Consider the following 57,671-nt stretch of genomic DNA (forward strand, 5'->3'; position numbering starts at 1 on the left):
CTGCACCGCGACTTCGGGATTCGCTGCCAGTTCTTCCATCGTGTACACCTGTCCATTAAAGTTGTTAATGGGCACGATGCTCGCGTCAGAACTCCTGCGCTTCAAGGCGCCTTTGCCGGGTGCTTACAGTCAGCGGCCGCGAGCGCGATACAGCCGCGACATCTTCGGCACCGTTCTGCGGGCGACGCGCGCGTCGCAGGTCGATTTTCACGATATCAACGCAAGCTCCAGCAATGGCCTAAGCTGCTATTGTCCTGCGCAAACATCATTGAGCGCTATGCGGCCGTTCGGCGACTGCAACCTCCGAATGTAATGCGATGCATCGTCGATCGAGCCGACGGCAGCGCTTTGCATGGTCCGGATAGTCAACCTTGACGCGAGCGTATGCGGGGCCGGATGAATGGTGGAGTGGCATCGTTGCAGTTGTTGCTCTGTGAGCGGCGCGAAGGGCATGAACGGCCCCCAACGAATGTGCGCTGTTCACGCAAGCTCATCAAATTCGAGCATTGAAGCGGGTGCAATCCCGAGTGTAGCGGCCAGCACGCAGATGTTATAGAGGGCGATGTTGCGCTGGCCCCGCTCGATGCCGCCGATGTACGATCGGGCGAGTCCACTTTCGAGCGCGAGGCGCTCCTGCGACCAGCCGCGCGCTTTGCGAAGCGCAATCAGGCGTTTTCCAAATAGGGCGAGCGGGTCGTACTGCATCGAGATCTCGAGGGGACGGATATCGAAGCGTACGGATTTGACCTGTTTGAGGCCACGCTCTATGATAGGACGCACTATGAGTGACAATCTTCGCATCGGCCACAATAGTTCGGCGGATGCCGCTCCTTGTTAAAAGGCCAGCATCTCCCTCAAAGGCTGGACTCATCGGCAGATTCCGGAACCGGGGGAGGGGGAAGCTGGCGCGCGCGTGAGCGGCGCAAAAGCGCGAGTTGAAGTGACACTAGCGCGCCGGGCGATGTGACTGCTGGCGCGCCTTGCTCCATTGGTACTTTTGAATGGGAATCCTACAGTGACAGTGAGCCAGGCGATTTCGGATCTTGAGCAATTGCTAGCGTCGATGCAGCCGCAGCTGAATGACGGCGTCTATGTCTTCTCGTCCTTTCACACGGATAGTGACGTATCGCAGTTCGCACCCCTGGCGACATTTCGTGAGCGCGAGGGACTGACCGTCATCATCGATGAGCCGACGGCGGTGCGCGAGGGGCTGCCGGTACTGTTCCGCGCGGCCTGGATTACTTTGACCGTCCATTCGGATCTGCAGGCTGTGGGACTCACTGCGGCGGTGGCGGAGGCGTTGACGAAGGCGAGTATTAGTTGCAATGTCGTCGCCGCGGCTTTTCACGATCACATTTTTGTGCCGGTGGAGCGGGCGAGGGATGCGCTTGCTCAGTTGAAAGACCTCCAGGTGCGGGCGAGACAGAGCACGCTGGGTTAGGGTTAGGCCGACGCGTGCCGAGCCGCTTCTGAAGGGCATTCCCTTCAAGGACGGCCCCGGTGATTGAAAGCACGCCGGCTCCTCAAGCGCTTGCCGCCTGATCATGCCGTTCCGACCGCATACACAGACTTGGCGATTGCTCCGATTGCTTACGAATAGCCGTAGTTTTCGGATGCGCATCGCACTATCGAGTTGATCGAAAGCCGTCCCGGCCGGTCTTAGCAGTGGGCGAGGCGAATCATGCGCCAGCTAGCGCATAAGCGCCGTCAACGCATCGAAGCCGGCTGATGTATCGCGTGTCGTCGTTGCATCAGCAATTGGAGCATAAGGGTTCGCGGTCCGCACTGGTGCGAATAGTCCCTTATCGACACTTGCGCGATGCGAATTAACGTGTCGCGTTTCGCGCCATGTAGGCGTTCTCCGGACGCTCCGACTCGAATCGGGGAGCGGAATTATCGTTGAACTGAGCGGGCAATCGTCGTGTAAGTGCTCTTGACAGTCTCTGTGCTACCGAAAGGAGGCAAGTTACTATATGCTCCTGTCGGAATGTCATTAAGAGTCGCTCCTTTAATCCAACCAAACCTACTGCGTACAGAACACCCGCCCCCTGTATTTCAACGGGGCAGCTTACTGAGAATACACCCGCATCATATTCGTCATCATTGATCGCGTAACCCGTAGCCCGTATAGCGGTCAGATTGTCCTTAATCTTCGTCGGGTCCGTAACAGTGTTGGGCCTGAACTTCTCATGCGGCCCCGATAGATAACGGTCAATAGTTGCTTCCGGTTGAAAGGCCACGAGCGCTTTGGCGGTCGACGTCGCGTGAACCGGAAAGTCGGCGCCAGGGTAGACGAGGGTGCGGGCCGGGTCCTCCGGTGGCACTATCAAAACCAGTTCGATTCTCTCACCGTTCAACTTCGCGAGGTATCCGACCTCACCGAAGCGGTTGGCGACGATCTGAATCTCGCGCCGGGCAATTGTCAACGAAGATGTGCCATCTGTGCTGCAGCGAAAGAGATCCAGTATTCGAGGACCAATGAAATAGTTGGACCTGCCGCGCTGACCGGTCACAAATCCCGCCCCGATCATGCTATTGATTAGGCGGTGGGCTGACGGCATCGGCAATTGCGTCCGCGACGAGATTTCAGCCAGGGACAGCCCGTCCGATGACGTGGAAATGGCTTCAAGTATCGCCGCTACCCTCTCCAGTCGACCAGCTTTTTCACCGTTTGTCTGCATTGACATTGCCGTCAGCCTCGTTTCTTGCTTCTCAACTTTATCTTTCCCGCATGTGCTGCTCGCATCAGCGGCGTAAACCGACCATCATCCCGCCTCGACCGGGACGACGCAAACTCGGCGCCGTATTCAGGAGTCACTCTTTCGCAGTTCCCGCTTCAGCACTTTGCCGGTGGCGTTTTTGGGTAACACGTCAATGAATTGCACAACCGATGGCTTTTTATAGGAAGCCATATTTGCCTTGCAATGCTCGATGACCCCAGCCGCGTCGAGGTGTTGGCCAGCACGCAACACGACGAAAGCCTTGACAAGCTCTCCCCATACTTCATCGGGAACACCCACCACCGCCACTTCTGCCACCGCGGGGTGGGAGCAAATGACCTCTTCCACTTCCCGCGGATAAATGTTCGAGCCACCGGAAATGATGAGATCTTTCTTGCGATCAGTTAAAAAAAGGTATCCCTCATTGTCTAGGTAACCGACATCGCCGGTATGTAGCCACCCGTTGCGTAGGGTCTCGGCCGTTGCCTCGGGACGATTCCAGTAGCCTTTCATAACGAGGTCGCTGCGCACGCAGACTTCTCCGAACTCGCCCACACCGACTTCCGCGTCATCATCATCCAGAATCGCAATGCGCACGCCGGGAAGCTCACGGCCACACGAAGCGAGTCGTTTGATCTTCGCCTCATCGTCGCCGACTGTGTGCGACGCCTTCGGCAGTGATGCGACGGTCATGGGTGCCTCGCCCTGTCCATAAATCTGAACGAAGACGTTGCCAAAGATGTCGAGAGACTTCCGGAGCTGGTTGACGTACATCGGGCCGCCGCCGTAGATGACATTCTTCAGCGACGAGAGGTCGTATTTGGCGTGTGCATCGGACTGAAGCAACATCGTAATCATCGTCGGCGCCATAAACGTTGAAGTTACGCGGTACTTCTCAATTGCCTCGAACACCTTCTCCGCATTGAAGCTTTTCGATAATGGGAATGCGTTCGCGGCACCGACCGCCAGGTGGGGCATCATGCAACTGGCCGTTCCATGTGATATTGGCGCGACGTGAAACATGACATCGCTGGGAGCGACATCCGGAACAACGCCTAACAAGAACTGCTGACACATCGTGACAAGATTCCGATGCGTTTCCATTGCTCCCTTAGGCTTTCCGGTCGTCCCCGACGTATAGAAAAGCCAGGCGATGTCATCGGGGTCGATGACGACCTCAGGCGGTGTGGCGGGGAACTGCAGAAGGAATTCTTCATAGTCGGTGTCCGCGACTCGATGCTCGCCGCCAATACATGTCCAGAGCTTGACCTCGGGTACCAGCGGTTTCAGTTCGGCAACATGAGCAGCGAAGTCTTCACTGTAGAAGACGGCTCGAGTGCCGGAATCGGAAATCAGAAACGCATACTCGTGGACATGAAGCCGGGGATTCATGGGGACGGCCGCGCATCCGGCTGACATTGCAGCCAGGAACGCTTCGAGTCCCTCAAAGCGGTTCGCGCACAGGATGGCCACGCGTGCGCCTTTCCCTACGGTTGCGAGAAGAGCGTTGGAAATCCGATTAATCCGGCTCACACCGTCCTGGTAGGTGATCCTACGGTCTTCGGCAATCCACAAGATGTTGTTCGGTGTGCGCAGCGCGGACCGCTGCACCCAATGACCCGCGTGCATGTTATTCCCCTGAATTCAAGATGCGATTCTTGCTTCCCCAACCAGCTTCCTGATACGTACCTCGGTCCGAAGACGGGAAGCTGGCCGCCCGTTTTTCCTTGACCGAATGAACGCCTTCACGTGCGTCTTCGTCAACGAAGTTGAGCATTTCCATGGCGACAGAAAGGTCGAAGATCGGAGCAACAGGTTTGTACCAGTGATTCAGGGCCCGTTTTGTCCAGCGAATCGGCAGTTGGCTCCCTTTACTTAAGGTGTCCGCTACTGCCAAGGCACGTTCAAGCAGTTGCTCGTGGGGGACACACAGGCTAACAAGGCCGATCCTTTCTGCTTCCGGGCCATCGATGAAATCGGCGAGCAGCAGGTGGTACTTGGCCTTCGCCATGCCGCACATCAATGGCCACAGCATCACTGCGTGGTCACCGGAGGCAACACCCAGGCGCGTATGCCCGTCGCTCAGCCTCGCTTGGTCTGAGATGATGCTGATGTCAGCTGTCAGCGCTGTTGCCAGACCAGCACCCACGGCGACGCCGTTAATCGCGGAAATGATGGGCTTTTCCAGATTCATCATGTTGTTCACGATATCCAGCGCTTCCTGACCCGTGCGAAGAACACCCCAATAGTCCTCCAGGTTGCGTCTGACCATGTCCAGGTCACCGCCCGCGCAGAAGGCTTTTCCTGCTCCCGTAATTACGGTCGCGCGCGTCTCGGGGTCGTCACCGATCGTGAGCCAGATCTTGCTCAATTCCCAGTGCAGTCGCTCATCGGTGGCGTTGTATTTTTCCGGTCTGTTAATTGTGACCAGAAGGACACCTGGCGACGGTCGGTCGAACTTCAGATGCTGATATTCGCTGTAAGCAATTGACATGTCCGCTCTTCCTATAGAGCACCGGCGCGGTGCAGCTCTTCAGTGAACTCGGTCAACGTAATTTCCAGTCGCTCCATCATGTCGTCGACCTGGGCGGCTGTCATGGTTAGCGGTGGCGCGGTCATGAACCACTCTCCAAACCGGCCACCACTGGTGCGGCGGGCGTAGATCAAGAGGCCGTGCTTCATGCCGATCTGACGCACGCGATCAGCAGCTGTCATCTCGGGCGGTAGCATCTCGCGAGTTTCCTTGTTCCTCACCATTTCAACAGCGGTGAGCATGCCTTTGCCACGTACGTCTCCAATGATTGGCGACCTTTCCTTGAGATCCAGTAGGCGCTCTAGCAGATAACTCCCGACGCGCGAGGCGTTACCTATGATGTCGTTCTCAATAGTTTCGTCGATAACGGCACAAGCGCCCGCACAGGTGATCGGGTTGGCGTTGTATGTGTGCGCCAGATTGAAGCCGGTGAGTCCTGCCAATTCATCGACGAGTGTCGCCGGCGCCAGAACGGCACCCAGTGGGGTGTATCCGGCCGCTAGTCCTTTAGCGAGCACGACAAGGTCAGGTTTTGCAGCAGGCCAATGACTATTGGCGAGGAATTTTCCCGTTCTGCCTGCGCCGCACATGACTTCGTCGAAGATGAGAAAGACGCCATACTTAGTGCAGATACGCCGGATTTCACCGAAGTACTCCGGCGGAGGAACATTCGCTCCGGTCGAAAGGCCTCCAATCGGCTCGAAGATGAAGCAGAGGGTGTTCTCAGGGCCAAGCCGGAGGATTGCTTCTTCGAGTGCTTGAGCACACTGCATTGCATACTGGACTACGCTCGTGCCGTCCGGGCGCCGGTACGTGAACGGCGTCGGGATTTTCTCGGAGAACTGAACCATGTCTCCGTAAACGGGAGCGAAGTCCAGATCGCCCGTTATTGCAATCGTGCCAAGCGTGCCACCGTGATACGAGGGCATGCACGAGATCACGCGCGTCTTCTGGTGCATGCCTTTGGCGAACGCGTACTGGCGGCAGAACTTGATGGCCATTTCGTTAGCCTCAGAGCCGCCAGATGTGAAGTGGCATCGTTCAAAGCCAGGGCCGGCGAGCGTCGCGACCCTACGTGAGAGTTCCGCGTTCGGCTCGTGGCGGGAAACGCGCACATAGCTGAAAGACAACTTTTTGCCTTGCTCGTACATCGCCCGCAACACCCGCTCATTACCCTGCCCGATGTTGCTGACGATCGCACCGGATGAGACATCGATAAACCGGTCGCCAGAGTCGTTCCACAGGTAGATCCCTTCACCCCGAACAATGGTGGGTAAATCCTTCGTGTTTTTACGGCTGTAGAACAGGTCTTGAGGACCGCCGACGGGAAAGTCCGACAGAGGAACATCGCGTTTAGCAGTTTGCGCCATGATGTTTAGCCCGGGTGTCAGTTAGCGTTTTGCGTTCGACTTTGCATGTGCGGTCACACACAGGATCTCGAACATCAGATTGGCAGCGTTGATGGCCGTGTGGCCAGACGGGTCCAGAAGTGGTGCGACTTCGCAGACATCGCCGCCGATAACATCGAGGCCAAGCGCGCTACGAATGATGACTTGACAGTCGCGCATCGAAAGTCCGCCTGGCTCAGGGGCGCCCGTACCAATTGCGTAAACTGGGTCTAAGCCATCAATATCGAATGTGATGTACACCGGCCCGCCTGTCACGGTCTCAAGCATCTTGTTGATGACCCCGGCCCGTCCCATCTCTTCATAGTCGTCCATCGTAACGACCGCCATTCCGGCGTCGTAGGCGTATTGGATATCGCCTTCGCTAAAGCGGGTGCCACGCAAACCGATCTGGATCACGCGTTTCGGGTCAATGATGCCGTCCTCGACACCGCGGCGAAAGACGGTGCCGTGGTTGATGCGGCTTCCATAGAGCTCGTCGAGTGTGTCGGAGTGTGCATCGAAGTGGATGATGCCTAGCTTTTCATCCTTCGGCGCCAATCCACGAAGAATCGGATAGGTGACGGTATGGTCGCCTCCGCAGGAGATTGCGGCAATGCCGCGATCGCGAAGGCGCGCGTAATACGCCGTGATCGCGTTGAGCGTTTGTTCGTTGTCTAGTGGGTTGACCGGCGCGTCCCCAATGTCGGCGATCCGCTGCAACTCGAAGGGGCAAATTCCACTTTTCGGATTGATCTTTCGAATGAGGCGCGACATTTCTCGCACTTGCGCAGGCCCTTGCCGAGCGCCGTTTCGGTTCGTACAGCCAAGATCGTACGGAACACCAACGAGCGCGATGTCGACGTCCTCTAGGTCTCGCGAGTACGGTGCGCGCATGAAGGTCGCCGGCTCGGCGAAACGGGGAACGATACCGGAGTCAAGGAACTGGTCAGCAGGGGAGTTCATCGTCTTTTCCTCTGAGTTAGGGCTGTTGCGAAATTTCACTTTGTCGTCTAAACTTCCATAAAATGAAATCTAGCAAGAATTTCTCGAAATTGCTAGTGGCAAACAGAAATCTTCGGGCGCTCTCCGTGGACCACGCTGGGCAGGGCAATCACTTCTCTCCACAGGTGTTGCAGATGAATTTCGATTTCACAGGCCGTCTCACTGATCATGTGTCGCAAGAGCGACTTGCCGGACTGGTTTCGGCTCTCGCTGAAATCGGCAAATCGGACGGAGGCGGCGTCAACCGGCAGGCGCTTACCCCTCAGGATGTGGCTGCGCGTAAGTTTCTTTCTCAAATCGCTGCAGATTTGGGATGCGAGGTCTATCGCGATGCGGCAGCGAACGTCTTTTTTCGCCGCAGGGGAACGACCGACGCTCCGCCAGTGGTGACGGGAAGTCACATTGATACGCAACCCACCGGAGGTAGGTTCGACGGAGCGTACGGGGTGTGCGCAGGACTGGAAATGTTGGCTGCACTGAGCGACGCTGGCGTTACCACCGAGCTACCTCTCGAAGTTGCCATCTGGACGAATGAAGAGGGCTGCCGTTTCGCACCTGGGTCAATGGGCTCTGCAACGTTTGTTCACCCTGAGCTGCTGACCAGCTTCGGCGAGAGCACCGACTCTGCAGGCGTCCGATTCGCTGAAGCGTTGGCTGATGCCGCGGCCGCGCTCGGCGAGATCCCGCTCGTTCCGCTGAAACGTACGTTTTCCGCTTTCATCGAAGCACACATCGAGCAAGGCCCAGTGCTTGAGCGGGAGGGTAAAAAAATTGGTGTCGTGAGTGGAATTCAGGGTGTTCGCTGGTTTCGGGTTTCCGTGCGAGGGCGGACTTCCCACGCCGGCACAACGCCCATAGAGTTTCGGAAGGATGCAGTCCTTGTGGCAACGGAGCTAGTGCAACAGGCATACGTTGCCGCCTACGAAAGCGACACGGATTTGCGGTTGACTGTCGGACGCTTTGATGTTTCCCCCGGTGCGACAAACACCATCGCAAGTGAAGTCAATTTCACAATTGACTTGCGGCACCCGTGCGAGGGTGTCCTTGATGACTTCGAGGCCAAATTTCGTTCGTGGACGCGACGACAATCCCCATGCACAATTTCGCTTCAAGAGCTGATGCGTCATAAGCCGACACCCTTCTCGGGCAGAGTGAGGGCGGCCCTTATTGGAGCGGCTGAGCAATGCGGAGAGCCCTGGCAAGAGATTCTGTCCGGCGCGTTTCACGATTCAATGTACCTGGCGGAACATTGTCCAACTGGAATGCTATTCATTCCGAGCAAGGACGGGCTGAGTCACCATCCTGGAGAGTTTTCAGCTTCGGATGAATTGGCGTGGGGGGCCAAGGCGCTGACGCTGGCGATGTATCGGCTCGCGAATCCGTTACTCGACGGGGCGGCCAATTAGCCTGTCGCCGGTACCTGGCATGTCACCAGAGTAAGACGTTACTCGTAGGGATGACCGCTCCGGAGTGGATCAGGTCAGGGCCCATGCGAGCCCCACCAGCATGCAGAGGCCAGTGCGGTGCGCGCGATTGAACGCCTCGAAACACAGCGCCGGGTCGCGGGATCCCATCTTGAAGCACTGGTCGACGACGCACCCGAGTGCGCCTGTCCATCCGACCCAGAACGCAGCGGTCCATCCCGAAGCGATAGCCAGTACGGCGAAAATGCCCAGATATGCGGCAAAGCAACCGCTGGCGGCCAGCACCTCATGTCGACCAAAGGTAATCGCGCTGCTCCTTACGCCTGCCAGAAGGTCATCCGGCCGATCGACCATTGCGTATGCAGTATCGTAACCGACGACCCAGAACAGGTTAGCGGCGCACAACCACCATGCGACCGCAGGGACGAAATCCAGCACGGACGCGAAAGCCATCGGGATTCCAAAGCTGAACGCGACGCCGAGCACGACTTGGGGCAGACCAAAAACGCGCTTGCCAAGCGGGTAGCAAAGCGCAATCGCCGACGCACCGAGAGCGTACAAGCCCGTCAACGCATTCAAGGGAAGCAGCAGCAATGCAGCGAGCACCAGCAACAAAAAAAGAAATCGCCGCGCCTGTTTGCGCGATATCGCGCCGCAAACAAGTGGACGGTGCTTGGTCCGCGTGACGTGGGCATCAAAACGCTCGTCGGCAAGATCGTTTGCGACGCATCCGGCCGAACGCATCAAAAAGCTTCCCAGTATGAATGTAACCAGCAGGTGAGGCGGTGGATGCCCGTCCGCCGCTATCGAAAGGGCGCCTAGCGTCGGCCATAGCAACAGAAAGGTCCCGACGGGCTTGTCAACGCGGGCGAGACGAAGGTATGGGCTCGCCCTGTCAAAAATGCTCATGTATATGGAATGTCGGCGGAATTAAAAACGGCCCCACCTGCGGGGCCGGCGCTCGAAGAGTACGCAGCGCTTAAGCGGAGGCGTCCACGTCAATGACAATCTTGCCAACGTGCGACTTTTTCATGAACTCCGCCTGCGCCTCGCGCAACTGCGCAAGGGGGAACGTCTTATCCACCATTGCCTTGATCTCGCCATTTTCAATGTATTGCACGAGGTTACGCGTGGTGTGGGCCACGGGATTCGCGATACCGTACATTTCAAGATCCTTGTAGATCAGGTCACGCAAATCTACTTCGGAAATGGGTCCTGCGATCGCGCCTCCCGTGCTGTATCGGCCACCGCGCTTGAGCACACGCAAAAGCCCCGTAATCGAGTCTCCGCCCACCACGTCGGCAACAACATCGACGCCACGACTTCCCACAATCTTCTCAACTTCCCCCACGATGTCAACGCTTTCCCGCGGAATGAAATAGTCGGCTCCCAGCTCCAGGATTTTCCTTCGCTTGCCTTGCCCCGCAATTGCAATTACCACACAACCCCGGCGTTTGGCCAACTGCACGTTCGCACTACCCACCCCGCCCGCAGCACCCGTCACGAGGACAACTTCGCCAGCTTTTAGGCGAGCGCGCTCGAGCATTTCCTCCGCTGTTGTGAAGGCGCAAGGGAAGGTAGCCATTTCTATATACGAAATGTCAGCAGTCACCGTGAAGGCATTCTCGACCGGAATCGCCGCATATTCTGCGTACCCACCGTCGCATTCGCTGCCAACGAAGCGCACGCCTTCTTCGCGCAACGGTGCCGACGGATCACGGATGACCGGGTCGACCATCACGCGGTCGCCGATTCGTTCTGCATCGACTCCTTCGCCAACATCGACGATGCGGCCCGCTATCGCGGCGCCCTGAATACGGGGAAACGCGAGACTCGAGCGGTCCCAGTTGCCTAGATCGGCGGTGTCAGGATCAATGCCTTTGCTGCCGATTTCTTCGGTCATGCCCGAGCGAACGTTCGGGCTATACCAGCCGGTGCGTGTATTCAGGTCAGTGTTATTGACACCGCACGCCCCCACACGGATCAGGACCTCGCCCTTCCCGGGGCGAGGTGTTGGAATATCTTCATGATATTCAAGCTTCTCAAGGCCACCGTGACCCGTGAGTACGACAGCGCGCATTGTTCTGGGGATGTTCATTACTGGGTTCTCCAATTAGCTATCATGCGTTGCTGAACTTTGATGACCATGCCCGGAGGTATTCGACGGTCAGCAACATGCATATCGAAACCATCGTGAGGATTACGGCCGCTGCAAGGATCGTTGGGCTTAATTCCTCGCGGATTCCGCTCCACATGATCAACGGGATGGTTCGCTGGTCGACGCCGGCAATGAAGAGCGCCATAACAACTTCATCCAGTGATGTAGCGAATGCGAAGATGGCGCCCGACGCCACACCGGGCGCGATGAGCGGCAACGTCACCCGGAAGAACGTTTCAATTGGCGACGCTGAAAGACTCAGCGAGGCCTTTACTAGGTCGTAGTCGAAGCGGGCCAACGCCGCACTAACCGTAATGACGACGAGCGGAACTGCGACGATTGTGTGCGCAATCACCAGGCCGGTGATGCTCTGTGTAAGGCCCCAGCGTGAAAAAAGGAAATAGATGCCGGCTGCCGTGACGATAACGGGCACAATCATTGGCGAGAGGATCAGCGCTAATAAAGTCTTCTTGAACGGTGTGTCGCGCCGGCTAAGTCCAATTGCGGCCACGGTCCCTAGCGTAGTTGCAACGAGTGTCGTCAATGAACCGACGATCATGGAATTCACGATCGCGTCACGCCAGACTTGGGATCCAAAGAAACTTGCGTACCATCGTAAGGAAAAGGCGTCACGATGGAGCTCCAGCATCCCTGGAGTGAACGTCAGGTATCGTTGTGCATTGAATGAGAGTGGCACACAGATGAGAATGGGGGCCATCATGAAGAAGAAGACCGAACCACAGATGACGTAATATATTTTCCGGATCATTTCGGAGCTCCCAGGAGTTCTGCGCTGGCAAGTGTCCTGAACATCCAGAAGATGCCTGCAACCAGAACCAGGAGGCCGACCGAGAGCGCCGCAGCCAAGCCCCAGTTCAACGAGGACTGCATGTGATAGGCGATCAGATTCCCCACCATCTGTCCTTGGCTGCCACCGACAAGCGCGGGCGTGATGTAAAAACCAAGCGCGGAGATGAAAACCATCATGGCTCCGGCGCCAATCCCGGGCACGACCTGAGGTATGTAGACGGAGAAGAATGCCTTGACGGGGCCAGCACCAAGGGAGCGTGCGGCCCGAACATAGTCCTTCGAAATGCCTTTCATGACGCTGTACAACGGAAGGATCATGAACGGCAGCAGGATGTGTGTCATCGCGACAATCGAGGCGAAGCGAGTGTAGGCCAATTGGGGGCGGGCGTTCTCTGCAACCATGCGCAACCAGACAAGCAGATCCACGAGTGGACCGTTGGTCTGGAGAATGACGAGCCACCCCGAGGTGCGGACGAGCAGTGACGTCCAGAAGGGAAGCAGCACAAGCATCATCAACACGGTGGCTGTGCTGCGACGCGCCGTGGAAAGCAGATGTGCGACCGGAAATCCGAGAAGCAGGCATGCAAGTGTTGCGCTTACAGAAATCACGAGCGTGTTGGTGAAAACAGAGAGGTACAGTCGCTGGTCCGCAGGCTGCAACGCGACGCTGCCGGTCGCGGTCTGGCGCAAGTCCACCGCGGCAAGAAGATTTTGCGCAGTGATTGTTCCGGACGAGTGCTTGATGACACCCCAGGGCTCGGGTGTGCCCCAGCGCGGGTCGATATCGACGAATCTATGCTTCCACGTACCCTGAGTTCCTTGGTTCCCGTCCAGTTGGCGAACTGTCTTACGCAGAAGGCCTTCGAACCCGGCGTACCTGTAGCTCAATTCCCGAGCGACTGGTCCGAGTTCGTCATGGTCGTCAAGCGTCAAAAGGTCTTTTGCCAGCGCACGATATGCACCTTCCGGCGGCGAGTTTTCACCGCTCCAGTTTTTTAGCTGAGCATGGACCTCGGCGAGCGGTATCGCCACGGTGGTCGTATCAACCGAGCGGTACAACATCTGAACGATCGGGAACAGGAAGAAGGCGGCAAGAAAGGCGACAAGCGGCAATATCAGAAGTAGCGCGCGAAACTGGGCGCGGAGTTTTACGTGCCGATACTGCCGATCGGTGGGCAAGGAAGGGGCTGTAGGCGGGACGTATGCAGTGTTTGGCATGTTCATTTTCACCTCACGCAGCTGACCGAAACGCAATACAGTCTTCTGAACGGAAGCCAACCGTTACCGTATCGCCGATCTGGATGCGCCCACAGTCGCGATCATTTGCAAGCTTCGCGACCAATCCATCGCCCTCGTCGCGCGCCAGCCGCACTCGAACGTGGTCGCCCTGATAGATTCGGTCCGTGACCCTGCAGCTGAATCGGTTATTCAATGAGTCGGCTAGGGCGCCAAGGACGATACGTTCCGGGCGGATGGATAGTTTTATCGAGTCGCCAACCGCGGCCGCAGTACCGATGCCAGTAGCAGTGAGTTTGCCCATTCCTGGGCTTTCAACGACCCAGCTCTCAGAACAAATTTCGGACAGCCTGCCGCAAAGCTGATTGTTTTCGCCAATGAACGAAGCGACGAATGCATTGCTCGGTTGCTCGTACAGCGCGACGGGAGAGGCAAGTTGCTGAACGATGCCCTCATTGAAGATTGCAATGCGGTCAGACATTGTCAGCGCCTCGCTCTGATCGTGAGTGACGTAGACGATCGTAATGCCCAGTCGCGCATGCAGTTGTTTGATTTCGTATTGCATGTGTTCTCGCAATTGCTTGTCGAGCGCGCCAAGTGGCTCATCCATCAGAACGATGCGGGGCTCGAACACGATCGCGCGCGCAAGAGCGACGCGTTGGCGTTGACCGCCCGATAACTGCGCCGGAAGGCGGTCACCGAGCCCCTTCAGTTTCACCATGTCGAGCGCCGCACCGACTCGCGCAGCAATCTCGGCACTAGGCCGCCGCCGCACCTTGAGGGGGTAGGCAACGTTATCCGCCACCGATAGATGTGGAAAGAGCGCGTAGCTCTGGAAGACCATTCCGATATTCCGCTTGTGAGGGGCGACGCTGGTGATTGCGGTTCCGTCCAGAAATATCGAGCCACTACTGGGTGTCTCGAAGCCGGCAAGCATCATCAGCGTCGTCGTTTTCCCGGAACCCGAAGGCCCAAGGAGTGTAAGGAACTCGCCTCGCTGGATGCTGAGGTTGAGCCCGGCAACCACTGGGGTATGGCCGTCGTAGCTCTTGCGGACGTCTCGGAATTCGGCTATCGCGTCTTTCATTGCATGCTCCTGCGGGGGGCTGGCGGTACACTGAGATATTTCTAAAATTAAACGATACTTCCGTTTTTTGCAACGTGAACAAAAATAGGGGTTTGTCCGCATTCGCGTCGAGAACGCCGGCTTCGCATGGAGTTCGTTCGTTCCTCGATGGTCGTGTGATAGCGCCCATCGAGGACGGCTACAACGGAAAGCAACGCTGCAGGCTGCTTTCCGCGGGATAGTCCGCGCCGGTTGCTCGGGACCGTGGCAGCTTCGATCGCCTGACATTGCGTTTTTCGCCGTATGATTGCGGAATACGTGCAATCTGCTAGGGCGCAAGTCAAATGTCCGATACTGATATCGATAAGAGTGACCGAATTCCCCGACTTGAAAGAGTTGCAATGGTTCTTGAGGCGATCAACCGAACAGACCAGGGACTCACCCTGGTGGAAATTTCCGCGCAGACCGGGATGCCGATGCCTTCGGCGCATCGGCTCGTAAACAACATGCTGGACGCTGGGTTTCTCGTGGGGCAGCGCGGAAGGTCGCGCTACCGGATCGGGCCGCGACTTATTCGGATATTTCAGAGTTCGCTGAGTCTCGAAACGCTTCAGGCACTCACCGAGCCAACGCTGCAGAAGTTGGCGGACAGGTTTGGTCAGGTGGCGTATCTCGTGAGGCTGGTTCAGGACTCGATTCAGCTCGCCGTTACGGTGCTGCCATCGTCGCCTAGCCGCAACCTGATCTATCCAGGCAATGTGTTTCCGCTCAACGCCACTGCCTCGGCAAAAGCGCTGCTTGCCTTTCAGTCGGAGGCTGTGATCGACCAGCAACTCCAAGGGCCACTCGAGAAATATCGCCCCAACACCATTGTTGACCCGGAGAAGCTGAAAGCGAGGCTGGCAGCGGTGCGGGCGCAGGGCTACGCGATCAGCGACGACGAATTCGATCCCGGTGTCTACTCGATTTGCTGTCCGGTGTTGATTGGATCTGCGGGCGCGCTATATGGCGTCGGTATCGTTGCTCTCAAGGAAAGACTGCTAATGAGCTTCGATACGGAAACAGTCATACAAAGCTTGACAGAGGCTGCAGACGAGTTGCGCGCGACCTTGCAGTCCACGGGTCTGCATGCTGTGAGTGACGGTGAAGGCGAGGGCGATGCCCGGACATAGGCGTCGTGAAATCGCATCGATTGCGCAGCGATTTGCCACACCGCGAGCAATCCCCCGCCGGAAATCGGGCGGCGCTGTCATGGGGTTGCGGCGCTCGCCGTAACCCGCTCTTCTTCTTACGTCGCGATAGAGCGTGAGGCTAAGTCGGTTTGGCCAGCCCAACTGCGACCGTCGTCCCTCCTTCCCTTGAGCGGCCGTGCCGGCACTGGCGGCCTGCGCGCCGTCACTTCGCACGTCGTTGTCTCCCCAGGCCTGGCGACCGAGCATCCGAAGATTCAGAAATCATGTGGTGTCTTTTTATTTTCCGGAATCCGGGGGGCTTACACCGGTCGACGGCAAGGTCGAGCTCGATGTGGTGGGCCGAGAGTAGGTAAATTCCATAATTGATAACGAACTTCCGTTTTTCGATACTTCTGACGGTGGGGCCCTGCAAGGGGCATCTCGAGCAACGATCGTATTGATCTCGATGCGGTTTCTTCATAGAAAAGGTGATGGGATGAACGTAGTGAGAAGGATGTTGATCGCGAGTACTGCCTTGCTGGTTTCGATGTCTTCGATGGCCCAAGGCGGCAAGGAAATAACCGTTGCATCATGGGGTGGAAGCTACACAGAGGCACAGAAGAAGGCCCTTTTTGATCCATTCACCAAGGCGACGGGGATCGCCGTCAAGGTCATTGAGTACAACGGCGGCTTAAGCGAAATCCGTGCTCAGCAACAAGCGGGGAAGGTGGTTTGGGACGTAGTCGTTTCTGACATTTTCGACGAGCGACGCGCGTGTGAAGACGGCCTGCTGACGAGATTCAACGCATCAACGCTTCCGGCTAATCCTGATGGCACTGCTGGCGCGTCCGACTTCGTAGCGGGGACTACGTCGAAGTGCAGCATGGGGTCGATCTCATGGGCACGAGCCATTGCCTACAACGCGAATGCACCAAAGCAGCCAAAGACCATCAAGGATTTTTTTGACACTAAGAACTTCCCCGGCAAGCGCGGGCTGCAGAAGTCACCCGTTGCGACGTTGGAGTGGGCACTAGTTGCCGACGGAGTACCGCGAAAGGACGTCTATACCGTCTTATCGACGCCTGCCGGCGTTGATCGAGCCTTTCGTAAGCTCGATACCATCAAGAAAGATATCGTATGGTGGGAGGCCGGTGCTCAGCCCCCGCAATTGCTTGCATCAAATGAGGTCGTCATGACGTCCGCTTACGCGGGCAGGATTTTCGTCGCCCGCATGGAGGGAGCACCGTTCAGGATCATGTGGGATAGCGACGTTTGGTCAACTGATTTCTTTATGATTCCCAAAGGTGCACCGCATACGCAAGAAGCTCTCGAATTTGTGAAGTTTGCGAGCCAACCTGATCGCCAAGCTGCTCTGTCTACGCTGACATCGAACGGGCCGACACGGCGCTCGGCGATCGCTCTCGTCGGTAATTATCCCGGCACGAAGGAAAGTGTCGCACCACACATGCCTACGTACCCCGCGAACCTGAAAGATTCGATTCAGGCTGGCGCGGATTTCTGGGCCGAAAATCAGGACGCACTCAAGTTGCGCTTCACGCAGTGGCTTCTGCAGTAACGACAGATTTGCATTGACACGCGCTGCAGGAGAGACCGCAGACACATGGGCTGCGGCGCCGACGGAGCAACCGCCCCGGAAACTCTCAGGCAAAAGGACTGTAGCGTCGTTTTAAACTCTGGAGAGAGGCATGCACGTATGCCCACCGAAGGGGACGGCGGAGTTTTGCGCCCAAGCTCTCAGGTACCGGGACAGATGGGGTACGCGCCGAAATCTCGGCGAAGTCTTTTTTCAAGGACTCGACCATGCCCCACATCATTGTTATTGGCGCCGGCATAACGGGCGTTACGAGCGCGTATGCGCTCTCCGAGCTTGGATACCAGGTGACTGTTATCGACCGACATCTCTATCCGGCGATGGAGACGTCCTTCGCTAACGGCGGACAGCTTTCGGCTTGCAACGCTGAAGTTTGGAACAATTTCGGGACAATTCTGAAGGGACTCCGATGGATGCTCAAGAAGGACGCTCCGGTCCTTTTCAATCCGAGGCCATCATGGCACAAATATTCATGGATTGGGGAATTCGTCTCCAATATAGCGAACTACAGCGATAACACCATAGAGACAGTCAGGTTAGCAATCGAAGCCCGGAGCCATCTTTTTGCGATTGCCGAACGTGAGCAGATTGATTTCGACTTGGAAAAGCGAGGTATTCTTCACTTCTACCATGACAGAAAATCGTACGACGCTGCTACTCGGACCAATCAACTTCTGGTATCAGGTGGTCTCGAGCGCTTTGCAGTGTCGCCAGCAGAAATTAAACGAATCGAGCCTGCACTTCAAGGCAAGTACTACGGGGGGTACTTCACACCCTCTGACTCAACCGGTGATATCCACCGGTTCACGCGAGGCCTCGCAGTTGCCTGCGAAAGGCGCGGCGTGCGCTTTCGTCACGGCGTAACAGTTGAGCATGTTCAATGCCCGCAAAACGGGGTCCGGCTTACCGTTGCAACTGACGAAACTGAGGGCGAAATGGCAGCGTATCCGGAGCGCGAAAATTTGGCGGCAGATGCACTTGTTGTATGCGCTGGCGTGGGGAGTCGCCGAATCGCGGCCCTATTGGGTGACCGCTTAAATGTATATCCAGTGAAAGGGTATTCGATAACGGTACACCTTGACGACGAGCCCAGCATGTCGCTTGCGCCTTGGGTAAGTCTTCTCGATGAAAGCGCAAAAATCGTGACCAGTCGCCTTGGCATTGACCGGCTCCGTGTTGCCGGAACAGCGGAATTTAATGGTTATGACCGGGACATTCGTATGGACCGCATCGATCCACTCATTCGATGGGTGAATAAGAATTTTACGGTTAATACGTCGCGCGTAGTTCCATGGTCGGGACTTCGTCCGATGATGCCTAACATGATGCCACGGGTTATGAAAGGCAGGGCGCCGCGCGTGTTCTATAACACGGGCCACGGCCATCTCGGATGGACTCTTTCTGCAGCGACGGCAGTGGCGTTGGCCAAAGTGATTTGGGAGCATATGCCGACGGAAATCAATTGAAACCCGGCTACATCATGGATTATCGCCGCTTGTTTACGCAACGATACCAAAAGAGCTTGGGTTAAATCAATTGTCCGGGGCTGCGAGCGTCGAGCCTGCACTTAGGCAAGGCGTTCTTGTGACGAGAAATCCAACGTGGCAAAGATGCGTGCGGCTGTAACCATTGTGTTCGGGATTTAGCTCGTGGGTAAAGGCATGATTTATTTCTTCAACTTAAAAGCGTTATTGAGGCTCAATTGATCTTTCCTGGTTCTCATAGTGAATGCTCAAATTCGGGGGGGCACTGATGCAGCCTACCGTGGTTCCGAAGCCGCAGCGTATCGGTGTGCCGCGGGAAATCTTCCCCGGCGAAAAGCGCGTGGCCACCGTGCCCGACGTAGTGGAAAAGCTCATCAAGCTCGGCTTTACGGTGGCCGTCGAATCGGGCGCCGGCGAAGCCGCCAACTTTGATGACGACGCCTACCGCACTGCAGGGGCCGAAATCATCGATAGCGCAGCTGCACTCTGGGCGACCTCGGACATCGTACTCAAGGTGCGCCCGCCGAGCGATGAGGAGGTCGTGCTGATGCGCGAGGGCGGGCTGCTTATCGACTTCATCTGGCCGGCCCAAAATCCGGAGCTGATGCGGCAACTCGCCGCGAAGAGCGCCACGGTGCTGGCAATCGACTGCCTGCCACGCACCCTGAGCCGTGCGCAGAAGATGGACGCATTAACTTCCACCGCCGGCGTCAGTGGGTACCGTGCCGTCATTGAGGCGGCGAACGCCTTCGGTCGGTACTTCAATGGCCAGATTACAGCGGCAGGCAAAGTGCCTCCGGCCAAGGTTTTCATCGCTGGCGCCGGCGTGGCGGGCCTCGCGGCGATCGGAACTGCAGCCAACCTCGGCGCGATCGTACGCGCAAACGACACGCGTGCCGAGGTGGCCGACCAGGTCAAGTCGCTAGGCGGCGAGTTCGTCACGGTCGATTACGACGAGGACGGCGCGGGGGGCGGGGGCTACGCAAAGGTGATGAGCGAAGGCTTTCGGGCTGCGCAGAGAGAGATGTACGCTCAGCAGGCCAAGGATGTAGACATCATCATCACAACTGCGCTGATCCCTGGCAAGCCGGCCCCGACGCTCATCACTGACAAAATGGTCCAGTCGATGAAATCCGGTAGCGTGATCGTGGACATGGCGGCCGAGCAAGGCGGTAACTGCGAATTAACGGTACCCGGTGAGTCCGTTGTGCGTCATGGAGTGACCATCATCGGCTACACGGATCTTCCTTCTCGACTTGCCAAGCAATCGTCGACACTGTATGCAACCAATCTGCTCCGCCTGGCCGAGGATCTGTGCAAGGCGAAGGACGGTGTGGCTGTCATCGACATGGAAGACGACGCCATTCGTGGCCTCACGGTGATCAAGAATGGCTCCATCACCTGGCCGGCGCCGCCTCTCAAGGTGGCTCCGGCTGCTGCGCCCAGGTCCGCCGCCCTCCCGGCCGTTGAGAAAAAATCTGGCCACGCTCACGGCAGTGGTGCGCCACTGACTGCCAAGGCACTCACGGTCATATTTGCGATTGCGGTCGCGCTCTTCTGGGGAGTCGGTACGTATGCGCCCGCGGCGTTCTTGGGCCACTTCACAGTGTTCGTGCTTGCCTGCTTCATCGGCTACATGGTGGTGTGGAACGTCGCGCCCGCATTGCACACGCCGTTGATGAGCGTGACCAATGCGATCTCCAGCATCATCGCCATCGGCTCACTGGTGCAGATTGCACCGCCGGCCGCGGGGTCAAATGGGCGACTCGACGGATTAATCTTCCGGTTAGCCTTTGCCGCACTAGTCCTTACCGCGGTCAACATGTTCGGTGGATTTGCCGTGACGCGCCGGATGCTTTCCATGTTCCGCAAATAAGAAAGAGCTAGATCACGCAAGGAAAGTCGATGATATCCCAGAGTCTCGCCACGGCGTCGTATCTCGGCGCCGCCATTTTCTTCATTCTCAGCATGGGTGGCTTGTCGAACCCGGAAACCTCGCGCCGCGGTAATGTGTTTGGCATGGTCGGCATGGCGTTGGCCGTGCTAGTGACGGTGTTCGGCCCACGGGTCAGCTCGTCGGGTATCGCCTGGATCGTCATCGCCCTGGCTATCGGTGGTGGCATTGGTCTGTATGCCTCTAAGGTCGTGAAGATGACCCAAATGCCCGAGCTTGTCGCTCTCATGCACAGTCTGGTGGGCTTGGCGGCTTGTCTAGTGGGTTTCGGCAGTCATGTGGACGCCTCGGTTCAGTTCCAAGGTGCTGAGAAAGTTGTCCACGAGGTGGAGATCTACGTCGGAATCTTGATCGGCGCGGTCACTTTCTCGGGTTCGCTCATAGCCTTCGGCAAGCTCGCTGGTCGTATCGGGGGGAAGCCGCTCCTTTTACCTGCGCGCCACTGGCTGAACCTGGTTGCATTGCTGGCAGTGGTCTGGCTCGGTCAGGTATTTCTGAATGCCCACGATCTGGTAGCCGGCGTGAAGCCGTTGATCGTGATGGCTGGGATTGCGCTGCTGTTCGGCGTGCATATGGTTATGGCCATCGGCGGCGCAGATATGCCGGTCGTGGTGTCTATGCTCAATAGTTACTCGGGCTGGGCCGCTGCGGCTACCGGCTTCATGCTGAACAATGACCTGCTGATCGTTACTGGTGCGCTTGTGGGTTCGTCGGGTGCAATCCTAAGTTACATCATGTGCAACGCGATGAATCGCAACTTTGTCAGCGTGATCGCTGGCGGCTTCGGCTCGGGCGCACCAGCCAAACGGGCAGCGGCAGGCGATGTAGCCGGACCGCACGGCGAGGTAGTGCCCGTGAGTGCCAAGGAGACGGCCGACATGCTCCGGGAGGCCAAGAGTGTGATCATCGTGCCGGGCTACGGCATGGCCGTCGCTCAGGCTCAGCACACGGTGTATGAAATTACGACGATTCTGCGCGAAAAGTGTGTGGATGTTCGGTTTGCGATTCACCCGGTGGCCGGTCGCATGCCGGGCCACATGAACGTGCTGCTGGCCGAAGCTAAGGTGCCCTACGACATAGTGATGGAGATGGATGAGATCAACAACGATTTTCCCGATGCCGACGTAGCCTTGGTGATCGGCGCAAACGACATCGTTAATCCGAGCGCCGCCGAGGATCCCGCCAGCCCCATCGCGGGCATGCCTGTGCTCGAGGTTTGGAAGGCGCGGCATTCAATCGTGATGAAGCGCTCCATGGCCTCGGGCTATGCCGGCGTGGACAATCCCTTGTTCTACAAGGAAAACAACCGAATGTTGTTCGGCGATGCGAAGAAGATGCTTGACGAGGCGCTCGGTGCGCTCGGGTGAATCGCACCGGAAAGATTTGGAGACCTCAGACCTTGGCGGTAACGGGAGATCGGAAGCATTCAAAACGAAAGCAAGGTGAGGAAGCCCACCGGGACGCGGTATTCGGATGAGGTTCGGGAGCGGGCGATCCGCATGGTGTTCGGGCACCAGCATGAGTATGAAACGCACGCGGCAGAGGTTCGCTCGATTGCTTCGAAGACGGGATGTCGCGTGAGACGCCTCGCAACTGGATTTTCCAGGTTGAGCGCGACCGCGGAAATGACGGGGCGCGACGAGCTACGAGTTGGCCCGCCTGAAGCAACGTGGCGCGAGAACCGTGAGCTGCGGATGGCCAACGAGATCCTCCGTAAGGCGTCCGCGTGTTTCGCGCAGAGGAACTCGGCCGCCGAGCGAAGCCATGATCGCATTCATCGACGCGCATCGCGACGGCGTTACGGTATCGAGCCGATCTACCGCATGATGCCGATCCCTCCGTCGACGTACTACTGTCACGCCGGGCGGCGTAGCGATCCGGAGGATTGGCCAGTGGGAGCGCGTCGCGATGCTGAATTGAAAGCCGTCATCCGTAAGGTCTGGGACGGGAACTTTGGCGTGTACGGTGTGCGCAAGGCGTGGCACCGGTTGCTGCTCGACGGCGTGAAGGTCGCGCGCTGCACGGTTGACATGGCGCAGCTTCTCGCACTGACCTAGATGAGGTCGTGGTCATCGACGAAATCGCCCGGCTGAACCCTAAGGGCGTGTACGCGCTTTGGATGTTGGTTCTAGCATCCGTAGGGGCGTCTGTCTCGTCGCTGTATGGCGCCGTTGTGTTGGCGAGGCAGGCAATGAAAAGCCGGCGGCATGCAAGCTGTCCCCTATCCAGTACCGGTTACATCTCCTCCCTGCCTCGAACTCGTTAAAGCGCTTTCGCCAACTTGCTCTCACCGCGCCGCCCTTCGGGGGCGGCGGCCAGAAGCCCGCTCCAGGAATATTCAAGACTGTTCAAACTAGCCAGCGACTAGTCCGGTAGGTTCAAGGCAGCTTCCTTCCATTTTCCGGAATTCAGTGCAGCGGCGCGGAACGATCTTCGTTGTGCCGTTACCCAGGCGTAGCCGTCCCCGTAGCTATGTTCGCTTGTGCCGAGCCGCCCCACAGAGCGGAGGCATGCCCGGAAAGAGATGACGAAGCGCACGCTGCATCCGGAGTTTCACCTATACAGCGGTTCGTTGACATGCCATAAGTGGCGACGTATATTCCAGATATCGAAATATTGACGAGTAATCAGGAATACAGTTGCGATGCGTTCTGTCGATGGAAGGCCGAGCCGACACGACAGCTCGTTGGTGGTCGGTAAAAATCCTGAGCAAAAATTTCGAGTTTAGGTGGAAAATTCCGTTTATAGGAATCATCAACGAAACGCCTCATTGATAGGGCGGGTCCACAAGGGGATTGAGATGAAAGTTGGCGTTCTGGCTTTGATTCTGGGTCTTGCGGTGGCCGGGCAAGCTTCGGCACAAAAGACTTTGACCGTCGTTTCTTGGGGAGGCGACGACACGAAACTGCAGCAGGAAGTGTTTTACATTCCGTTCGAAAAGGAAACAGGAATACGAATTAATAGCGTCGACTATTCAGGGGGGAATGCGCAGGTTCGGGCACAGGTCGAGAGCGGAGCAGTTTCTTGGGATGTTGTTGATGGTGAAACATCCCTTGCTCTGAAGGGATGTGCGGAAGGTTTGCTAGTGGATATCTCAAAATGGCCTTTGCCACCCGCCCCGGACGGGACGCCGGCGAAAGACGATTATCTTCCCGGGGCGCTCGTCGATTGCGGTGTAGGTTGGACAGCATGGACCGTCGCCTTTGGGTATCAGAACAACCTTCCCGTGAAGCCTCAAAACATTGCCGATGTCTTTGATACCAAGAAGATTCCTGGCAAGCGAGGTTTCTCCAAGAGCCCGCTTTACGTGCTGGAGTTTGCCCTTGAGGCTGACGGCGTATCTCCACATGACGTTTACAAGGTGCTGCGGACGAAAGAAGGAGTTGACCGTGCTTTCGCCAAGCTGGACACAATTAAAAAGGACATTGTTTGGTGGGATTCATGGTCTCAAGGCATGCAACTCCTCGCCGACAAGGAAGTCGTTATTGGAATGTCGGCTTCAGGCAGACTCCGAACAGCAAAGACCCAACGCCATCTTCCGATCGACATCCTCTGGAACGGGCAGATAGTTCAAACAGACGCCTTCACGGTTGTGAAGGGGACGAGGAAGGAAGAATATGCGAGAAAGTTCATCGAGTACATCTCGCGCCCAGACGTCGAAAAACGAGTTTATGTGCCTACGGCTCAATACAAACCGGCTACAGACTCTCTCCGCCCCAACGTTTTCCCGGTACGCCGGTCGGCGATGAAGGCGGTTGACTACGATCCTACTGACGCACCGGTAATAAAAAGTCTTTTAGGCGCCGAGGCGGGTTCAAGTACTTCCGTGTTCGACGACGGCACCTTTTGGTCTAAGTACTCGGACGAACTGAATATTCGGTTCAACGCTTGGCTGCAGAAGTGATTGCTTGGCTTTGAAATAGAACAGAGCTCAGGTCTCTCTGTGGATAACTGTTACCAAGTTTCTTCGCAAGAAAAACGCGAGGTATCCGTGCTGCAAGCTGCTGACGAAAAATACTTAGTGCGCTATCAGAATATCGCGAAGTCCTACGATGGCCGGAATTTTGCGATCGAAAACTTCGACCTCGATATTCTACCCGGCGAGTTCCTGACAATGCTCGGCCCCTCAGGATCCGGTAAGACAACACTTCTCATGATGCTCGCCGGCTTCGAAAGCCCCTCCGTGGGAAGGATCCAAGTGCGAGGTCGTCCTATTCACGAAACGCCCCCGTACAGGCGCAACATTGGCATGGTCTTTCAAAACTATGCATTGTTCCCCCACATGACTGTTGCTGAGAATATCGCCTATCCGTTGAAGGTCCGCCGAGTGCAGCGAAGCGACATTCAAGAGCGGGTTAAACAAGCGCTCGATATGGTTCAACTTGGCGCCTTTTCCCAACGGCGGCCCGTGCAACTTTCGGGTGGACAACAACAACGTGTTGCTTTGGCTCGCGCTCTGGTGTTCAACCCCGAGATTGTGCTAATGGATGAGCCGCTGGGAGCGCTCGACAAGATGTTGAGAGACGAAATGCAGTACGAGATAAAAAGACTGCACACCAAGGTCGGCGTCACGATAGTCTATGTGACACATGACCAATCAGAAGCGATGGTGATGTCAGATCGCGTTGCGGTGCTGAACAATGGCGCGTTGCAGCAGCTCGCGCCTCCGAAAGTACTTTACGAGCAACCTTCGAATGCCTTCGTGGCAGGATTCATTGGTGAAAATAACAGGATTAACGGTACATTAAAGGCCTTCGAAGGAAATTACTGCGTTGTTGAATTCGGAAACGATCGCACGCTGAAATGCAGACGCGGAGATGTTTCAGTCACAGGGCAATTATCGACGGTAACTATCCGTCCGGAACAGATCCATGTCACGTCCGTCGGAGGTGCGCCGGAGGACGATAATTGCTTTCAAGCTATCGTGGCCGAAGTCACATATCTCGGCGACTATTCCCGGTTCCAGATGCGGCTTGTGGGTGGCGGTGAGATCTTGGTGAAGCACTCGAACGCTCGGCGATTTACAGCCTTTCAGCCAGGCGAATCAGTATCGGTCAGCTGGTCTCGGGACGAAGCGTGTGCCTTTCAGCGACACAGTTGAAGGCCGGCATGGGCTTCCTCATGCGATCGGTCCGCATCACGGTGAAGTACTTTTCAGGTCGATCATTGACTTATTAGCAAAGGAAACGCAATGGCAGTCCTTATCAGCCAACACGAAGTGCCTTCTGCTGGCCGTAAGCGTATTTCGCTTAACGGCTCCATAGGAACGATCGTTTTGCTGACACCGCTAATCGCCTTCATGTCTTTTTTCTTCTTTTTGCCCATCGGTATAATGATGAGCCGCAGTTTTTATGATCCGGAGCCATCACTGATTCTTTCAAAAACAAAAGACGACTTAAAGCAGTGGCAGCCTGCGCAAGGCCTGCCGAATGAGGTTATCGTCTCCGATTTCGCTCAAGAAATCACTCAAGCAGAAAAACAGCATCAATTGAGCAAAGTTGGTGATCGAATGAAGGATCGCATGCCGATGGCATCGCAATTGTTGCGATCGGCGGCAACTGCGGTATCTCGATCAAGTGCCATATCCCCATTAGATGCCTTAGTCAGATCAGATCCGGCATGGCGGAACGTCAATACCTGGTCAGTACTGAAATCTAGCTTAAGCTCTGTTTACCCCGATAAGTACCTCGGTGCGCTCGACCTTGTGAGAAGTCCCAACGATAAAATCGTCCCTGTGGACGATGGATCTTTCGTAAATCTTAGGACCTTTTGGCGCACGATATGGATGAGCGGAGCAATTTGTCTTGCATGTCTAATTCTTGGATATCCGGTTGCTTACCTGATGTGTCAGCTGTCGCCATCAAAGGCCAGCATTTGCATGACTGCAGTACTCATTCCTTACTGGACTTCCGCACTAGTGCGGACCACCGGATGGATTGTCCTTCTACAGCGGGAAGGTGTAGTCAACAAGGTTCTTATGGCGCTTGGACTGCTCGCGCCCGATCGGCGGTTTTCGATGATCTTCAACATGTCCGGGACACTGATTGTGATGGTTCATGTCCTTCTGCCAGTCATGATTCTTCCTCTCTACAGCGTGATGTTGAAAATTCCACCGTCACAGATGCGCGCCGCGACGTCGCTCGGAGCGCATCCCTTACGCGCCTTCGCAACCGTTTTCGTGCCGCTGAGTAGACCAGGCATTGCAGGTGGCGTAACCCTTGTTTTTATGCTTTCCGTTGGCTTTTACGCAACACCAGCGCTCGTAGGCGGTGCACACGGGACATTCATTGGAAACATCATTGCGTATCACATGCAAACCAGTCTTAATTGGGGCCTTGCGGCAGCGCTCTCTTCACTGCTGTTTGCGCTGGTTTTGGGCATATATGTTTTTTATGCAGGGCGAGTCGCCCGAGGCGGAAAGGTATTTGCATAATGAGACACAGCTACTATTCATCAACTGCGTTGAGGTTCGCATGGCGCTCGTACGTAGTGCTTTGCGTTTTAATCTTTGCCTTTTTGCTATTACCTCTTTTGGTGATCATACCTCTCTCTTTTAACGCGTTGCCCTACTTCTCGTTCACGCCCGGTATGCTGAGGTTGAGCCCTTCTGCTTACTCGCTTCAATGGTACGAAGAGGTGATCGGCAGCCGTTATTGGCAACTTGCTTTGTGGAACAGCCTCTTCATTGGGCTGTTCTCTACCGCTATCGCAACCGTTCTCGGTACGTTGGCGGCACTCGGTATGGAGCGAGCGCGTTTCCCTGGTAAAGAGCTCGTTTCGGCGGGGTTGCTTCTGCCAATCTTTGCTCCAACGATTGTGCTAGCGACCGGTCTCTACTTCCTCTATGCAAAGCTTGGGTTGCTTGAGACCAGAACAGGAATTATTTTCGCCCATGCCGCCATCGCGTCTCCATATGTGCTGATTTCTGTCAGGGCTGCTCTGTCAATGGTCGACTCGCGGCTAACTAAAGCCGCACAGAATCTCGGGGCTAACCCCGTGTCTGCGTTTCTCACGGTCACCTTGCCGCTGGCTCTCCCGGGAGTCATTGGTGGCGCCGTTCTTGCATTTGTAACGTCATTTGACGAACTCGTCATCGTCTTGTTTATAGGCGGTGGCGACACTACGACGATCCCCCGGCAAATGTGGACTGGGGTCCGCGAGGACTTAAGCCCACGAGTACTTGCCGTGTCGACGATGCTAACAGTATCCGCTGTTGTCGCGCTCACGTTTATCCAGGTTATTAGAAGGTCAGCCGAGCGACGCAACCGCACCGTCACGCCATAACTCTCGCGCGCGTCACATGCACCGCGAGCAACGGCGAAATGCCCTTCTTCATGCGATATATCCGTTGCTAAGGCCCCTGTGTTTTTTTCTCGCCGGAATTGCCTAACACCTTCTAGTTGCGGTGAACTGCGACTTTAATCTATGGGAGTTTTTTATGTCGAAAACAGAATGGGTAGATCCTGCGAAACGCAATTTCCGCACCGTGCCGGATCGAAAATATTTGGCAAAGAACACCCCAGGAGTGAGCCTTGTTGACTACGCACCGCAAATCGATATGGCTGGCGTTAGAGCATACCGCTTGAAGCGCGTTCAGGACGAGCTAAAAAGAGCTGGTCTTCCAGCAATTCTTCTATTTGACGCAGTGAACATGCGATACGCATCAGGCATCGCGCTGGAACAAGTTCAGCAACAGCGGCATCCTTATCGAGGCCTGATCGTCTCGGCGGAGAAGGGCTGCATTGCGTTCTCTCGCGATCATTGGAGGCCGATGTTGCCTGCCTTGGAAACCATCACTGAGATCCGGCCGAGCGACGCGAATATGTCCAAATCAGGACCGGCGGCGGTCCAAAGTGCAAGCCTGTGGGCAAAAGATATCGCGCAAATACTTCGTGAACATGGCGAACATGATTTGCGTTTGCCGGTCGATCGACTTCCTGCAATAGCGATTTCAGCGCTTCTCAAGGAAGGCATTAAAATAATGGATGCCGACAGTATCATGTATGCTGCTCGAGCCATCAAAAGTCCCGACGAGATAACGTTGTTCTCGATTGCAATCTCGGTGGGGGAAGCAGGCGCCTTCAAAATGAGAGAGGCTTTGAGGCCTGGAGTCACTGAAAACGAGGTTTTCTCTCACCTGCATCAGACAAATATAGCGATGGGCGGAGAATGGTGCGATTTGCGCCTTGCCAAATCTGGCGGGGGAACAAATCCTGGTCTCCAAGAGCACAGTGATCGTCGCGTCCGCGCCGGTGATTTATTTCATTTTGACACCGACATGATAGGGCCGTTTGGTACGTTCGTCGACTTTTCACGTACTTTCTTTTGTGGGCCGGGTCGACCGTCCGATAAACAACGAGACATGTACAAACTGGCTGTCGAGCATATTGAGCACAATCTCAGCATAATCAAAGCGGGTGTGACAATCGGTGAAATCGTAGACAAATGCTTTAGGCTGCCAAGCAATTGTATTAAGGGACGTTACATGAGCATGATGCACGGCTTCGGCCTCACCTATGATTATCCGTCTATTCGCTATCCATATGACTATGACGGGACAGGGAAAGATGAACCGCTGCATGAATATATGACTCTTTGTGTCGAGGCACTCATTGCCCCTGACGACGATGCAGAGGCGGTAAAGCTTGAGCAACAGATACTAGTGACGGAAGGTGGGTATCAATTGCTCTCCACCTTTCCATATGAGGAAAAATTGCTTTTGTAAAAGATTAACGAGCCGTGTGTTTGTCTATCGTTAAAAATCACCGGTTCAGCCGCGGCGACAGCCGGAATCCATCGAGACATATATGAAGATCAGCAAAATTGCTCTTTATAGCTATAAGTTCCAGTATCGAGCTGGAGACTACACATTTCGGCCAAAACCGGTAGAAGATCGCGTGAATGATAGCACTGTGGTCGTGTTGGAAACCGATGCCGGTCTCTTCGGAGTCGGCGAGACATGCCCGTTAAGGCCTACCTATTTGCCGTCGACGCCGGAAAGCGCGCGAGCCGGGCTCAGTATTCTGGCTAAGGCTCTCGTCGGTGTTGACGCCGTTGGGCCAAGAGCAATCTACCGGGCGATGGATGACACACTCAATGGCTTTCCTGAGGCAAAATCGGCGATTGATGTCGCCGCATGGGATCTGTTGGGAAAAGCTGCAAATCTTCCCTGTTATGCGTTATTCGGAGGAAAGCAAAATGATGGCGTGCCGGTATTCGAGACGATTGGGCCGGAAGAGCCGGAAGAGATGGTCGCGAACCTGGAGGCAATGCGCAGGCGCGGAACAAAGGTATTTCAGCTATCGATGGGCCGCGGTTTCGAGGAGGACGTGCATCGCCTCCGTTCGCTCATAAAGTGCATCGCACCGGGGGAACGGGTAACTATCGATGCGAATCGCAGATGCACAGGCGAACAAGCGATTCGAGTAGTCAATGGTATTTTGGATCTGACGCACGGAAAAGATATTTGGATCGAGCAGCCCTGTAAGACCTATGCGGAATCGCGTTATGTCCGTTCACGAATTGGGCTTCCGATGTTGCTCGACGAGGTCATAAACGATTCAGAAGACCTTTTAAGCGCGGTTTATGAAAGATCGCTTGATGGCGTGGTCACTAAGCTTTCGCATGTCGGCGGACCCAGCAGGGTCCTTGATCTCATCGCAATTGCCGCTAGTGGCGGCGTGAAAGTGAGGATCGAAGATACGTCCGGCAGCGCAATAGCGAGAGCCGCTTCGGCACACCTAGCAAGTGTGATCCCACGCGACGGCATCTTTGCAACATACGCTTTCCCCGAAAGCGACTTCAAGCTTGGCGTCGAAGGTGGAATCCTCTCGGATGGGATACTGCGTCCAACCGGTAGGGCCGGTCTGGGAGTCGAACTGGATATGACAGCTCTCGGTGAGCCATTGGCAGTTTATTCGGCATAGGCTAACGCTGTTCGATTGTTGCAGCGCGGGAGAGGTCGTCCATCGAGACGACGCCGACGGAGCAACCGCCCCGGAGACTCTCAGGCAAAAGGACCGCACTGCGGGAACATCTGGAGAGAGGCGCCAAATGCGCCCACCGAAGGGGAGCCCGTCGCTGTTGCAAGGGGACGGGCGAACCTCCCAGGTTCATGGACGGACGGGGCGTATGCGCCGGTTTTTTGGGGCCGGCGATGATCAACACCACTGAGCCATGCCATGTCAAGAATCGCCATCGTCCCGATCATCGGCGCCGGTATCGCTGGCTTCATGACTGCTTATGCCCTCGCGTGCAGAGGTTATCGTGTCGTCGTTCTCGAATGGACCGGTATGCAGCCATGGAGGCATCGTTTGCGAATGGCGGACAACTGTCCGCCAGTAAAGCGGAAGTCTGGAATAGCCGTGCGCCCGGCTAGGCCGGCACAAATACAGCTAACCGCGCAAATGGCAATTGCTGTGCGCAAACGCCTCTTTCCCCTGCTGCTCGCGAGGACATTCAGTTCGATCACGAGCCGCGTCGAATCCTGCATTTCTGCGCGACCCGGCAGGCGTTTAATGCAGCGATGAAAGTCAATGCGCTGCGGCGGTAGGGTGGCTCGATCGACGACCGGTGAGTCCGAAAGAGATTCGCTCGATCGAACCTACGCTGCACGGGACTTTTACGGTGGCTGTTTTAAGGAATCTGATTTGACGGGTGATATTCACAAGTTCTCGCGAGGCCTTGCGAGCGCCTGAGATGTGTCCCTTTCCAGGTGAGTTATCGAAGACGTCGAGGAGTGGAGGTGAAAGCAGATATTGTGTTGGATATGATTCAGCTCGAAACGTTTGCCACAGTGGTCGAATACCGGAATTTCACACGGGCCGCGGAAGCTTTAAATATATCGCGTGGCGTGCCTTCACGTCGGGTCATCGATCTTGAGGAGACTCTTGGGACACGGCTGCTAATCCGGGAACCAATGCTGGCGCCGACAAAGGCGGGAGAAGAAGTCCTGCGGTATTACATGTCGGTGCGACTTCTGCATGACGCGCTGCTTCGACGCGTCGTGCCTGGCAGTGTGGCCACCACGGCTGTGGCGCTAGCCGTGAATGCTGATTCACTCGCCACGTGGTTTGGTCCCGTGGCGCGGGAACTTGCCCGTCGTCACGTCGCGCTCGAGCTCGTTGTTGACGATCAGGACCATACGCTTGAAGCCCTTGCGCGCGGTGACGTCAAGGGCTGCCTGTCAACGCAGCGAAAGGCGGTTGACGGCTTCGTGGCCGAACCGGTTGGCCAGATGCGTTATCAATGTGTGGCGACACCCCGATTTATGGCCGAGCACTTTGCTGATGGTGTGATCTTGCAGAAAGTGCTCAAGGCCACAGCCGTACTGTTCAACCGGAAGGACACGCTTCACGACATCTTTCTCGAGTCGCGCTTCGGGATGTCCGTAAGCAGATACCTCAAGCATTATTTTCCGTCGCCAACGGCGTTGCTCGATGCGATTCTCGATGACCTCGGCTACGGCCTCGTGCCGGCGATGCAGGCCGACCCGTTAATACAGTCTGGCAAGTTGGTGGCAGTTGCTCCAGGACACGATGTGCCGATTGATCTTTACTGGCATCGCTGGAAGGAGGAACCTGAGCCGCTTGCAGAAATCAGCAAGCTGGTTGTGGAAGCTGCACGCCGGAGCCTGGATCAGGCAGGCGCAACGAAGGAGGCTGCAGGTGGCGCGTGAACCTGGCGGGCCCGGTCACCCTAATTCGGCGCGGGCTCCGGGGGCTTTCGTCTCGACGCTTATTGTAGCTTGCGCTTTTTTCATGGAAGCCGTGGATGCGAACATCCTCGTTACGGCACTGCCTGCGATGGCGCGCGGGTTTGGAAGTGATCCGGTTTCGCTGAAAATCGCGATCACAAGTTACGTGGTGAGCCTTGGCGTTTTCATTCCAGTATGCGGTTGGCTCGCCGATCGTTTCAGCGCACGAACGGTGTTCCGAACGGCTATTGGCATCTTTGTCAGTGGATCCCTTATGTGCGCCGCATCGTCCTCGTTGCACATGTTCACGTTCGCCCGTTTCGTACAAGGCATCGGCGGTGCGATGATGGTGCCGGTAGGCCGCATTATCGTTGTGCGAGCTTTGCCCAGGAGCGAATTTCTGCGCGCCATGAACTGGTTGAGCGTGACATGGATAGTCGGACCGGTCATCGCTCCGCTTCTAGGCGGTTTCATCACCACCTATCTGCACTGGCGGCTGATGTTCTTTGTCAACGTGCCGATCGGGGTGTTGGGCATGTTTCTGAGCAGTCGCTACATTGCGAGCACGCAGGAGCCGGACCCAGGCGCGTTTGACTGGACAGGCTCCGTCCTTTCAGCATCGGGGGCGTCGCTTATGCTACTCGGACTCTCGCTGGTGGGCAGTGACCTTGTCGCAGACTCGACCGCCTGGCAGATGTTCCTTGCAGGTAGCGTTCCGCTCGGGCTCTACGTGCTCCATGCGCGACGCGCTGAACTGCCGGTACTGGATTTGCGACTTTTCGAGATTCCCACCTTTCGCGCGAGCGTGCTCGGCGGCTCGATGTTTCGCATTGGATATGGCGCGGTGCCCTTCCTGCTGCCACTCTCGCTACAGGAAGGGCTTGGGATGACGGCATTTCAGTCGGGTCTTATCACCTGCGCCTCAGCATTTGGAAGCATGTTCATGCGGCCACTGACGTCCCTGACGCTTCGCAGGCTTGGATTTCGCACTGTGCTGGTGTACAACGCAGCGCTCTCAAGCATCGCGCTTGCCGCCTTAGGGACTTTTTCCCCCAGCACTTCGCACACAGCCATCTGGTTTATCGTCCTTGTTGGTGGCTTTTTCTCCGCACTACAGTTCACCAGTCTGAATTCACTCATGTATGCCGATATCGCCGGCAGCGATGTCGGCCGTGCCACGAGCCTGGGCAGCGTCGTGCAGCAGACGTCGCTGGGCCTCGGGGTCGCTGTCGGGGGTATCATTCTGCAGATCTCCCGCGCCGTGCATGGTCACACCCATGTCATGTCGCCGGACTTTTGGCTCGCGTTTCTCGTCGCCGGCGTTTTCTCGCTCGGTTCCATTCCACTCGTCCGCCGTCTTCCCGCTGACGCGGGTGATGAAATTGCACGCGGGACCATGAGTTCGGTAGCGGAGCGTCGTTGAAGCGCTCGGGAGCGCTGCCCATCGCAAGCGTCGCCGGAGCGCGCCAGGGGCCCTCCGGCTGTTGTACTAGGTTGCCCGATTTTCATGACCCGACGCTGCGGCGAAGCGTGGCGAGCTGCCATGCGAAGAGCGCGCAAGCGGACGCGGTGATCCCGGCCGGAAGTGGGAGCCAGAGAGGAAGACCGCCTATACCGCTGGAGGTCATTACCGCAACGAGTAACGAAACTATGGCCCCCGAAACCAGCATTATGGATGCGCAACGTGGCGCGACCTGTCGTCCGGCCTGTTGAAGGACAAACAGTAATCCGACAGCCGCAACATAAATGACGTTTAACGAGACGATGGTCGAGACGATCGCCTGGCCGTCAGTCGCGATTGCGCATCCCGACGCGATGATCAGCAGGCGCCACCAGTGGTCATGGCGATCATTGCCGGGCAGCAACCCTTCTGATGCGCATGCCATCGCGCGGGTGATCGCGGTGCCCGAGCCGAGCGCAGCAAGCAGAATTACACTGATGCACAGAGATCCCAACGGCCCGCCGGTTTGCAGCATTAGCCAGGGGATAGCGCTGGCGGCATCGGTCAGACCGATCAGCTTGCCGGCGTGGAGTGCTGCGATAACAGTGGCGGCCGGAAGAAAGCCCGTCACCATGAGAAAGACACCGGCAAGCACGCAGCCGACCCATGCATCCCGCGGTCGGCGCGCCGCAATGACGAACTGTTGATAGTCCGATCCAGTGATCACCAGGAACCCCACTGCGGCGATGGTCACCAGAGTCTCCGCCCGTGGCGCTGTGCGTATTTGACCGATGAACGACGGCCATGCATGAAGGTACGTTGGCACGCCGTTGGACGCGGCGAGCGAATGCAGGAGCGCAATATTCGTCGCCATCAGGCAACTCGCGAAGAGCGTCGCGGCCATGCCGAGTTCAATCGAAGACATTACCAGCAACGCAGCGGCAATCACTGCCAGCGCATGGGTTGCAGGGAGACCCGCCGCAACAAGCACGGCGATGCCACCGTGGATCTGGGCGGCGAGCACGCCGGACATCCAGACCAGAGAGAGGAGTGCCACGAGCTTGCGCACGGCCGACCCGTAGCGCTCACCGAACGCGTCCCAGATGAGTTGGCGTGTCCGCCACAGTGCTGGCGCGGCAAGCGCGAGCACCAGCATGCCGAACGCCGTCACGATCGCATACAGGCTGCCCGCCATCCCGCCGCGGACGGCCATCTCGCCGGAGCCGAGCAGGAATGCGACGCCGTAGCTAGCCGAGACGAGTAGTGTACCGACACCGACGGCACTGAGCTTACGTTGCGTCATGGCGTCCTCCAGTAGAGAGTTCCCATTCATGGACGACCGCGTCAGCGCCGCGAAAATACGTGTGGCAAACCTTGGCCAGGCCAACGAAGGCGGGCAACTCCAGAAGCTTGCGCTGCGCGTTAGCGAGACGATGATAGGGAATCGATGGCATGAGATGATGCGTGAGGTGATAGCCGTTGTTGTGCGGATGAATGATCCACCGCCAGAGGCTGCGCGAAGAGACATCCCGCGTGTAATTGAATATCCCGCCGGGAAGTAGGCCGAAATGATCGCAAAGCTCGCGAAATGTGGTGATGAGGTGAAAGACAGTGGCCCTCGCCAGCATCCACGCACCAAGGAAGAACGTCGCCGCATGCAGTCCCAGCACGAGCGACATGACGCCGAGCAGGAGGGTCCACCATGCAACGATACCAAACCACTTTGTGAAGCTCAGCCTTAATAGGTGTAGATGACCAAACAGGGAGCTCAACCACGCGGCAGGCATGACGAGCGCCCTGCAGTAAGGCTGCCACCACGCGTAACCTGGCTCGCGATGTAGGGCAATGTAATCAGGATCGCGCTTGGGGTCTCCCAGCCAGGCGTGGTGACGGGCGTGGAGTTCGCGATAGAGCGCGAGACTGTTGAACAGCGCCGGCGCGATGAACAGCCGCGCGAGTGAGTCGTTGAGTTGAAACGATCGTGCGAGGTTGCGGTGTGCGGCATCGTGAAGGAGGTTGCCGAGCGCGCGTTGCCGGTTCCCGATCCATACGACGGTGACCGGGGCCGACCACCATCCGAAACGATGCAGGCATAACATGGCCAGGGCAACGCACAGCCAGTCGAAAAAGATATCGATGCTCACCCTGAGCGCGTCAGGGGATGTCATGTTCTTTTGGATAGCGCTCCATTCCGGGAAGCTCGAGCGGATGAAATCCTGATCGCTCATCACGGCGTGGTGATTCATGGATAATCTCCGTGGTTAACGAACGCGCCACCTGTCGATGGATCGTTCGTCCAGCGCACAGAAATGGCAGCAAGGAGCTTTGATCATAGGAAAGGATGGCGCGTGTTACTGCGGTGTCGCGCAAATGTGTACAACGTCGCTTTTTCCAAAGCGAGATACGGGAGCAATCGCATTCCAGCGTAACCTTCATGCCCGAGGCCGCTGAATCGAGTGCAACGTGGAGATCCGTGTCCGGGTGTTCTGCTGGTCTTCAGTCGGCGATCTGGAAAGTCGATCGTCAGCACTGTCGGGTGGTGCGGGAATCGGCGACTCAATGCGCTTCGGGGCGGGAGTCCGCCTCCACTGCGACATGTGTCCCGGTGCATGCAAGGGACTTATCGACACGGCCGTGTGGCGCAAAACACACAACCCATTTCATGAACTTCGATTCCCTGCAACTCAAAACGTTTGCTGTCGTCGTCGAGACCGGCAATTATGGTCGGGCCGCAAAGTTATTGAACGTTTCAAGAGGAGCTGTCTCTCAGCGGATCATCTCGCTGGAGGACAAATTCGGAACCAGGTTGCTTATCCGCAAGAGTATGACGCCGACTCACGCCGGCGAGCGGCTTCTCGAGCACATTCAGAAGCAAAAGCTTCTGGAGGCCGATACCCTGGAGCGAATGAAGCCCTGTGCCGGTAGCCGGGTGAGGGTTGGTATTGCGGTCAACGCCGACTCGCTGGCGACATGGTTTGGACCCGTCGCTTGCGCCATTGCGAAAGAAAACGTCGCGCTCGAACTCATCGTCGATGATCAGGATCATACGTTGTCTGTATTGGCTCGCGGCGAGGCGATGGGGTGCATTTCGACAGCGCGTGCTGCGCCGCCCGGATTTGTGGCGGAACCGATCGGGGCGATGGAATATCAATGCGTGGCGACACCGCCATTTGTCGAAGCGAATTTTGCTCACGGGCTGAACCTGGGAGATGTGCTGGCTGCCCCGGCGGTATTGTTCAACCGGAAGGACGCATTGCACGCCAAATTCTTGGAGCAAGTGCTCGGCTTTCCCGTAACGGGCTATGCCACGCATCACTTTCCGTCTCCGGAGGCATTGCTGATGGCGATCTGCATGGGCGTCGGATACGGTCTCGTGCCAGCTCTGCAGGTCGAACCCTTGATTCATTCTGGCGACCTAGTGGTACTCGCGCCGTATAGCAAGCTTGCAGTGAGCCTCTATTGGCATCACTGGAAGTCGGCGCTGCCCGCAGCGCGCGCGATCAGCGACGCAATCCTGCGTGAGGCGCGGCGGATTTTGACGCAACCGTGCCTACGTCGCGAACCCGGGTAGAAAGGACATTGGCTGCCGGGCAAGGTCTCGAGCCGGCTACACGCTCTGTGGCATCATCTCCATCCGACACCCGCCATGCAGAGCGGTTGCGGAGAAACCGAGCAAGCAAAGGAGCAAGGCGTCTTTGAGATGCGCCCGGTCGCAGGGGATGAATTGCGAAGGTACCGAGAGGCAAACCGGGGGTGAATAAGACCTGATCAAACTATGCGCGGTGCTCCGCCCTATGATGGCCGAGGCCATCTACGTCTACTGTTCGTTTCTCGACTTTGTTCTGGGGGCAGGTTGCGGGCGTTCTGTACCATGCGCGAGCAGGAAGGACTGACAGGCGTGGTCGAGCGCTCAGAAGTGGACCGCTTGGGTCTCTCTTATGCGTTCGAGGCCCGTCTCATTACCCTGTCTGTGCACTCCAGTCCCGAGGCCGTTGGATTGATCGCGGTTATCAGCCGCGAGCTTGCCGACGCCGCGGTTCCGTGCAATGTGATTGCCGGTATCACCATGATTACCTCCTCATTCCCGTCGATCGGCTGATGACGCGATGGCATTGCTTTACGAAATCGCCGCCGATTCTTTCACGTAATGGTTCGGTCGAGAAAACTGCGGCTGCGGCTTTTTTCAAATCGTCGGTTAGTTTTTCTTGACCGCAAACAGATCGATTCGATGTGGGTGGCTACGGCTTGCCTGAGCGCATCCTATTCAATAGGATCTTTCTTTAGAAAAAGTAGAGAAATGATGGGCCATCAAGGAGCGAGTGCCAGCATGTCAGATCCCGTTGCGTTGATATTGGAATAGCGACGCCGGTATCGGAGGCTCTCGCCCGAAGCCGGAGAGCAGCAAGCATGTCCGAATCGACCAATGAATGTCCGGAAGAAAGCGCGCGGGAAACCGATATGCCGCCGCACTTGGACGACTGGCGCCGACAAACCGAAGCATGCCGGGCGCTGATCGAGCGCCTGACCGAGCGCCTGCGAAAACGTGACCGCCGCATCGCATTGCTGGAAACTGCGCTCGCTCGGACGGTCCTCATGCATCACGTCTGGACGTCGCATCTTGAGCGCAAACTCGAGCGGTCATCTGCGTCCGGTACACCCACGGAAGCGAGCGTACAGGGGCTTTCCGGTGGTGCCTCTGCTACCGCTTCGTTCGCGGACGAGACGGCACACGGTGTCGTCGTGCATCTTCCGCATCTCACGCGCACTCTCGAGGCGCTCTTCGACGTGATGCGTGAGCACTGGTCGGACTGGGATCCGGATCACCCGCCTAAATCTTCTACCGTTGCACGCGCCATAGACGAAAAGCTCGGTTTGAAAGCACAAGCCAACGGGGAAGCGTCACGCAGTGCGCAGACTTTCGCCGCCGCGCTGAGGCCCGATTCGGTCAACGAACTGGACGGTCGCCACCGTTGATGCCAGGTCTCTGACGGTATGTTCTGACGGCATGACGGAATTGCCCGTCAGGGTGATCCACTGCTTCAATGGGACCCATGCAGTAGCTCATACGGACCAGGCAGTTGGAGGTTGAACATGCCAGCGCAATTGCGAGCAGCGGGTGCCATTTTACGCCGCACACAGGTCGAAATCGAAGTCGGCCTGAAGCGCTCCACCATCTATCAGAGAATGCAGGAAGGGACATTCCCACGTCCGGTTCGGCTTGGCGAGCGGGCTGTGGGCTGGCGCGCTGCCGATATCGAGCGGTTTCTCGAGGACCCGGCCGGATATCGGGCCTCGCGATCCGAAGATGAGGCCCGCGATGAATGAACCGCGAGCTGTCTCGTCGATCGATGCACGGCTGGATAACTGGGCAAGCGCATCTCGCGGCCGATACGACCCAATTGACGCCGCTCTTGTCGAGCGTGCGTGGCAGCGGTTGGCACCTTGCCAAAAGGAGCTGCTTCGTATGGCGTATCAGTGGCGCGCGGGGCGCGAAGTGATTTGCCGGCGGCTTAGGATTCCGCGGCGTCCGTGGCATAGATACGAGCTTGAACTTGCTTCTGCGAAGCAGAGTCTCGCGAGCCTGCTGGCAGCGAAGGCGTGACGTCGCCGAAGTAACTGAACAATTTATTCCGGTCAACGTGCGAGAGCACGACCGAGTGCGCGCGAGCGGCCCCGATGTACCGACGTATGCGCACACAGCCAGTCTCGATCTGATGCAGAAGTCCGATCCCCCTTGAGCCCGCGGTAAGCCTCCCCGGCGCCGCGGGTTCCTTTTTCCGCGCATCTGTCTTGTTGCATCGGTGCAAATCGATGGAAGACAGATCATGAAGACGTGTCTCATAGCGTGGAAGAGTCGCGGTGGAACCGCGATGCAAGGAGCGATGCGCGGGTGGTGGCTGGGCCTTGCCTTACTCTCGGGCGGCGCGCTTTTTGTGCCGGGTGTTGCACGTGCGGACGACTGGGGTTGTCAGGTCATTCTCTGTCTGTCGAACCCGGGTGGTCCCGAGCAATACAGCGAATGCGTTCCACCGATCGAAAGGCTGTGGCGCGCGCTGCGTCACGGCGATCCTTTCCCAACCTGCGACTTCGGTGCCGGGGGATCGCAAGGCACATCCGCGAGCAACACCTTCGCCAGCAGTGGCTATTGCCGCGAAGATCTCCTGTACTGGGGCGGACCTGAGCAAAGCGAGCTGTTGTGCCGAGCCGCCGGCGCGATCAACGTCGACATCAACAACCAGCTCTTTACCCGCGTCTGGTGGGACGTGGGCGGAATGGGCACCACAGATACCGAATTTTACGGCGCTGGCAGCACGCAGGTGCCCTACGACCCGACACAGTCTGCAACGCTCTTCCTGCAACAGATGGAGCAGGACAGCGGATTGGGCGGGGGGCACTGATCATGCCGCTCGATTTCCTGACGCTAACGCAACAATGCGCCCCGCAGATTTCGCCGACGACGATGGCCGCGGTGGTGCGTGCCGAGTCTGGGTTCAATCCGTACGCGATTGGCGTGGTGCATGGGCGACTGATGCGGCAACCGTCCAGCGAGGCGGAAGCCATGGCAACGGCGCACTCGCTAAGCGCGAGTGGCTGGCGCTTCAGTGTGGGGCTGGCACAGATCAATCGCGCCAACTGGCCACGGTACGGCCTGACCGAGCGGACCGCGTTTGATCCGTGCCGCAACCTGGCTGCGTGTGCTGCGATTCTGCAGGGGTGCTTCCAGCTGGCTCGTCGCGCGCATGCGGACGAGCAGGCGGCGCTTCGCGCGAGTCTGTCCTGCTACGCGAGTGGGGACTTCTCGACCGGCTTTCGTAGCGGTTATGTCGAGCGCGTCGTGAATGACGCGCGGCAACCGGTTCCGGCGACGCCGGTCGTCGTTCCGGCCATCGCGCCGATTCCTGTCATCCCGGTAACGAGCGATTCGTCCGTCAGCCGTATTCAACCTAAGCGCGCAACCGATTCCCGACGAGAGTTGGACCGTAGGGAACTGCCGTCGCCAGAGCGAAGCGAAGAGCCAGTTGAGAGCGCCGTGGTGTTCTAAGGCGTTGACCGGATGGATGGGGCAATTGACGCCGGGGAATTAGATGGGAGCAAGCGATGAAACTGCGAGCGCGAATCAAAGCATGGATGGGGCACGGATCGACGCGTCGAATAAGCGCGAATCGACAGTGGGCCAGAACGGTCTCATTGACCATCTCGGTGTTGTTCGTCGCATCCCCGGCCTGGGCGCAGTTGTCGCAGGTCAACACGCTGCTGAGCACGATCCAGACGACGTTACTTGGCGTTGGGGGAGTGATCTGCTCGATCTCGATCATCTGGGCGGGCTTTCGGATGATGTTCCAGCACGCGCGCTTTGGCGACATCGCCAACGTCTTCATTGGCGGACTATTCGTCGGCTGCGCGACGGTCATTGCCGGCATGCTGATCCCGACGGGCGGCTGATCTTCGGGCGACGAATCATGAACTCTCTCAAAGATCCCGTTTTCAAGGGCTGTACGCGTCCCGCCATGCTGTGGGGTGTGCCGCTTGTGCCGGCTCTTATCACCGGCGGCGGCATGCTGATTCCGGCCATCTGGGCGTTGCTGGCGAGTCCCCCACTGGGCGTCGGCATCCTGTTCTCGATGATTCCGGTGTTCGTGGCGATGCGCATGGTCACGCGCCACGACGACCAGCGCCTTGCGCAGTACGCGTTGCGTCTTCGGATGCGGTTTCAACAAAGAAACCGGCGGTTTTGGGGCACGCATGCCTACACGCCGGTGCGGCTTAAGGGGAGGGCGTGACATGCGCGTTGCCCCTCAATTCGTCGCTGTCGCCAACCGGGAAGTGCCGATCGCTGGCACGATCCCGTATTCGGCCCACGTGACCGATCAAGTCATCAAGACCCGCGAAGGCGACTATCTGCAGATCTGGAAGATCGCAGGAATCTCTTTTGAGGCAGCCGATCCGGCGGACATCGCCGTGCGGCACGACGGATTCAACCAGCTCGTGCGGGCACTGCCCGGTGGCCATGTAGCGCTCTGGACGCATCGGCTGCGCCGGCGCGTCTGGGATCACTTCGCCACTCCGTACGCCAACCGGTTCTGCCAAGAACTCGCAACTCGTTACTACGCGAGCTTTGCCGGGTATCGCATGATGGCTAATGAGCTGTACCTCACGCTCGTCTATCGGCCTAACCGGACGACATTGGGTCGCCTCTTCAGTCGAGCCGCGCGTCGCACGCTCGACGATATCCGGCGTGACCAGCACGAAGCCCTCAAGGTGATGAGCGAGCTCGCCGCTCAGGTGGAGGCGGGGCTCACGCCTTACGACCCGATGGCGCTCGGGGTTTTTTGCAAGCCGAGTCCGTATGCGAGACGCCCGCGCCGGTATTCGTCGGCGCTGGAACTGCTCGGCTATCTCGTCAATGGAGCGTGGGAGACCCAGCCGGTCCCGTCCGGGACGATCCGTGAAGCGTTGCCCACGTCACGCCTCTTCGTGGGCGCCGAAAAGCTCGAGCTCCGTATGCCCGGCGAGACCCGTTTTGCTGCGATGCTCGATTTGAAGGACTACCCGGAAGACACCGAACCGGGAATGCTTAACGGCCTGCTGTATGGCGACTTCGAATACATCGAGACGCAGAGCTTCACGATTCTCGACAAACCGAGCGCCAAGGAGGCGCTCGAGCGGCAGCGCAACCAGTTGATTGCGGGCGAGGATGTGGCCGTCTCGCAGGTCGAGGCCATGGATCAGGCGCTCAACGATCTGATCAACGGTGATTTCGTCCTCGGCGAATATCACTACTCACTCGCGGTGTTCGGCGACACGCTGCACGCGCTCTCTCGAAACGTCGCAAAGGCTCGTACGCAGCTCGCTGACGTCGGTTTCCAGACTGCACTCATCGACCTCGTCGCCGATGCGGCGTGGTTTGCACAACTGCCTGGAAACTGGCGCTATCGGGCGCGCGAGGCGAAGCTCACGTCGCGCAATTTCTGTGGCCTGTCCAGCTTGCACAATTTCTCCACTGGCAAGCGCGAAGGCAATCCGTGGGGCGAGGCGATTACGATCGTGAAGACGCCGAGCGGCCAGCCGCTGTATCTGAATTTCCACGTGACGGCCGAGAAGCAGGACTCTTCCGACGAAAAGGCGCTCGCCAACACCCAGATCATCGGGCAGGCCGGCGCGGGCAAGACGGTGCTTGAACTCTTCCTGCTCGCGATGGCGATGAAGTATGGCATCACGGTGGTGCTTTACGACAAGGACCGCGGCACCGAGATCGGGATCCGTGCAATGGGCGGTGTCTATACGGTCTTCCGCCGTGGCGAGCCGACGGGCTTGAATCCATTCCAGATGGAGCCGACCGAGTTTGTGCTCGACTTCTGGGAGCGGCTGGTGCGCAAGCTCGTCGATACCGGCACGCTGCTGTCTGCGAAAGACGAACTCGATGTCTCGCGGGCGGTTCGTGAGGTCGCCCGTATGGAGAAGCCGCTTCGTCGCCTCTCCATGGTGCGGCAACTCCTGCCCACTGTGGGCGAGAACAGCTTGCACGCGCGTCTTACCAAATGGTGCACAGGTGGCCGGCTTGGTTGGGTGTTCGACAATCCCACCGACCGTATTGAGCTTGCGCAGTCCGGACTGTTCGGGTTTGACGACACTGAACTCCTCGACGACGCGGAGGTTTGCACGCCGGTGACGATGTACCTGCTCCATCGGACCGAGAGCGTAATTGATGGCAGGCGCTTTATCTACGTGATGACGGAATTCTGGAAGCGGCTCGATGATCCCGTCTTCACCGATTTTGCGAAGAACAAGCAGAAGACCATTCGCAAGCAGAACGGGCTCGGAATCTTTGACACGCAGTCGCCCGCCGACGTATTGAAAAGCGACATCGCTCGCGCACTGATCGAGCAAAGCGGGACCTTCTTTTTCCTGCCCAATCCACGGGCCGATCACGACGATTACGTCCACGGGTTCAAGCTTACCGAGGCCGAATTCAACATCGTGCGCAATCTCGGCGAGAACAGCCGCATGTTCCTGGTCAAGCAGGGGCATCAGTCGGCCATCGGCAGGCTGGATCTCAAGGGCCTTGGCGACGTGCTGGACGTGCTCTCCGGCACGACGGATAACGTCGAGCTGCTCGACGCCATTCGCGCGCGAGTGGGTGACGATCCCGATGTTTGGCTGCCGGTGTTCCGTGAGCAGTTGGCAAGGCGTAGAGCGGCGCAGGCGGGAGGGACGCGATGAGCGGCCTCTTTACCGCCATCGGCGGCACGCTCGAGAACGGCATGTCGACCTACGTGACGAACGTGTCGTCCGCGTTGTCAGGAGCACTCGTTCCGGTTGCGACGACAGCAGTCACGATCTGGGTACTCGCGTATGGTCTTGCCATCGTGCGGGGCGAGGCACAGGAGCCAGTGCCGGCTTTTGCGTGGCGAGGACTCAAGGTTGCAGCCATTCTTGCGTTCGCGCTCGGCAGTGGTCTCTATCAGCAGCAGGTGGTGACAGCCATCAATGGTGCCACCGCAGGGCTCGCCCAAACGATCCAGAATGCAGCGAACACGACCGGCGGAGGCAATCCCGGCTGCGGCTCGGCCAGCGGCAGCGCCGTGACGGCGACGAGCGCCACCAGCATCTATCAGACGCTCGACTGCTATGACCAGCAAGTCGATCTGGTGCTGGACGCCTACTCCGTGAAGGCGGCCCATGAGGGGCTGAGCCCCTCAGGCATTGTCGCCGGCATTGGCGACATCGTGTGCGGGTTCATTGCGGCCCTCGGTGGTTCGATCTTCCTCATCGTGCTCGCGTTCGAAGTCGTCATGGCGAGGATGCTGCTCGATCTGGTGCTCGGCATTGGGCCCGTCTTCATCGCCTGCGCAGCGTTTGCCCCGACCGCGCGCTTTTTCGAGGCGTGGACCGCGAAGGTCGCGAACTACGCGCTGTTGCAGGTGCTGGTGGCGGCCTTTCTCGGGATGGCCCTGACAGCGTTTTCAACTGAACTTGCACCGTTTCAGGTGACGAGCGCGCCGCCAGGTTCAAACGCAGGCGCACTCGTCGCTGCCGGCCAGGCCGCCCTCGAGGGTTCGGCCGCATGGGGAGCAGCGCTGGGCATGTTTGCGACCGCTGTTTTCCTGGCGATGGTCGGCTGGCAATTGCCGGCGGTCGCATCCGGTCTTTCCGGCGGCGCGACCCTATCGGGCTTTGGCGCGTTCGTCGCGGGCGTGGCATCTCGCCGCCTCGCCAGCTTGATCGGACGAGCGCTCACCAGTGGCGGGAACGGACCACGGCCTGGCGGCACGATCCGCGACAAGACGGACTCCGGTGGCGGTGGACCGGGAAATTCAGGAGGTGGCACGTTGCCGGCCTATCAGCGGATCGCACGCGCCAACCTCGGGCAACAAGGCATTTGACGTTGAGGTGGTCATCATGACAGGACGATTCAAGTTCGTGGGCGCTGCAATCGTATGGCTGATGCTGTGTTCTTCCAGTCACGCTCAGGGCATCCCGGTCTTCGATGCTCAGAACGTACTCCAGGCCATTGCGACTGTCGGGCAGCTCGAGCAAGAGGTTCAGCAGGAAATTCAGATTTACCAGTCAACCGTCGGTACCCGCGGCTTCGGCGCATTGCTGAATAATCCCGTGCTCGCGAATTCCCTGCCGTCGAACTGGCAGAGCGTCTATACGGCTGTGCAGCAGGGAGGTTACGCGGGGCTCACTGGTAGCGCTCAAGCCTTGCGTTCGGCGAGCGAGATCTACGACTGTGGCGACCAGGCCGGTATCGACCAGCAGGTGTGTCAGCGTGCGCTGAACAAGCCATTCCAGGACAAGGCATTTGGTATGCAGGCGTATCAAACGGAGCTTCAGGAGCTAAACCAGATCCAGAGCCTGATGCAACAGATCGACGTCACCCAGGATCCGAAAGGTATCGCGGAACTGCAGGCGCGCGTGCAGACGGAGACGACGGCGGTTGGCGACGAGATGACGAAGCTGCAGCTCTTCAGGATGCTCGCCGATACGGAGGACAAGCTCGTGGCTGAGCAGCAGAGCGAATTGATTCTGAGTCGGGCAGGCATCACCAGCCGATTGCAGGATCAGATGGCACCGGCTTCGTTCGGAAACTGAGGGGGCGACAATGCGCAACTTTCTCAGAGTATTGCTCCCTATTAGCTTAGTAGTACTAACTAGCGGATGCCATTTCGAGCCACCGAAGCCGGTTTTGCCGGATGGTTTGCTTCGGGTACCGATCAACCGAGTTCCGCCTGTTCCGGCAACGTCGGCTTCCTCCGCATTGCCTGACGCGCCAGTCGGAGGAGGTGGGCGATGAACAGCTCTGATGACTACGGGCGCGTGCTCGATATCGAGGCGTCGCTGACTCATCTGCAGGAGCGGTCGGAGCGGCGGGCGTGGCATGTCGCTTACGGCGCGGTTGGCGTCGCTGTGTTGAGCGTGGCGGCGCTTGCCATCATGGTCCCGTTCTATCGCGTTGTTCCTATGCCAATCGAGGTCGACCGCCTGACCGGCGAGGCGCAAGTGATCGATGTGCTTGATGCGCGACATGTTCATACGAAGGAAATCCAGGACAAGCACTGGGTCGAGGCATACGTGCGTGAGCGGGAACGCTATGACTGGGGCCTGTTGCAGATGGACTACGACGACGTGCTGGCCATGAGCGATGACGTGGTCGCGCGCGACTACCGCTCGATCTATAGCGGCCCGGACGCGCTCGACCGGCAGCTCGGGCCGAACATCGAGCGGCGCGTGCGGATTCTCTCGACCACGTTGCCGCCTGACGAACCCGGGCGCGCTGTTGTCCATATTGAGCGCACGACGTTCAAGAACGGTGAAGCGAATGCGCAGCCGCCCCAGCGTTTCGTGATCACGCTCGCCTACACGTATCGGCCGCAGGTCTTCACGCGTGAAAATGCCGCGATCGCGAATCCGTTTGGGTTCAAGGTCACAGCCTATAGCCGCGATCCGGAATATACGCCGCCCGCGTCGTCGGCGGCTGCAATCGGAGCGACGCCATGAGAGACGACTGGAAATGGCGTGTGCTGCGGGTGTTCTCGCTGGTGGGTCTCGTTGCGGTAAATCCTGCTGCCCGTGCCCATACCGTGCCGGGCTGGTCCGACGATTCCCGGGTACGTCAGGTGGTCTATCGGCCAGACGCGGTCGTACGTGTCGAGGCGCAACGCGGCTTTGCAACGCACATTGCGCTTGATTCGCAAGAGCACATTCAAGTGGTGGCTCCCGGCGATCGGGACGGCTGGCAGGTGGTAGCAAACAAGGGCGACCACGACGTGTACCTCAAGCCGCAACTCGCAGCGCACAACTCGAACCTGGAGATCCGTACCGACAGGCGCAGCTACAGCTTCGACCTCGTAGTGCTGCCGCTGAAGGCCAAGTTCGGCAACGACGAGGAGATGTACCGGGTGACCTTCGTCTATCCGGATCAAGCGAAAGCGCAGTCGCATGCCCAAAGCGCTGCAGCGCTCGTGAGCCGGCGCCTGGCGCAACCGCCCGTCGTGCGTAACACCTTGTATTCAATGCAGGTCATGCGTCACTCGGACGACATTGCGCCGACTGCAGCTTGGGACGATGGCCGATTTACGTACATTCGCATCCCGGCCAACCGGCGCATCCCGGCGATCTTTCGCGTGGCGGACGACGGCACTGAGAGCACGGTCGACAAGCACATGGATGGCGAAACGATCGTGGTTCACGAGGTGGGCAAACGCTTCGTGCTTCGTCTGGGCGAGGAGGTCGTGGGCATCTGGAACGACGCCTATGACATGGACGGTGTGCCGCCACGTAATGGCACGACCGCCGACGGCGTGAGACGTGTTTTGCGGAGTCACGATGATGAATGACCCGTTGAACGATCATCGGCCTCGCAACACGATCGAGCCGGATCAGCCTGTCGACCAGAGAGCGAATGCACCCGACCGCGATTCCGATCTCCCGGCCGGCGGGTTGGCGGATCGTGGCATGCCTGCGCTTGGTCAGTACCGAAGCGCACGACCACGGGCCTGGTGGCTGACGCCGCTCGTGGTCCTTCTCATCGCAGGTGCTGGCGCGGTCTGGACCGTGCATACCTTTCTTGCCCGTCACGACGCGCAGGCGAAAGCGCGTCGCGACGCAATAGCGGAAGCTGCGCCGGGCGGGCGGATATTCAAGGACGCGCCGCCGTCGGCGACGGGTGCGGCTTCCGCACCGAAGGCAGCGAGTGTGGAGGCGGCAGCTTCCGCGCCTGTCGCGAATCGTGTACCTGCATCGGCAAGGCCGACGCGGCCTGTGCGGAGCTACTACGATGCGCCGCTTCTTGCCACGGGCGCGACGCCCGAAGTGAATAGTCGCGAAGGAGATGGGCTGCCGACAGGAGGTATCCCGGGTGGTGTCGCGTCCGGAGCCGCGTCGGTGGGCGCGGGCGTGACTGGTCGTGCAACCGGTGCCTCGGGGCAGAGCGGGACCGGACCGCTTGCGCAGGCGTTGACGCCAACTGCCACACCGCGGGTACGCGCGAGCATGCTCGGTGATCGGAGCCTGATTCTGGCCCAGGGCGCAAAGATCGACTGTGCGGGCGACACGGCATTCGATTCGACCGAGGCGGGCATCTCCACCTGCACGGTGACGAAGAACGTCTATTCCGACGACGGCAAAGTGGTGTTGATCGAGCGGGGTTCACAGATCAACAGTGAGTATCGCTCAAACCTGGCGCCCGGGCAAAAGCGCGCTTTCATTCTCTCCGCGCGGATCAAGACGCCCGACGGGGTGACGATCCAGCTCGATTCGCCGGCGGCCGATGCGCTTGGCCGCATGGGAATCGACGGCTACGTGGACAACCACTGGGTGCAGCGCATCGGTGCAGCGCTGCTGCTCGGTATGACGCAGGACGCGATCGGCTATCTCGCCACACGCGGCGGGAATAGCAACAGCTCGGTCGTGTATCAGAACACCGAGCAGCAAGGCAACGACATGGCCTCGCACGTTCTGGATCGGACCATCAACATCCCGCCGACGCTGACGCAAAACCAGGGGGCCGAGTTCACGATCGTGGTGGCGCGCGACCTCGATTTCGGATCGGTGTATGCCCTTGAGCCGGAGGGATCGAGATGAGGCTGTGCACGGGTACATGGAATCCGGCCGACGACGTGGTGCTGGCGCGGCTTCCCGATGATGCATCGGTGCGCGAGTTGATGCGACCGTTCGCGCCGCTGCTCGACGATGCTGACGTTACGGAGCTTGTGATCAACCGGCCGCAGCGCGTACTGACCGAAACACATGGTGGCTGGCAGGGTTATGACTACGCCGAGCTTGATTACGAGCGTCTGATGTCGTTCGCGGTCGCCGTAGCCACGCTGACGAGCCAGGAGGTGTCGGCCCAGCATCCGGTGCTCTCGGCATTGCTGCCGGGGGATGCACGCATTCAGATTGTGGTGCCACCCGTAGTGCCATCGCGCACCGTTTCGATCACGATTCGGCGACCGTCTTCGCGCGAGAAGACGCTCGATGCTTACCGCGACGAAGGTTTGTTCGACGATACGGTGTGGCACCGGCCGGATGGGCTCGACGCCGTACAGCCGATGTTGCCGCCCCAGGCACGCAAGCTCGTCGATTGCCTTGAAGCGCGGGATCACGGCGCTTTTTTCGAGCAGGCGGTGGCCGGGCGTCTGAACATCGTCATCGTTGGCAACACGGGTTCGGGCAAAACCAGTTTTATGAAGACACTGTGCCGGTCCATTGGGCCGACCGAACGGATTGTGACGATCCAGGACGTCCGGGAATTGTTCCTGCCGCACATCGAAAATTGCGTGCACCTGACGTACAGCAAGGGCGGTCACGGTCAGGCACACGTGACGCCGGCCGACCTGATCGCGAGTGCCATGCGCATGCGTCCTGACCGCGTCCTCCTGGCCGAGCTGCGTGGCGCAGAAGCCTACGATTTCCTGAAACTGCTGACGACAGGTCACGCGGGCTCGATCACGAGCTACCACGCGCCGAATGTCACGGTCGCGGTCGAGCGCTTCGCGCTAATGGCCAAGGAGCATCCAGAAGCCGCGGCATATGACGATGGCGCGCTCAAGAGACTACTGTTCCTGACGATTGACGTGGTGGCGCACATGGAGGCCCATCCGCTCTACAACGGCGTTGGCGAGCAGATTGGCAAGCGCTGGGGCATGACGGAAATCTGGTTTGATCCGCTGCGCAAGGCGCGCACGACGTTCGCGTGAGGCCGATATGAACGCGACCGGCAAATCCTTAACAATTGTGAACGGTGTTGGCCCTGCGGCTTTCCACACACGGTCGGCCTTGGTTGCGCTCGCCGCGGTAGCAGTCGTCGCCATCGGTGTGCTGGCATCGCTGTGGGCCGCCTCATTCTTCCTCAACGCCAGCCTGCGGATGAATCCACTGCATGCTGGCCTCTGGGGTTGGCCGGATTCGCTACTCGCGTGGCTGCACGGTCAGATGCCGAACGCTGGACGGCGTCTGGCCGGTGCGGCGCTGCTGGGCGTGCTCACCGCGGTGGGCGGTCCCGCGGTCGGGTTGTACACCCTGTGGGAAAGTACCGGACGGCGGCGTCTGTATGGCAGTGCCCGATTCGCCAGCGAAGCGGAAATCCGCGCGGCGGGGTTGCTATGAACGCGCCGCCCAACACTCATGCACCGGCCCTGGTCGTTGGCGTCTGGCGCGGGCGCTACCTGCGTTTTCACGGTCAGCAGTTCGTGTTGCTGGCCGCCCCCGCGCGCTCGGGCAAGGGCGTCGGTATCGTGATCCCGAATCTGCTGAGCTACCCCGATTCGGTCGTCGTGCTCGACATCAAACGCGAAAACTATGCGCTAACCTCAGGGTTCCGCCGCGCGCACGGGCAAGACGTATATCTGTTCGACCCGTTCGCGGAGGACGCCCGAACCCACCGGTACAACCCGCTGTCGGCGATCTCGGACGGACACTTCCGCGTGGGTGACATTCTCGCCATCGGCTACGCGTTGTATCCGGCCGGCGGCCATGATGATTTCTGGAAGGACCAGGCGCGCAATCTGTTTCTCGGCATCGTGCTGTTGCTCTGCGAGTGGCGTGACGCGCGAAGGGCAGGCAAGGGTGCTTCGATACCCGACTATCCCGTCACGATGGGCGAGGTGCTGCGGCAGTCGTCGGGCCACGGCATGCCTGTGAAATCGTACTTGCAACGCGCGCTGGTTCAGCATCGCGGACTGCTCAGCGGCCCCTGCGTCGATGCACTCAACCGCTTCCTGTCGAACGACGACAAGGTGCTCGCGAGCATTCTCGCGACCTTCCATGCCCCGCTCACAATCTGGGCTAACCCGATCGTCGATGCGGCGACCAGTGCCAACGATTTCGATCTTCGCGATGTACGTCGTCGTCGCATGTCCGTCTATATCGGCATTACACCGGACCACCTGTCCGAAGCCGCATTGGTCGTCAACCTGCTGTTCTCGCAGCTCGTCAACCTGAATACGAAGCAATTGCCAGAAGCCGATCCGGCGTTGCGCTTTCAGTGCCTGCTGCTGCTCGACGAAATGACGGCCATCGGAAAGATTCACATCATCGCGCGTGCGGTCGCCTACATGGCTGGCTACAACCTGCGGCTGATTTCCATTGTCCAGTCGATCGCGCAGTTGGAATCCGTCTACGGACGTGCCGATGCTCGCACGTTCGTTACAAACCACGCGATGCAGATCCTCTACGCCCCTCGTGAGCAGAAGGACGCGAACGACTACTCAGAGATGCTCGGGACGTTCACCGAGCAATCCCGCAGCGTCAGCCGCCCAAGCTCCATGTTCGGTGGCCGCAGTGGGGCGAGCGAGAGCCTGTCCGAGCAGCGGCGCCCCTTGCTGCTGCCGCAGGAGTTGAAAGAGCTCGGGCGCGAGAGGGAAATCATCGTCCTCGAGAACAGCAAGCCGATCCTTGCCGACAAGATCTGCTACTGGCGCGATCCAGAGTTTGCCTCGCGCATAGTCGCCGCGCCGTCGGTCCCCACAGTGAATCTCGCGCGCTTTACGGCTCAGGTGGAGCGGCGTCTGCGTGAGGTGCAGCCAGAAGACGTCGATTTCGAGGGCGCGGGCGATATCCATCTGCCTGCCGAGTATCTGGAGATTCTGCAGGCGTGGGATCCACGCGATTTGCCGCCGAGCCTGTCGGATATGAACGAGGACGAGGTCACCGCCTACGTCGAGCGGCATTTCATGCTGCTCGGTGTACCGGCAGAACGCGTTACACGAGCGACCCGGCAGCTAACGGTTGCGGACCTTGACGTTGCTGAGTTGCGGCCTGTCCGATCGACGCGAGTGAAACGTAGTTCGACATCGCGCGGCGCGTCGAACGTGGTGCCGGTCGAAGGAGCACGGCAATGAGCCAGCCGTATGTGGACGAGTCGGTGCGCGTGCGCGCGGCGCTAGCGGTGATCCCCGCCGATGACTATGGCACGTGGGTCGACATGGCCTTTGCCCTTAAGAACGGTCTGGGCGATGCCGGTTTCGAAATCTGGGACGAGTGGAGCCGGACAGCGGCCAACTACAACGAGCGTGCGGCGCGCACGACCTGGCGGTCGGCGAAGGAAACGGGTGGCAAGACGCTCGCGTCGCTCTTCTGGCTTGCCCGCCAGCACGGTTTCATTCTGAAGCGATCGCAGTACCCCGACCAGATGGCGACCGCACTTGCGCCGCGCGCCGATGCGCTGGAGCAGCGAGCGCGTGAAGAAGCGCGACAACGGGCCCGGCACGCTGCGGTGGCGCGCGAGGCAAACGCGATCTGGGAATGGGCCCGGCCGATCGGTCCCGAGCATCCCTATCTTGCGCGCAAGCAGCTTGAGCCGGTGCCGACGCTGCGGGAGCTTGAAGCGCCCGAATTGCATGCGTTGCTGGGCTACGTCCCAGCGAGCGAGGGCGAGCCGCTAACGGGACGCGTGCTCGTGGTGCCGTTCTGGATCGGCGAGACGATCTCGACGCTCGAACTCATCGACGAAAACGGACGCAAGTCGTCGCTCGCCGGAGGGCTTAAGCGAGGCGGTTACTGGATTGCCGGGGAGGCACCGAGCGACGCCGAATCAGCTGCGCCGATTCTGATCGGCGAAGGGATGGCGACGGTGTTGTCTGCCCACCGAGCGACCGGCTGGGTGGCGTTAGCGAGCCTGTCGAGTGGAACGCTGCCTCAGGTTGCCGCCATTCTGCGAGCGCGATTTCCCGAGGCCGAGCTGGTGGTGCTGGCGGACCTTGGTCCTGGCGAAGCCAAGGCTCGGGAGGCCGCGCAAGCGTCGCATGCCCATCTGGCGGTGCCGGTATTTGCGAAAGAGGAGCGGATCGATGACAAGTTGCCCACTGACTTCAACGACATGGCGGTGTTGTCGAGCTTCGCGAGCGTGGGCGACCGCCTTCGAGAAATCGTGTCTCGGCGCGAAGGGCCATTGTCGCCGACCTTCGGGCCAACGGCGGATTTGGAAACAGGAATGGTGCCGGACGAACAGAAGGAGGATGTGATGGGTAACGTGAAGGAAAAGCTGGTGACAGAAGCGCAGGAGCCGTCGCGGCGTCGCGGCTCGAAGCGAAGTGATTCGAAGCAGGTAGCTGCGCCGGAATCGCCGTCGCCATTGGCAGAATCCGGTACGGCCAAGCCTCCTGCCACGACGACGCCTACCGATGACTCGCCTGCAGTCGTCTCGCGGCAGTTCGCACCGACGCGTCCCCCAGTGGGCGAGCCACTGTTTGCCGTGACGGACGTGCCGAACGAGGTCAGGGCGCTGGCCGAGCATCGCTTCGGGTCACCACTGCGGATGGGTACGCCTCGCGAGAACGGCGGGCCGTACCGCGGCGAGGTCTTCAACACCGATCATTACCTCATCCAGCAGGTTGCTACGCGCAGCGTGGTTTTCCATCCAAAGGTGCAGATGGAGTTCGTGTCCGAGCGACTGCGGTGGATGGACAAGAACGCACGGCTGAACGGCGCCGAGCTGCAGGTCGGATACGACGGTGACCGGCCGAAAGTCTATCCGTGGGATCGCGCGCGTGACCTGCTGGAGCGCACCGTGGGATCACTGAAGAAGTCGGCCCGCGAACTGAATTTCAGTCCGAACCTCGAAGTGATGCTTGATCAGTTGCAGACGCGATCGTGGACTCGCGTGCGGGAGGCCCGCGCGGCGGCGCTGGAGCAGTCAAAGGAGCGGGCTGCGTCGCAGGAACCACCCGGACCTGATCGCTAACCGCCTTCGAGTTGCCAATCGCGGCAAATCATTAACGGAGTCGCACAATGACCGAAATCTCTTCCCCCGCCGATCCAGTCATCAACGTGATCGAGCAAGACACTTTCGGCCGCCCGAATGCTGAAGCGCAGTCGAGCGGTGAGGGGCGTAATCATCGGGTCGACGAAGCTGCGATGGGTGCCGTGGCGGCCCGACGCCGTCGCGAATTCGATGCGGCTCGCGCACGTCTACGCGACCAGCCGATCCGAGATGAAGGGCTAAGGCTAGACCCTGACTCACGCGCGCTCGCGGACGATCCAGCAGCAAACAACGGAACTGCTCGCGTACCGCTGGAGCCGGTTCCCGAACGTGTGCGTAAGCGCTATCTGCGCGAGGGCCACCGGTATTTTCTGAAGGACGTGCCGTACCAACTGGCATTCGAGGATTTGGGTCCCTACCTCGTCACTGAGCACAATCGGCCGGACGTGGTGGAATCGATGGTCGACATGGCCGCTGCGAAATCGTGGAGGCGCATTCGCGTCTCGGGTCATGAAGCGTTCCGCAGTGAAGTGTGGGTGCAGGCTACGGTCCTTGGGATCGAGGTGAGCGGTTATGTGCCGAAGCCGGCGGATCTCGCTCGTCTGGCTGATGCCCGGCAGGCCCGATTGAACAATCGGATCGAGACGGATGCTTCGGTAGTTCCGTCCGGGGCGCCGGCGCCTGCCAATGAACGTACCGAAAGAGCGTCAGTCTCGGCGTCACGTGATGAAGTGCCGGGTGTGGGCGTTGGCGCCAGCGATGCATTGCGGTTCGGAGCTAGGCCCCAGCCTCAGGCCCGGGAACGTTCGGATAGACGGCCGCAGGCTGCGAGTGACGAACCCGAAGCGCCGCGCCGGTATGCTGGAGAACTGCGAGAGCACGGTCACGCGCCGTATCAGAACAATCCCGCCCGAAGCGACTCCTATTACGTGGTTTTTCGCGATGCCGCTGGCACCGATCAGGTCGTCTGGGGCGTGGATCTCGAGCGCGCGGTCCAAGAGTCGCATGCCGAGCCGGGAGAGCACGTTGTCCTGGAAAACCAGGGTCGTCGGCTGGTGACGGTCAAGGCCCCGATCTTCGATGGTCAGGGTGTGATGGTTGGGGAGGAAGAGAAGGACGTATACCGGAACACCTGGCAAGTCGAGCTCGTGGATCGGCATCGGTCTGCGACCGTATCCGAGGCACGTTCAGAACAGGCGCCGGATGGTGTTGCGGCGCCTGCGGATGGGGTGCGCAAGGATGCACGAGACCGGTCCCGCTCAGCGGTGTCTGACGAAGACAAGGTGTTGCACCTGGCCGTGCTGACTGGCGCCATGCGTGAACAGGGGTTTAGTGCCCGCTCGATCTCGCGGGTGCGACAGCGTGCCGAAGCCATGCTCGATGCGTTTGGCAGGGATGGGATTCCGGTACCCCGGCCACGCGTCTTCGACCCGAAGGCGCCATCCGAACGTGAGCGCCGCGCGCGGCCAGGGCCGGAGCGCACGCGGACCCGCGAGCTTGAGATCACACCTGCCGAACCGTTGCTGCCGGCTCGATAAATGGGCGTCTGGGAATGCGCATCCGTGAGCGATTGTGTGTCGAGCTGGCGGGAATGCGCCCGGTCTGGGAGGCATGGTGCGCGCATCGCGGAGTGACAACTGCCGAGGGCGTGCGGCAGTTGATCACGGCCGCGCTCGACGCACAGGAGATCGACAGTGATGCGCCTGTCGGAATCGTGACTCAGTCAACCGCTGTCGATGAGCCGCGTACACGCATTGAAGTCAGGTTGACCCACTCGGAACTAGAGGCGATCGATAAGCGGGCCGCTGCGTCCGGTTTAACGAGTAACCGCTGGATCGTGGCGCTCATCCGGGCGCAGTTGACGCGCGAGCCGCAGCTTGGACAAATCGAGATGAGGTTACTGTCCGATTCGAATCAGCACCTTGCTGTGGTCAGCCGCTGGCTGGCGCAGCTTGCGCGTGATGCATCGGCGGGGCGCTTGGCGCCCCATAGCGAGCCAAATCTGGGCGCGGTTCGGCAACAGATTGACGCGCACCTGCGCGCCGTCACGGCTGTGATTCGTGCGAATCTTGATCGATGGAGCCGATGAGATGGGTTATCCGAAGATTTACATCGATGCGATGCTCCTGAATTGGGGTGATCGGCTGTTCCAGGAGCCGTTTCGACATGCCCGCGCGCCGCGGCGTTCTCGCGCGGGATTGCGTAGTGAAGCGAAGCGCATGCGCGAAAAGCTGGCGCGCACGCTTCGGGGCACTCCCGAGGTCATGGTGAAGATCACCAACAAGGCATCGAGTGCTCAGGGCATGGGCGCAGTGAAACGGCACCTGCGGTATATCTCTCGCAACGGACGGGTTGAACTCGAAGACCAAAATGGAGACAAGATCGCGGGTGCTGAGGCCGTGCGGGACCTCGTGCGGACATGGCAGTTGGGCGGATGGGGGATACCCGAGACGAGTCATCGTCGCGAGGTTTTTAATATCCTGCTATCGATGCCCCCGGGAACGAACCGGCAGGCCGTGCGCGATGCTGCTCGTGATTTTGCGGCGCTCGAATTTGGCGATGGGCGTGCGTATGTCTTTGCCGCGCACGATGACGAGCCGCATCCACACGTGCATCTGAGCGTGCAGGTGAGGGGACCGGATGGGCGCCGGCTCAATCCGCGCAAACAGGATTTGAGGCGCTGGCGTGAGCGATTTGCGGAGCAGCTTCGCGAGCATGGTGTCGACGCAAACGCCACGCTCCGAGGCACGCGTGGCGTGACAAAACGATATCCCAGTCAGGGCGTCACACATATGCTCGCGCGCGGTGAAGTGCCGATCTACTGGCGTGCCGTCGCGACTGACGAGCAGAGAGAGGCGGGACGGAAGGCACACGATGGCGTATTTGCGGCGTGGCGGGAGGTGGCGCGGTCGATGGCGGCATCCTCCGTCAAGACAGATCGTGCAATGGCAGCCAGCATTGTAGATTTTGTGCGCGCCATGCCGGTGCAGCAGCAGGCTCCCACTCCCGAGGCCCGGCCGGAAACGGCACCGACGCGCGGAGATCGGCCCGTACCTGAGCGCGACAATCTACGTGGCGGCCGCGATTCGGACATCGAGCGCTGATGCAGAAAGAACGATGGCGCAAATGGATCAACGGGCCTTGTCCGCTCAGGATCGTCGATGAAAACCCTCAACTGCGAATTGTTCACGGGTCGATGAGCCACGCCGGCGCACCTTTGTATGTCGCGAAGAGCAGGAAAAGCAAGGCGATGGCGAGGAGCGGGAGGCCGTAGAGCGCGACAGGAAAAAACAGCACCAGTTGAAGCAACGACCCGCCGATGCCATACATGACATTCGTTTCGCGCACGTTTTCGTGTATCAGCTTGGTGGCTGCAGCGATGCCGAGCGCCGCCAGGGCAATTCCTCCGTACCCCGGCGTATGATGTAGCGAGGCAGTCGCCCATGCGAAATATCCCCACCAAACGAAATTGATTGCGATGGCTGCGAGCCAGAAGCCGCGCATACTGAAAATGCTGTAGCCGAATGCGCGTCGGCAGTGGCGATTAAGTTTCTGGATTCCTTTGGCAACCACAAGCAGGATACCCACGACGATGGCGAGTTTGAGCAAAGCCATGTGATGTTCTCCTTCGAGGTGAAGCGCGGCAGCGGGCAATTCCGGAAGAGAGGAAAACGCACAGCCGCTCGAGACGGTTTTGCCTGTCTTCTATCCACTATAGGCAGTCGGGCCACGAATGCAACGAATGGTCGCTGACGTGGATCGCTGTGCCGCCG

General features: G+C 58.7%; 52 protein-coding genes, 1 pseudogene and 2 riboswitches. Of the genes and pseudogenes, 39 read left to right on the forward strand and 14 right to left on the reverse strand.

Annotation, left to right across the window (positions count from 1 at the left end):
- Nucleotides 1-313, forward strand: a 313-nt coding sequence (locus C9I57_RS33025; protein WP_219909883.1) for a hypothetical protein, incomplete at its 5' end; no start/stop codon positions are given.
- 167 nt (nucleotides 314-480) lie between these two features.
- Here the strand turns inward: C9I57_RS33025 and C9I57_RS18370 are convergent.
- Entirely contained in the window at nucleotides 481-705 is a 225-nt protein-coding gene (locus C9I57_RS18370; protein WP_107152091.1) for a helix-turn-helix domain-containing protein, read from the reverse strand.
- 316 nt (nucleotides 706-1,021) lie between these two features.
- Here C9I57_RS18370 and C9I57_RS18375 point away from each other — a divergent pair, with 316 nt between their 5' ends.
- Nucleotides 1,022-1,441 carry an ACT domain-containing protein gene (locus C9I57_RS18375; protein WP_107152092.1) on the forward strand — a complete coding sequence of 140 codons (420 nt, stop codon included), beginning with the start codon at nucleotides 1,022-1,024 and terminating at the stop codon, nucleotides 1,439-1,441.
- 385 nt (nucleotides 1,442-1,826) lie between these two features.
- On the opposite strand, the gene C9I57_RS18380 is transcribed toward C9I57_RS18375, so the two are convergent.
- The 5 genes from C9I57_RS18380 to speB form a co-directional block, all read right to left on the reverse strand.
- Entirely contained in the window at nucleotides 1,827-2,687 is an 861-nt protein-coding gene (locus C9I57_RS18380) for an IclR family transcriptional regulator (protein WP_107152093.1), read from the reverse strand.
- Between the two features lie 120 nt (nucleotides 2,688-2,807).
- Nucleotides 2,808-4,349 (reverse strand): long-chain-fatty-acid--CoA ligase, encoded by a 1,542-nt coding sequence (locus tag C9I57_RS18385; RefSeq protein WP_107152094.1) that lies wholly within the window; start codon nucleotides 4,347-4,349, stop codon nucleotides 2,808-2,810.
- Between the two features lies 1 nt (nucleotide 4,350).
- On the reverse strand, nucleotides 4,351-5,208 hold the full coding sequence (locus tag C9I57_RS18390; protein WP_107152326.1) for an enoyl-CoA hydratase/isomerase family protein: 858 nt from the start codon (nucleotides 5,206-5,208) through the stop codon (nucleotides 4,351-4,353).
- A 17-nt stretch (nucleotides 5,209-5,225) separates the two neighbouring features.
- The gene (locus tag C9I57_RS18395) at nucleotides 5,226-6,623 is read right to left on the reverse strand and encodes an aminotransferase family protein (RefSeq protein ID WP_107152095.1); all 1,398 of its coding nucleotides are present in this window, start codon (nucleotides 6,621-6,623) and stop codon (nucleotides 5,226-5,228) included.
- 21 nt (nucleotides 6,624-6,644) lie between these two features.
- Nucleotides 6,645-7,604, reverse strand: coding sequence for an agmatinase (gene speB / locus C9I57_RS18400; RefSeq protein ID WP_107152096.1), 960 nt, complete (start codon nucleotides 7,602-7,604; stop codon nucleotides 6,645-6,647).
- 173 nt (nucleotides 7,605-7,777) lie between these two features.
- On the opposite strand from speB, the gene C9I57_RS18405 reads away from it, so the two are divergent.
- Nucleotides 7,778-9,049, forward strand: coding sequence for a M20 family metallo-hydrolase (locus C9I57_RS18405; RefSeq protein ID WP_107152327.1), 1,272 nt, complete (start codon nucleotides 7,778-7,780; stop codon nucleotides 9,047-9,049).
- 69 nt (nucleotides 9,050-9,118) lie between these two features.
- Here the strand turns inward: C9I57_RS18405 and ubiA are convergent, their stop codons facing one another.
- The 5 genes from ubiA to C9I57_RS18430 form a co-directional block, all read right to left on the reverse strand.
- A complete protein-coding gene (ubiA, locus tag C9I57_RS18410; RefSeq protein WP_440130225.1) occupies nucleotides 9,119-9,970 on the reverse strand; it encodes a 4-hydroxybenzoate octaprenyltransferase in 852 nt (283 codons plus the stop codon).
- A gap of 76 nt (nucleotides 9,971-10,046) precedes the next feature.
- Nucleotides 10,047-11,165: an alcohol dehydrogenase family protein gene (locus tag C9I57_RS18415; protein ID WP_107152098.1), complete on the reverse strand. Its 1,119-nt coding sequence runs from the start codon at nucleotides 11,163-11,165 to the stop codon at nucleotides 10,047-10,049.
- Between the two features lie 22 nt (nucleotides 11,166-11,187).
- Nucleotides 11,188-11,994 (reverse strand): ABC transporter permease, encoded by an 807-nt coding sequence (locus C9I57_RS18420; protein WP_107152099.1) that lies wholly within the window; start codon nucleotides 11,992-11,994, stop codon nucleotides 11,188-11,190.
- Nucleotides 11,991-13,259 carry an ABC transporter permease gene (locus C9I57_RS18425; RefSeq protein ID WP_107152100.1) on the reverse strand — a complete coding sequence of 423 codons (1,269 nt, stop codon included), beginning with the start codon at nucleotides 13,257-13,259 and terminating at the stop codon, nucleotides 11,991-11,993. Before C9I57_RS18425 ends, C9I57_RS18420 begins: the two co-directional genes overlap by 4 nt.
- Before the next feature lie 7 nt (nucleotides 13,260-13,266).
- Nucleotides 13,267-14,358, reverse strand: coding sequence for an ABC transporter ATP-binding protein (locus C9I57_RS18430; protein WP_107152101.1), 1,092 nt, complete (start codon nucleotides 14,356-14,358; stop codon nucleotides 13,267-13,269).
- A 323-nt stretch (nucleotides 14,359-14,681) separates the two neighbouring features.
- Between C9I57_RS18430 and C9I57_RS18435 the strand changes: the two genes are divergently transcribed.
- The 15 genes and pseudogenes from C9I57_RS18435 (at nucleotide 14,682) to C9I57_RS18505 (ending at nucleotide 33,677) form a co-directional block, all read left to right on the forward strand.
- Complete coding sequence (locus C9I57_RS18435) at nucleotides 14,682-15,509, forward strand: IclR family transcriptional regulator (protein WP_107152102.1); 828 nt, start codon at nucleotides 14,682-14,684, stop codon at nucleotides 15,507-15,509.
- A 496-nt stretch (nucleotides 15,510-16,005) separates the two neighbouring features.
- The gene (locus tag C9I57_RS18440) at nucleotides 16,006-17,085 is read left to right on the forward strand and encodes an ABC transporter substrate-binding protein (RefSeq protein ID WP_219909884.1); all 1,080 of its coding nucleotides are present in this window, start codon (nucleotides 16,006-16,008) and stop codon (nucleotides 17,083-17,085) included.
- 16 nt (nucleotides 17,086-17,101) lie between these two features.
- Nucleotides 17,102-17,196, forward strand: a riboswitch (glycine riboswitch).
- 101 nt (nucleotides 17,197-17,297) lie between these two features.
- Nucleotides 17,298-18,587 carry a D-amino acid dehydrogenase gene (locus tag C9I57_RS18445; RefSeq protein ID WP_440130226.1) on the forward strand — a complete coding sequence of 430 codons (1,290 nt, stop codon included), beginning with the start codon at nucleotides 17,298-17,300 and terminating at the stop codon, nucleotides 18,585-18,587.
- A gap of 286 nt (nucleotides 18,588-18,873) precedes the next feature.
- Nucleotides 18,874-20,481 (forward strand): Re/Si-specific NAD(P)(+) transhydrogenase subunit alpha, encoded by a 1,608-nt coding sequence (locus C9I57_RS18450; protein ID WP_107152330.1) that lies wholly within the window; start codon nucleotides 18,874-18,876, stop codon nucleotides 20,479-20,481.
- A 32-nt stretch (nucleotides 20,482-20,513) separates the two neighbouring features.
- Nucleotides 20,514-21,926: a Re/Si-specific NAD(P)(+) transhydrogenase subunit beta gene (pntB, locus tag C9I57_RS18455; RefSeq protein ID WP_107152331.1), complete on the forward strand. Its 1,413-nt coding sequence runs from the start codon at nucleotides 20,514-20,516 to the stop codon at nucleotides 21,924-21,926.
- A 456-nt stretch (nucleotides 21,927-22,382) separates the two neighbouring features.
- Nucleotides 22,383-22,616, forward strand: a complete 234-nt coding sequence (locus tag C9I57_RS32795; protein ID WP_181321875.1) for an IS3 family transposase — start codon at nucleotides 22,383-22,385, stop codon at nucleotides 22,614-22,616.
- A gap of 743 nt (nucleotides 22,617-23,359) precedes the next feature.
- Complete coding sequence (locus tag C9I57_RS18465) at nucleotides 23,360-24,463, forward strand: ABC transporter substrate-binding protein (RefSeq protein ID WP_146166233.1); 1,104 nt, start codon at nucleotides 23,360-23,362, stop codon at nucleotides 24,461-24,463.
- Complete coding sequence (locus tag C9I57_RS18470; protein ID WP_219909885.1) at nucleotides 24,464-25,660, forward strand: ABC transporter ATP-binding protein; 1,197 nt, start codon at nucleotides 24,464-24,466, stop codon at nucleotides 25,658-25,660. It abuts the gene before it with no gap.
- A 90-nt stretch (nucleotides 25,661-25,750) separates the two neighbouring features.
- Nucleotides 25,751-26,992, forward strand: coding sequence for an ABC transporter permease (locus C9I57_RS18475; protein WP_107152106.1), 1,242 nt, complete (start codon nucleotides 25,751-25,753; stop codon nucleotides 26,990-26,992).
- Nucleotides 26,992-27,843, forward strand: a complete 852-nt coding sequence (locus C9I57_RS18480; RefSeq protein WP_107152107.1) for an ABC transporter permease — start codon at nucleotides 26,992-26,994, stop codon at nucleotides 27,841-27,843. The genes C9I57_RS18475 and C9I57_RS18480 overlap by 1 nt, the downstream gene beginning before the upstream one ends.
- A gap of 154 nt (nucleotides 27,844-27,997) precedes the next feature.
- Entirely contained in the window at nucleotides 27,998-29,284 is a 1,287-nt protein-coding gene (locus C9I57_RS18485) for a M24 family metallopeptidase (RefSeq protein WP_146166234.1), read from the forward strand.
- An 82-nt stretch (nucleotides 29,285-29,366) separates the two neighbouring features.
- Nucleotides 29,367-30,485 (forward strand): mandelate racemase/muconate lactonizing enzyme family protein, encoded by a 1,119-nt coding sequence (locus tag C9I57_RS18490; protein ID WP_107152109.1) that lies wholly within the window; start codon nucleotides 29,367-29,369, stop codon nucleotides 30,483-30,485.
- Nucleotides 30,486-30,501: 16 nt separating this feature from the next.
- Nucleotides 30,502-30,591: riboswitch (glycine riboswitch) on the forward strand.
- 149 nt (nucleotides 30,592-30,740) lie between these two features.
- A pseudogene (locus C9I57_RS32460) lies at nucleotides 30,741-31,253 on the forward strand (FAD-dependent oxidoreductase); the annotation flags it as partial.
- A 74-nt stretch (nucleotides 31,254-31,327) separates the two neighbouring features.
- Nucleotides 31,328-32,236, forward strand: a complete 909-nt coding sequence (locus tag C9I57_RS18500; protein ID WP_181321885.1) for an HTH-type transcriptional regulator ArgP — start codon at nucleotides 31,328-31,330, stop codon at nucleotides 32,234-32,236.
- 61 nt (nucleotides 32,237-32,297) lie between these two features.
- The gene (locus C9I57_RS18505; RefSeq protein ID WP_440130227.1) at nucleotides 32,298-33,677 is read left to right on the forward strand and encodes an MFS transporter; all 1,380 of its coding nucleotides are present in this window, start codon (nucleotides 32,298-32,300) and stop codon (nucleotides 33,675-33,677) included.
- A gap of 82 nt (nucleotides 33,678-33,759) precedes the next feature.
- Here the strand turns inward: C9I57_RS18505 and C9I57_RS18510 are convergent, their stop codons facing one another.
- Both C9I57_RS18510 and C9I57_RS18515 read right to left on the reverse strand, forming a co-directional pair.
- Nucleotides 33,760-34,998: a sodium:solute symporter gene (locus tag C9I57_RS18510; RefSeq protein WP_107152111.1), complete on the reverse strand. Its 1,239-nt coding sequence runs from the start codon at nucleotides 34,996-34,998 to the stop codon at nucleotides 33,760-33,762.
- Nucleotides 34,985-35,941, reverse strand: coding sequence for a fatty acid desaturase family protein (locus tag C9I57_RS18515; protein WP_107152112.1), 957 nt, complete (start codon nucleotides 35,939-35,941; stop codon nucleotides 34,985-34,987). The genes C9I57_RS18510 and C9I57_RS18515 overlap by 14 nt, the downstream gene beginning before the upstream one ends.
- 416 nt (nucleotides 35,942-36,357) lie before the next feature.
- Between C9I57_RS18515 and argP the strand changes: the two genes are divergently transcribed.
- From argP to C9I57_RS18635, 21 genes are all read left to right on the forward strand, one after another.
- Nucleotides 36,358-37,266 carry an HTH-type transcriptional regulator ArgP gene (gene argP / locus C9I57_RS18520; RefSeq protein WP_107152113.1) on the forward strand — a complete coding sequence of 303 codons (909 nt, stop codon included), beginning with the start codon at nucleotides 36,358-36,360 and terminating at the stop codon, nucleotides 37,264-37,266.
- 300 nt (nucleotides 37,267-37,566) lie between these two features.
- On the forward strand, nucleotides 37,567-37,794 hold the full coding sequence (locus C9I57_RS33295) for a hypothetical protein (RefSeq protein WP_258187713.1): 228 nt from the start codon (nucleotides 37,567-37,569) through the stop codon (nucleotides 37,792-37,794).
- A gap of 371 nt (nucleotides 37,795-38,165) precedes the next feature.
- Nucleotides 38,166-38,669, forward strand: a complete 504-nt coding sequence (locus C9I57_RS18535; RefSeq protein WP_258187714.1) for a hypothetical protein — start codon at nucleotides 38,166-38,168, stop codon at nucleotides 38,667-38,669.
- Between the two features lie 117 nt (nucleotides 38,670-38,786).
- Nucleotides 38,787-39,020, forward strand: a complete 234-nt coding sequence (locus C9I57_RS18540) for a helix-turn-helix transcriptional regulator (protein ID WP_107152116.1) — start codon at nucleotides 38,787-38,789, stop codon at nucleotides 39,018-39,020.
- Between the two features lie 500 nt (nucleotides 39,021-39,520).
- Entirely contained in the window at nucleotides 39,521-40,093 is a 573-nt protein-coding gene (locus C9I57_RS18550; protein WP_107152117.1) for a hypothetical protein, read from the forward strand.
- A complete protein-coding gene (locus C9I57_RS18555) occupies nucleotides 40,093-40,737 on the forward strand; it encodes a lytic transglycosylase domain-containing protein (protein ID WP_107152334.1) in 645 nt (214 codons plus the stop codon). Before C9I57_RS18550 ends, C9I57_RS18555 begins: the two co-directional genes overlap by 1 nt.
- A gap of 56 nt (nucleotides 40,738-40,793) precedes the next feature.
- Entirely contained in the window at nucleotides 40,794-41,138 is a 345-nt protein-coding gene (locus tag C9I57_RS18560) for a TrbC/VirB2 family protein (protein WP_107152118.1), read from the forward strand.
- 17 nt (nucleotides 41,139-41,155) lie between these two features.
- Entirely contained in the window at nucleotides 41,156-41,476 is a 321-nt protein-coding gene (locus C9I57_RS18565; RefSeq protein WP_107152119.1) for a type IV secretion system protein VirB3, read from the forward strand.
- A 1-nt stretch (nucleotide 41,477) separates the two neighbouring features.
- Nucleotides 41,478-43,916: a VirB4 family type IV secretion/conjugal transfer ATPase gene (locus C9I57_RS18570; protein ID WP_107152120.1), complete on the forward strand. Its 2,439-nt coding sequence runs from the start codon at nucleotides 41,478-41,480 to the stop codon at nucleotides 43,914-43,916.
- On the forward strand, nucleotides 43,913-45,079 hold the full coding sequence (locus C9I57_RS18575; RefSeq protein ID WP_107152121.1) for a type IV secretion system protein: 1,167 nt from the start codon (nucleotides 43,913-43,915) through the stop codon (nucleotides 45,077-45,079). The genes C9I57_RS18570 and C9I57_RS18575 overlap by 4 nt, the downstream gene beginning before the upstream one ends.
- A gap of 16 nt (nucleotides 45,080-45,095) precedes the next feature.
- Nucleotides 45,096-45,791, forward strand: coding sequence for a P-type DNA transfer protein VirB5 (gene virB5, locus C9I57_RS18580; RefSeq protein ID WP_107152335.1), 696 nt, complete (start codon nucleotides 45,096-45,098; stop codon nucleotides 45,789-45,791).
- A 198-nt stretch (nucleotides 45,792-45,989) separates the two neighbouring features.
- Entirely contained in the window at nucleotides 45,990-46,697 is a 708-nt protein-coding gene (locus tag C9I57_RS18590) for a virB8 family protein (protein WP_107152123.1), read from the forward strand.
- Complete coding sequence (locus C9I57_RS18595) at nucleotides 46,694-47,536, forward strand: TrbG/VirB9 family P-type conjugative transfer protein (protein ID WP_107152124.1); 843 nt, start codon at nucleotides 46,694-46,696, stop codon at nucleotides 47,534-47,536. Before C9I57_RS18590 ends, C9I57_RS18595 begins: the two co-directional genes overlap by 4 nt.
- A 4-nt stretch (nucleotides 47,537-47,540) precedes the next feature.
- Nucleotides 47,541-48,782, forward strand: a complete 1,242-nt coding sequence (gene virB10 / locus C9I57_RS18600; protein ID WP_440130228.1) for a type IV secretion system protein VirB10 — start codon at nucleotides 47,541-47,543, stop codon at nucleotides 48,780-48,782.
- A complete protein-coding gene (gene virB11 / locus C9I57_RS18605; protein WP_107152126.1) occupies nucleotides 48,779-49,897 on the forward strand; it encodes a P-type DNA transfer ATPase VirB11 in 1,119 nt (372 codons plus the stop codon). The genes virB10 and virB11 overlap by 4 nt, the downstream gene beginning before the upstream one ends.
- Before the next feature lie 7 nt (nucleotides 49,898-49,904).
- Nucleotides 49,905-50,306, forward strand: a complete 402-nt coding sequence (locus C9I57_RS18610; RefSeq protein WP_107152127.1) for a hypothetical protein — start codon at nucleotides 49,905-49,907, stop codon at nucleotides 50,304-50,306.
- Complete coding sequence (locus C9I57_RS18615; protein WP_107152128.1) at nucleotides 50,303-52,039, forward strand: type IV secretory system conjugative DNA transfer family protein; 1,737 nt, start codon at nucleotides 50,303-50,305, stop codon at nucleotides 52,037-52,039. The genes C9I57_RS18610 and C9I57_RS18615 overlap by 4 nt, the downstream gene beginning before the upstream one ends.
- Entirely contained in the window at nucleotides 52,036-53,880 is a 1,845-nt protein-coding gene (locus tag C9I57_RS18620; protein ID WP_107152129.1) for a PriCT-2 domain-containing protein, read from the forward strand. Before C9I57_RS18615 ends, C9I57_RS18620 begins: the two co-directional genes overlap by 4 nt.
- A 47-nt stretch (nucleotides 53,881-53,927) precedes the next feature.
- Nucleotides 53,928-55,436 carry an LPD7 domain-containing protein gene (locus tag C9I57_RS18625; RefSeq protein ID WP_107152130.1) on the forward strand — a complete coding sequence of 503 codons (1,509 nt, stop codon included), beginning with the start codon at nucleotides 53,928-53,930 and terminating at the stop codon, nucleotides 55,434-55,436.
- Nucleotides 55,437-55,546: 110 nt separating this feature from the next.
- Nucleotides 55,547-55,987: a plasmid stabilization protein gene (locus C9I57_RS18630; protein WP_308836362.1), complete on the forward strand. Its 441-nt coding sequence runs from the start codon at nucleotides 55,547-55,549 to the stop codon at nucleotides 55,985-55,987.
- Between the two features lies 1 nt (nucleotide 55,988).
- A complete protein-coding gene (locus C9I57_RS18635; RefSeq protein ID WP_107152132.1) occupies nucleotides 55,989-57,002 on the forward strand; it encodes a relaxase/mobilization nuclease domain-containing protein in 1,014 nt (337 codons plus the stop codon).
- A gap of 82 nt (nucleotides 57,003-57,084) precedes the next feature.
- Here the strand turns inward: C9I57_RS18635 and C9I57_RS18640 are convergent, their stop codons facing one another.
- Nucleotides 57,085-57,513 (reverse strand): hypothetical protein, encoded by a 429-nt coding sequence (locus tag C9I57_RS18640; protein ID WP_107152133.1) that lies wholly within the window; start codon nucleotides 57,511-57,513, stop codon nucleotides 57,085-57,087.
- Nucleotides 57,514-57,671: the final 158 nt, after the last annotated feature.

It is taken from the genome of Trinickia symbiotica (assembly GCF_003028655.1).
In the GTDB taxonomy this organism is placed as follows: Bacteria; Pseudomonadota; Gammaproteobacteria; order Burkholderiales; family Burkholderiaceae; genus Trinickia; species Trinickia symbiotica_A.

Bases quoted from the DNA above. Each gene is read 5' to 3' on its own strand.
- C9I57_RS18370 (WP_107152091.1), bottom strand. From the start codon at position 705: ATGCAGTACGACCCGCTCGCCCTATTTGGAAAACGCCTGATTGCGCTT.
- C9I57_RS18380 (WP_107152093.1), bottom strand. From the start codon at position 2,687: ATGTCAATGCAGACAAACGGTGAAAAAGCTGGTCGACTGGAGAGGGTA.
- C9I57_RS18385 (WP_107152094.1), bottom strand. From the start codon at position 4,349: ATGCACGCGGGTCATTGGGTGCAGCGGTCCGCGCTGCGCACACCGAAC.
- C9I57_RS18395 (WP_107152095.1), bottom strand. From the start codon at position 6,623: ATGGCGCAAACTGCTAAACGCGATGTTCCTCTGTCGGACTTTCCCGTC.
- speB (WP_107152096.1), bottom strand. From the start codon at position 7,604: ATGAACTCCCCTGCTGACCAGTTCCTTGACTCCGGTATCGTTCCCCGT.
- C9I57_RS18405 (WP_107152327.1), top strand. From the start codon at position 7,778: ATGAATTTCGATTTCACAGGCCGTCTCACTGATCATGTGTCGCAAGAG.
- C9I57_RS18415 (WP_107152098.1), bottom strand. From the start codon at position 11,165: ATGAACATCCCCAGAACAATGCGCGCTGTCGTACTCACGGGTCACGGT.
- C9I57_RS18420 (WP_107152099.1), bottom strand. From the start codon at position 11,994: ATGATCCGGAAAATATATTACGTCATCTGTGGTTCGGTCTTCTTCTTC.
- C9I57_RS18425 (WP_107152100.1), bottom strand. From the start codon at position 13,259: ATGAACATGCCAAACACTGCATACGTCCCGCCTACAGCCCCTTCCTTG.
- C9I57_RS18430 (WP_107152101.1), bottom strand. From the start codon at position 14,358: ATGAAAGACGCGATAGCCGAATTCCGAGACGTCCGCAAGAGCTACGAC.
- C9I57_RS18435 (WP_107152102.1), top strand. From the start codon at position 14,682: ATGTCCGATACTGATATCGATAAGAGTGACCGAATTCCCCGACTTGAA.
- C9I57_RS18440 (WP_219909884.1), top strand. From the start codon at position 16,006: ATGAACGTAGTGAGAAGGATGTTGATCGCGAGTACTGCCTTGCTGGTT.
- C9I57_RS18450 (WP_107152330.1), top strand. From the start codon at position 18,874: ATGCAGCCTACCGTGGTTCCGAAGCCGCAGCGTATCGGTGTGCCGCGG.
- C9I57_RS32795 (WP_181321875.1), top strand. From the start codon at position 22,383: ATGATGCCGATCCCTCCGTCGACGTACTACTGTCACGCCGGGCGGCGT.
- C9I57_RS18465 (WP_146166233.1), top strand. From the start codon at position 23,360: ATGAAAGTTGGCGTTCTGGCTTTGATTCTGGGTCTTGCGGTGGCCGGG.
- C9I57_RS18475 (WP_107152106.1), top strand. From the start codon at position 25,751: ATGGCAGTCCTTATCAGCCAACACGAAGTGCCTTCTGCTGGCCGTAAG.
- C9I57_RS18480 (WP_107152107.1), top strand. From the start codon at position 26,992: ATGAGACACAGCTACTATTCATCAACTGCGTTGAGGTTCGCATGGCGC.
- C9I57_RS18485 (WP_146166234.1), top strand. From the start codon at position 27,998: ATGTCGAAAACAGAATGGGTAGATCCTGCGAAACGCAATTTCCGCACC.
- C9I57_RS18490 (WP_107152109.1), top strand. From the start codon at position 29,367: ATGAAGATCAGCAAAATTGCTCTTTATAGCTATAAGTTCCAGTATCGA.
- C9I57_RS18500 (WP_181321885.1), top strand. From the start codon at position 31,328: ATGATTCAGCTCGAAACGTTTGCCACAGTGGTCGAATACCGGAATTTC.
- C9I57_RS18510 (WP_107152111.1), bottom strand. From the start codon at position 34,998: ATGACGCAACGTAAGCTCAGTGCCGTCGGTGTCGGTACACTACTCGTC.
- C9I57_RS18515 (WP_107152112.1), bottom strand. From the start codon at position 35,941: ATGAATCACCACGCCGTGATGAGCGATCAGGATTTCATCCGCTCGAGC.
- argP (WP_107152113.1), top strand. From the start codon at position 36,358: ATGAACTTCGATTCCCTGCAACTCAAAACGTTTGCTGTCGTCGTCGAG.
- C9I57_RS33295 (WP_258187713.1), top strand. From the start codon at position 37,567: ATGCGCGAGCAGGAAGGACTGACAGGCGTGGTCGAGCGCTCAGAAGTG.
- C9I57_RS18540 (WP_107152116.1), top strand. From the start codon at position 38,787: ATGCCAGCGCAATTGCGAGCAGCGGGTGCCATTTTACGCCGCACACAG.
- C9I57_RS18550 (WP_107152117.1), top strand. From the start codon at position 39,521: ATGAAGACGTGTCTCATAGCGTGGAAGAGTCGCGGTGGAACCGCGATG.
- C9I57_RS18560 (WP_107152118.1), top strand. From the start codon at position 40,794: ATGAAACTGCGAGCGCGAATCAAAGCATGGATGGGGCACGGATCGACG.
- C9I57_RS18565 (WP_107152119.1), top strand. From the start codon at position 41,156: ATGAACTCTCTCAAAGATCCCGTTTTCAAGGGCTGTACGCGTCCCGCC.
- C9I57_RS18570 (WP_107152120.1), top strand. From the start codon at position 41,478: ATGCGCGTTGCCCCTCAATTCGTCGCTGTCGCCAACCGGGAAGTGCCG.
- C9I57_RS18575 (WP_107152121.1), top strand. From the start codon at position 43,913: ATGAGCGGCCTCTTTACCGCCATCGGCGGCACGCTCGAGAACGGCATG.
- virB5 (WP_107152335.1), top strand. From the start codon at position 45,096: ATGACAGGACGATTCAAGTTCGTGGGCGCTGCAATCGTATGGCTGATG.
- C9I57_RS18590 (WP_107152123.1), top strand. From the start codon at position 45,990: ATGAACAGCTCTGATGACTACGGGCGCGTGCTCGATATCGAGGCGTCG.
- C9I57_RS18595 (WP_107152124.1), top strand. From the start codon at position 46,694: ATGAGAGACGACTGGAAATGGCGTGTGCTGCGGGTGTTCTCGCTGGTG.
- virB11 (WP_107152126.1), top strand. From the start codon at position 48,779: ATGAGGCTGTGCACGGGTACATGGAATCCGGCCGACGACGTGGTGCTG.
- C9I57_RS18610 (WP_107152127.1), top strand. From the start codon at position 49,905: ATGAACGCGACCGGCAAATCCTTAACAATTGTGAACGGTGTTGGCCCT.
- C9I57_RS18615 (WP_107152128.1), top strand. From the start codon at position 50,303: ATGAACGCGCCGCCCAACACTCATGCACCGGCCCTGGTCGTTGGCGTC.
- C9I57_RS18620 (WP_107152129.1), top strand. From the start codon at position 52,036: ATGAGCCAGCCGTATGTGGACGAGTCGGTGCGCGTGCGCGCGGCGCTA.
- C9I57_RS18625 (WP_107152130.1), top strand. From the start codon at position 53,928: ATGACCGAAATCTCTTCCCCCGCCGATCCAGTCATCAACGTGATCGAG.
- C9I57_RS18635 (WP_107152132.1), top strand. From the start codon at position 55,989: ATGGGTTATCCGAAGATTTACATCGATGCGATGCTCCTGAATTGGGGT.
- C9I57_RS18640 (WP_107152133.1), bottom strand. From the start codon at position 57,513: ATGGCTTTGCTCAAACTCGCCATCGTCGTGGGTATCCTGCTTGTGGTT.